The sequence below is a fragment of the Paenibacillus thalictri genome, from assembly GCF_004307995.1.
GTDB lineage: Bacteria > Bacillota > Bacilli > Paenibacillales > NBRC-103111 > Paenibacillus_AF > Paenibacillus_AF thalictri.
Genome location: NZ_SIRE01000007.1, coordinates 115,344 through 173,014 on the forward strand (window position 1 = coordinate 115,344; position 57,671 = coordinate 173,014).

The 57,671-nt window shown below is 54.5% G+C and carries 47 protein-coding genes (1 of these 47 only partly in view); 41 read left to right on the forward strand and 6 right to left on the reverse strand.

Annotated elements, in window-relative coordinates; all coding sequences use genetic code 11:
* The 5 genes from EYB31_RS10960 to EYB31_RS10980 form a co-directional block, all read left to right on the forward strand.
* Positions 1 to 820, forward strand: the 3' portion of a protein-coding gene (locus EYB31_RS10960; protein WP_131013368.1) for a Gfo/Idh/MocA family protein. It extends 197 nt beyond the left edge of the window; the window shows 820 of its 1,017 coding nt (coding positions 198–1,017); its start codon lies beyond the left edge, outside the window; the stop codon is at positions 818 to 820.
* Positions 821 to 1,066: 246 nt separating this feature from the next.
* The gene (locus EYB31_RS10965) at positions 1,067 to 1,957 is read left to right on the forward strand and encodes an AraC family transcriptional regulator (RefSeq protein ID WP_131013369.1); all 891 of its coding nucleotides are present in this window, start codon (positions 1,067 to 1,069) and stop codon (positions 1,955 to 1,957) included.
* Positions 1,958 to 2,021: 64 nt separating this feature from the next.
* Positions 2,022 to 2,957 carry a carbohydrate ABC transporter permease gene (locus tag EYB31_RS10970; RefSeq protein ID WP_165452335.1) on the forward strand — a complete coding sequence of 312 codons (936 nt, stop codon included), beginning with the start codon at positions 2,022 to 2,024 and terminating at the stop codon, positions 2,955 to 2,957.
* Positions 2,958 to 2,976: 19 nt separating this feature from the next.
* Complete coding sequence (locus tag EYB31_RS10975) at positions 2,977 to 3,798, forward strand: carbohydrate ABC transporter permease (RefSeq protein ID WP_165452336.1); 822 nt, start codon at positions 2,977 to 2,979, stop codon at positions 3,796 to 3,798.
* Between the two features lie 37 nt (positions 3,799 to 3,835).
* Complete coding sequence (locus EYB31_RS10980; RefSeq protein WP_165452337.1) at positions 3,836 to 5,308, forward strand: ABC transporter substrate-binding protein; 1,473 nt, start codon at positions 3,836 to 3,838, stop codon at positions 5,306 to 5,308.
* Between the two features lie 553 nt (positions 5,309 to 5,861).
* Here EYB31_RS10980 and EYB31_RS10985 read toward each other — a convergent pair.
* Positions 5,862 to 7,043, reverse strand: a complete 1,182-nt coding sequence (locus EYB31_RS10985; protein WP_131013373.1) for an alpha/beta hydrolase family protein — start codon at positions 7,041 to 7,043, stop codon at positions 5,862 to 5,864.
* A 129-nt stretch (positions 7,044 to 7,172) separates the two neighbouring features.
* Between EYB31_RS10985 and EYB31_RS10990 the strand changes: the two genes are divergently transcribed.
* The 3 genes from EYB31_RS10990 (at position 7,173) to EYB31_RS11000 (ending at position 11,671) form a co-directional block, all read left to right on the forward strand.
* Complete coding sequence (locus EYB31_RS10990; RefSeq protein WP_240762305.1) at positions 7,173 to 7,727, forward strand: PadR family transcriptional regulator; 555 nt, start codon at positions 7,173 to 7,175, stop codon at positions 7,725 to 7,727.
* Positions 7,728 to 7,818: 91 nt separating this feature from the next.
* Positions 7,819 to 9,513, forward strand: a complete 1,695-nt coding sequence (locus EYB31_RS10995; protein WP_165452338.1) for a methyl-accepting chemotaxis protein — start codon at positions 7,819 to 7,821, stop codon at positions 9,511 to 9,513.
* A 313-nt stretch (positions 9,514 to 9,826) separates the two neighbouring features.
* A complete protein-coding gene (locus EYB31_RS11000; RefSeq protein ID WP_165452339.1) occupies positions 9,827 to 11,671 on the forward strand; it encodes a heparinase II/III family protein in 1,845 nt (614 codons plus the stop codon).
* Positions 11,672 to 11,702: 31 nt separating this feature from the next.
* On the opposite strand, the gene EYB31_RS11005 is transcribed toward EYB31_RS11000, so the two are convergent.
* Complete coding sequence (locus EYB31_RS11005) at positions 11,703 to 12,698, reverse strand: DMT family transporter (protein ID WP_131013376.1); 996 nt, start codon at positions 12,696 to 12,698, stop codon at positions 11,703 to 11,705.
* Positions 12,699 to 12,847: 149 nt separating this feature from the next.
* Here EYB31_RS11005 and EYB31_RS11010 point away from each other — a divergent pair, with 149 nt between their 5' ends.
* On the forward strand, positions 12,848 to 13,726 hold the full coding sequence (locus EYB31_RS11010; RefSeq protein WP_165452340.1) for a LysR family transcriptional regulator: 879 nt from the start codon (positions 12,848 to 12,850) through the stop codon (positions 13,724 to 13,726).
* A gap of 122 nt (positions 13,727 to 13,848) precedes the next feature.
* On the opposite strand, the gene EYB31_RS11015 is transcribed toward EYB31_RS11010, so the two are convergent.
* Together EYB31_RS11015 and EYB31_RS11020 are read right to left on the reverse strand one after the other, a co-directional pair.
* Positions 13,849 to 14,601, reverse strand: coding sequence for an MBL fold metallo-hydrolase (locus EYB31_RS11015; RefSeq protein ID WP_338119927.1), 753 nt, complete (start codon positions 14,599 to 14,601; stop codon positions 13,849 to 13,851).
* Between the two features lie 242 nt (positions 14,602 to 14,843).
* Positions 14,844 to 16,253: a sulfatase family protein gene (locus EYB31_RS11020; RefSeq protein WP_131013378.1), complete on the reverse strand. Its 1,410-nt coding sequence runs from the start codon at positions 16,251 to 16,253 to the stop codon at positions 14,844 to 14,846.
* A gap of 290 nt (positions 16,254 to 16,543) precedes the next feature.
* Between EYB31_RS11020 and EYB31_RS11025 the strand changes: the two genes are divergently transcribed.
* The 12 genes from EYB31_RS11025 to aspA all read left to right on the forward strand — a co-directional run bounded on the left by EYB31_RS11025 (position 16,544) and on the right by aspA (position 31,623).
* On the forward strand, positions 16,544 to 17,764 hold the full coding sequence (locus EYB31_RS11025; protein ID WP_131013379.1) for a PucR family transcriptional regulator: 1,221 nt from the start codon (positions 16,544 to 16,546) through the stop codon (positions 17,762 to 17,764).
* Between the two features lie 154 nt (positions 17,765 to 17,918).
* Entirely contained in the window at positions 17,919 to 19,043 is a 1,125-nt protein-coding gene (gene ald / locus EYB31_RS11030; protein ID WP_131013380.1) for an alanine dehydrogenase, read from the forward strand.
* 87 nt (positions 19,044 to 19,130) lie between these two features.
* Positions 19,131 to 20,438 (forward strand): alanine racemase, encoded by a 1,308-nt coding sequence (gene alr, locus EYB31_RS11035; protein WP_131013381.1) that lies wholly within the window; start codon positions 19,131 to 19,133, stop codon positions 20,436 to 20,438.
* A gap of 179 nt (positions 20,439 to 20,617) precedes the next feature.
* Complete coding sequence (locus EYB31_RS11040; RefSeq protein WP_131013382.1) at positions 20,618 to 21,607, forward strand: serine hydrolase domain-containing protein; 990 nt, start codon at positions 20,618 to 20,620, stop codon at positions 21,605 to 21,607.
* A 152-nt stretch (positions 21,608 to 21,759) separates the two neighbouring features.
* On the forward strand, positions 21,760 to 22,071 hold the full coding sequence (locus EYB31_RS11045) for a hypothetical protein (protein WP_131013383.1): 312 nt from the start codon (positions 21,760 to 21,762) through the stop codon (positions 22,069 to 22,071).
* Between the two features lie 264 nt (positions 22,072 to 22,335).
* Positions 22,336 to 23,565: an ROK family transcriptional regulator gene (locus tag EYB31_RS11050; protein ID WP_165452341.1), complete on the forward strand. Its 1,230-nt coding sequence runs from the start codon at positions 22,336 to 22,338 to the stop codon at positions 23,563 to 23,565.
* 268 nt (positions 23,566 to 23,833) lie between these two features.
* Positions 23,834 to 24,478, forward strand: coding sequence for a D-sedoheptulose-7-phosphate isomerase (locus EYB31_RS11055; RefSeq protein ID WP_240762306.1), 645 nt, complete (start codon positions 23,834 to 23,836; stop codon positions 24,476 to 24,478).
* The gene (locus tag EYB31_RS11060) at positions 24,478 to 25,446 is read left to right on the forward strand and encodes an ROK family protein (RefSeq protein WP_131013385.1); all 969 of its coding nucleotides are present in this window, start codon (positions 24,478 to 24,480) and stop codon (positions 25,444 to 25,446) included. The genes EYB31_RS11055 and EYB31_RS11060 overlap by 1 nt, the downstream gene beginning before the upstream one ends.
* A gap of 207 nt (positions 25,447 to 25,653) precedes the next feature.
* Entirely contained in the window at positions 25,654 to 27,162 is a 1,509-nt protein-coding gene (locus EYB31_RS11065) for a DUF5050 domain-containing protein (protein ID WP_165452342.1), read from the forward strand.
* 360 nt (positions 27,163 to 27,522) lie between these two features.
* Entirely contained in the window at positions 27,523 to 28,875 is a 1,353-nt protein-coding gene (locus EYB31_RS11070) for an amidohydrolase (protein ID WP_131013387.1), read from the forward strand.
* On the forward strand, positions 28,872 to 30,173 hold the full coding sequence (locus tag EYB31_RS11075) for a CapA family protein (RefSeq protein ID WP_131013388.1): 1,302 nt from the start codon (positions 28,872 to 28,874) through the stop codon (positions 30,171 to 30,173). Before EYB31_RS11070 ends, EYB31_RS11075 begins: the two co-directional genes overlap by 4 nt.
* 19 nt (positions 30,174 to 30,192) lie before the next feature.
* Positions 30,193 to 31,623, forward strand: a complete 1,431-nt coding sequence (aspA, locus tag EYB31_RS11080; RefSeq protein ID WP_131013389.1) for an aspartate ammonia-lyase — start codon at positions 30,193 to 30,195, stop codon at positions 31,621 to 31,623.
* A gap of 188 nt (positions 31,624 to 31,811) precedes the next feature.
* Here the strand turns inward: aspA and EYB31_RS11085 are convergent, their stop codons facing one another.
* On the reverse strand, positions 31,812 to 33,122 hold the full coding sequence (locus EYB31_RS11085) for a helix-turn-helix domain-containing protein (RefSeq protein ID WP_131013390.1): 1,311 nt from the start codon (positions 33,120 to 33,122) through the stop codon (positions 31,812 to 31,814).
* A gap of 198 nt (positions 33,123 to 33,320) precedes the next feature.
* On the opposite strand from EYB31_RS11085, the gene EYB31_RS11090 reads away from it, so the two are divergent.
* From EYB31_RS11090 to EYB31_RS11180, 19 genes are all read left to right on the forward strand, one after another.
* Positions 33,321 to 34,685 carry a M20/M25/M40 family metallo-hydrolase gene (locus tag EYB31_RS11090; protein WP_131013391.1) on the forward strand — a complete coding sequence of 455 codons (1,365 nt, stop codon included), beginning with the start codon at positions 33,321 to 33,323 and terminating at the stop codon, positions 34,683 to 34,685.
* 126 nt (positions 34,686 to 34,811) lie between these two features.
* Complete coding sequence (locus tag EYB31_RS11095) at positions 34,812 to 36,353, forward strand: ABC transporter substrate-binding protein (RefSeq protein ID WP_131013392.1); 1,542 nt, start codon at positions 34,812 to 34,814, stop codon at positions 36,351 to 36,353.
* 116 nt (positions 36,354 to 36,469) lie between these two features.
* The gene (locus EYB31_RS11100; RefSeq protein WP_131013393.1) at positions 36,470 to 37,387 is read left to right on the forward strand and encodes an ABC transporter permease; all 918 of its coding nucleotides are present in this window, start codon (positions 36,470 to 36,472) and stop codon (positions 37,385 to 37,387) included.
* A 16-nt stretch (positions 37,388 to 37,403) separates the two neighbouring features.
* On the forward strand, positions 37,404 to 38,330 hold the full coding sequence (locus tag EYB31_RS11105) for an ABC transporter permease (protein WP_131013394.1): 927 nt from the start codon (positions 37,404 to 37,406) through the stop codon (positions 38,328 to 38,330).
* Positions 38,331 to 38,370: 40 nt separating this feature from the next.
* Positions 38,371 to 39,342, forward strand: a complete 972-nt coding sequence (locus tag EYB31_RS11110) for an ABC transporter ATP-binding protein (protein WP_131013395.1) — start codon at positions 38,371 to 38,373, stop codon at positions 39,340 to 39,342.
* A 6-nt stretch (positions 39,343 to 39,348) separates the two neighbouring features.
* Entirely contained in the window at positions 39,349 to 40,332 is a 984-nt protein-coding gene (locus tag EYB31_RS11115; RefSeq protein WP_131013396.1) for an ABC transporter ATP-binding protein, read from the forward strand.
* Between the two features lie 305 nt (positions 40,333 to 40,637).
* On the forward strand, positions 40,638 to 42,473 hold the full coding sequence (locus EYB31_RS11120) for a S9 family peptidase (protein ID WP_240762308.1): 1,836 nt from the start codon (positions 40,638 to 40,640) through the stop codon (positions 42,471 to 42,473).
* Positions 42,474 to 42,630: 157 nt separating this feature from the next.
* Positions 42,631 to 43,650, forward strand: a complete 1,020-nt coding sequence (locus tag EYB31_RS11125) for a LacI family DNA-binding transcriptional regulator (protein ID WP_131013397.1) — start codon at positions 42,631 to 42,633, stop codon at positions 43,648 to 43,650.
* 119 nt (positions 43,651 to 43,769) lie between these two features.
* Positions 43,770 to 44,471, forward strand: a complete 702-nt coding sequence (locus EYB31_RS11130; protein WP_240762310.1) for an RraA family protein — start codon at positions 43,770 to 43,772, stop codon at positions 44,469 to 44,471.
* A gap of 323 nt (positions 44,472 to 44,794) precedes the next feature.
* The gene (locus EYB31_RS11135; protein WP_131013398.1) at positions 44,795 to 45,484 is read left to right on the forward strand and encodes an RraA family protein; all 690 of its coding nucleotides are present in this window, start codon (positions 44,795 to 44,797) and stop codon (positions 45,482 to 45,484) included.
* 407 nt (positions 45,485 to 45,891) lie between these two features.
* Positions 45,892 to 46,752, forward strand: coding sequence for an NAD(P)-dependent oxidoreductase (locus tag EYB31_RS11140; protein WP_131013399.1), 861 nt, complete (start codon positions 45,892 to 45,894; stop codon positions 46,750 to 46,752).
* A gap of 15 nt (positions 46,753 to 46,767) precedes the next feature.
* Positions 46,768 to 47,445 (forward strand): RraA family protein, encoded by a 678-nt coding sequence (locus EYB31_RS11145; protein WP_170318224.1) that lies wholly within the window; start codon positions 46,768 to 46,770, stop codon positions 47,443 to 47,445.
* Positions 47,442 to 48,497 carry an Ldh family oxidoreductase gene (locus EYB31_RS11150; protein WP_131013401.1) on the forward strand — a complete coding sequence of 352 codons (1,056 nt, stop codon included), beginning with the start codon at positions 47,442 to 47,444 and terminating at the stop codon, positions 48,495 to 48,497. Before EYB31_RS11145 ends, EYB31_RS11150 begins: the two co-directional genes overlap by 4 nt.
* A 52-nt stretch (positions 48,498 to 48,549) precedes the next feature.
* On the forward strand, positions 48,550 to 49,737 hold the full coding sequence (locus EYB31_RS11155; RefSeq protein WP_131013402.1) for an iron-containing alcohol dehydrogenase: 1,188 nt from the start codon (positions 48,550 to 48,552) through the stop codon (positions 49,735 to 49,737).
* Positions 49,734 to 51,323 (forward strand): aldehyde dehydrogenase family protein, encoded by a 1,590-nt coding sequence (locus tag EYB31_RS11160; RefSeq protein ID WP_131013403.1) that lies wholly within the window; start codon positions 49,734 to 49,736, stop codon positions 51,321 to 51,323. Before EYB31_RS11155 ends, EYB31_RS11160 begins: the two co-directional genes overlap by 4 nt.
* Positions 51,324 to 51,362: 39 nt before the next feature.
* The gene (locus EYB31_RS11165) at positions 51,363 to 51,932 is read left to right on the forward strand and encodes an RpiB/LacA/LacB family sugar-phosphate isomerase (protein WP_131013404.1); all 570 of its coding nucleotides are present in this window, start codon (positions 51,363 to 51,365) and stop codon (positions 51,930 to 51,932) included.
* 63 nt (positions 51,933 to 51,995) lie between these two features.
* Positions 51,996 to 53,375: an ABC transporter substrate-binding protein gene (locus tag EYB31_RS11170; RefSeq protein ID WP_240762342.1), complete on the forward strand. Its 1,380-nt coding sequence runs from the start codon at positions 51,996 to 51,998 to the stop codon at positions 53,373 to 53,375.
* A gap of 322 nt (positions 53,376 to 53,697) precedes the next feature.
* Complete coding sequence (locus EYB31_RS11175) at positions 53,698 to 54,588, forward strand: carbohydrate ABC transporter permease (RefSeq protein WP_131013406.1); 891 nt, start codon at positions 53,698 to 53,700, stop codon at positions 54,586 to 54,588.
* An 18-nt stretch (positions 54,589 to 54,606) separates the two neighbouring features.
* Positions 54,607 to 55,440, forward strand: coding sequence for a carbohydrate ABC transporter permease (locus EYB31_RS11180; RefSeq protein WP_131013407.1), 834 nt, complete (start codon positions 54,607 to 54,609; stop codon positions 55,438 to 55,440).
* A 101-nt stretch (positions 55,441 to 55,541) separates the two neighbouring features.
* Here EYB31_RS11180 and EYB31_RS11185 read toward each other — a convergent pair whose 3' ends face one another.
* A complete protein-coding gene (locus EYB31_RS11185) occupies positions 55,542 to 56,111 on the reverse strand; it encodes a TetR/AcrR family transcriptional regulator (RefSeq protein ID WP_131013408.1) in 570 nt (189 codons plus the stop codon).
* A 270-nt stretch (positions 56,112 to 56,381) separates the two neighbouring features.
* Here EYB31_RS11185 and EYB31_RS11190 point away from each other — a divergent pair, with 270 nt between their 5' ends.
* Positions 56,382 to 57,599, forward strand: a complete 1,218-nt coding sequence (locus tag EYB31_RS11190; protein ID WP_131013537.1) for an MFS transporter — start codon at positions 56,382 to 56,384, stop codon at positions 57,597 to 57,599.
* Positions 57,600 to 57,671: the final 72 nt, after the last annotated feature.

The following is a 57,671-nucleotide window of genomic DNA, read 5'->3' on the forward strand; positions in this document are numbered from 1 at the left end:
GTGCGTCGCTACCGGCGGCGAAGAAAAGGGCAGCCACCACTATGGGCCGGCGATGATCGCAATCGAAGCCGGCAAGGACGTGCTGGTGGAGAAGCCGATTTCCAACCGGGTCGAAGAAGCGCGGGAGATGGTGCGTGCGGCGCGCGAGAAAGGCGTCCGGCTGGCTTGCAACCTAAACCACCGGTTTACTCCGGCGGCGGAGAAAGCCAAGGAGCTGATCGGGCAAGGGAAACTCGGCGAAGCGCTGTTTTTGAACATGAGGCTGACGATACGCAATCCGGCCGATGCGACAGAATGGTTTCATATGCGCGCTCTGCACCCCCATTCAATTGACGTAATGCGTTACTTGTTCGGCGACATCCGCCGGGTACAGTCGTTTATGACCAAAGCGCCGGGGCGCAATACGTGGTCAACGGCCAGCGTCAACATGCAGTTTGCCAGCGGCGCTGTCGGCCACTTGACCGGCAGCTACGACATGTCGATGAAACATCCGATCGAATGGTGCGAAGCGGCGGGCACGTCAGGGCGGCTTGTGATCGACAATGTGTACGAAAGCATCGCTTATTATCCGCACGATTCTTTGGAAACGCTGGTTGTGCGCAACCCGATTTTTAACGGCATGCAAGGTTTTGACGATACGTTCCGCAACCGTATTGAGCGTTTTATCGCGCAAATCAAGCAAAACGTCGCCCCCGAACACATCGACGCATCCGGCATGGACGCGCTGGCGGCGCAGGAAGTGATTGAAGCGGCGATTGCCTCCCAGTTGTCCGGGGGAGCGCCGGTTGATGTGCCGACGATAAGCGGGTATAACGCGTAAGTGGGGTTCAGCCGACCGCCACGCAGAGCCGAAACACGCGGTTGGGATCGCGCACGTTGGAACATTTGTCATATTCGCTAGCTACGCAGACGGAGGTACCGGTTAAAGTGTCGCCAAACACTAGCGTCTGCGCTGCATAAGGGTTATTCCGATAGCACCGCGCCAAGCGGATTCGATGCGGAGTGAATGCAAGTGAAATAAACGGATCCATCTGCTACCCTGCCGAGGGAGGAGGTCGAGCTTTTTTTGGAAAGACAGCTGAACAGCAGCCAATACATGAAGGAAAAATTCCCTTTCTACATTAAACGTTTTTTCCACAATCATCACGACGTTCCCAAGCTGCACGGACACGACTTTGTCGAGCTTGTGTATGTTGTGCGCGGGGAAGCGCAACATGTGTTTGAGGGGGCTGTAAACGACATCCGTGCCGGCGATGTGTTTATTATCAACCCCGGCGAGGTGCACACGTATAAAATCAAGCCCGGCAAAAAACTCGAAATTATCAACTGCCTGTTTATGCCCGATCTGATCCAGGAATCGTGGCTTACCGATTTGGGCGTTTCGCATTCAATGGATTTCTACTACGTTCATCCGTTTCTTAATAAAAAAGAACGGTTCCACAGCCGTCTCAATTTGCGGGGGGCTGATGCCGACCGCGCGTTGTATATGCTGGAGCATATGATTGCCGAGCTGGAGAACCGCAACACGGGTTACGAAACGCTGCTGCGGCTGCAAATGATGGAGCTGCTTATTTTATTGTCCCGCTTCTACCGGACGTGCGACTTCCAGAACGTGAAGGAAACAAGCCGCGTTCATGCCAAGCAGCTGCTGATCCAGCGGATATGCGGTTACCTGGAAAGGTATTTTGACAAAAAGCTGTCCATTCCGGCCATTTGCGATTTGTTTGGCATCAGCGCACGCCAGCTGAACCGGGTGTTTAAAGAAGCGACCGGCATGACCGTGTTTGATATGGTGCACAAAATCCGGATCGAAAGGGCGAAGCATCTGCTGGCCGAAACGGACGAGAAGGTGATCGTTATCGCCGGTAAAGTCGGCTACGATGACCCGGCGTTTTTCAGCAGGCTGTTTCACCGCCAGGTCGGCTGTCCGCCGGGCAAATACAGGGAGACGGTTTGAAGCGGGGCCGGGAGTAGTCCCGGCTCTTGAGGCCCGCATTCACAGTGAAGGGAGCAAAGCGGCGATGAATCAGGAGATTCGGCTGCCGGCGGATGCCGAGCCCGGCGTTACGCGGATCAGGCGGAAATGGAAGCGGCATGTGAAAGCGTATTTGTTTCTGGTGCCGATTTTGCTGTCGATGGGGCTGTTTAAGTATGTCCCTTTTTTCACCGCGCTGCTGAAATCGTTTTATGAGTGGAACGGCGCGAACATCAACAAATTTATCGGCCTCGGCAATTTTGCCAAATTGTTCAGCGACCCGACGTTTTACGCGTCGTTTAAAAATATCGGCTTATTCACAGGCAGCTTTGTGCTGATCCAGCTCATTTTTCCGCTGCTTGCCGCAGTGGCCGTATACCATATGTCCCACAAAAAAACGCAAAACATCTACAAAGCGTTGTTTCTGGTGCCGATGGTCGTGCCTCATATCATTATTTATTTGATGTGGAGGTGGATTTACCGGGGGGAAGGGCTGCTGAACAATTTGCTGACGGCGGTTGGTTTGGAGTCGTGGACCGGATCGTGGCTGGGCGATAGCGGCACCGCATTGTGGTCGATCGTCTTTGTCGGGTTTCCGTGGGTGTCCGGTATTTACTTTTTGATCTATTTGGCCGGGCTTGGAGGCATTGGGCAGGAGATGTTCGAGGTCGGCCGGCTGGAGGGCATGAACGTCTGGCAGCGCCTGAGATATATTGAGCTGCCGATGCTCAAAGGACAAATACGTATTGTCGTCATTCTGGCATTTATCAATCAGTTTCAAAGCTTCGAGAATGTGCTTGTACTGACCAACGGCGGACCTGGCTTCTCCACGTTGACCCCGGCGCTGTATTTGTACAAAAAAGGCTTCGAATACAATGAGCTGGGTTACGCTTCGGCGATTGGGGTCGTTGTGTTTATCGTGCTTGTCGCCTTCACCGCCGTTATGAATAAACTGATCGCTTCGGCCGATAAAATCGACTGAGGAAAAGGAGGGATACGGTTTGCGCAAAATATCGTATGCGGGCTGTCTGAACGTCGCCGGATTAACTTTATTGCTCGGACTGACGCTGCTGCCGTTTTATTTGCTGCTCATTACCTCCTTGAAATACGAGGATCAGATCATTCACCAGTTCTGGGTTCCGTCATTCCCGCTGCACATCGGCAATTACGCCGCCGCATTCAAACAAATATGGCCTTTCATCTACAATTCCGTTCTGATTACAGCCGGGATTATTGTCTGTGTGCTGATCAACTCGCTGCTGGCGGCCTATGCGTTTGCGAGGTATTCTTTCTTCGGCAAAACGGTGCTGTATTACGTGATCATCATGCTGCTGATGGTGCCGGGTTTTCTGCTGCTCATCCCGCAGTTTATTTTGTTTAAGCAGCTTGGCCTGATCAACACATATTGGGCGCAAATATTCGGCCCGATGGCCGGCGCGTCGGCGATGGCCACGATGCTCGTTCGCACGTTTTTTGAAGGGTTGTCTTCCAGTCTGATGGAGTCGGCGGAAATGGAGGGAGCGGGCGATTTGACGATATTAACCCGCATTGTCGTGCCGCTGTCCGTTCCGATCATCTCTACCGTAGCGATTATCAATGCGCTGCTGGGCTGGAACAATTACATTTGGCCGCTTGTCATCACGTCGGGAGATAAGGTGAGGCCGATCATATTGGCGTTGTCTAATGTCAGAGGTCCGCTGGATCAAGTGCAGGGCATGCAGTTTGCCGGATACGTCATCGCTTCGCTGCCATTGCTGCTGCTGTTTACGCTGGCGACAAGATCGTTTATTTCCGGCATTACCGCCGGAGCAGTCAAAGGTTGAGCGGGTTGTTTGCTTAAGGAAACTTGTGGGGAGGTCTATGATGAAAAACATAATGAAACCGGCCGCGCTGCTGGTGCTTGCGGGTATGGGAGCGCTGGCGCTTGCCGGATGCAGCCCGTCTTCAGGGCCCGATGCGGCGGCGGACGGCAAAGGCGGGACAGAAGCGAAGGCGGGCAAACCTGTTGAGCTGAACGTGATGGTCATGCAGGAGAACAACGGGGACGAGACGGAAAAACAAGCATGGGAAAGCATCGTCAAATCGTACACGGAAAGCCACCCGGGCGTAAAAATCAATTTGCAGCTGCAAAATTTCCCCGGCGTCGAGCAGCATCGGACATGGGTGACAACACAGCTGATCGGCGGCACGGCGCCGGATATTTTTACGACCCGTTATATTTGGGACCAGGAAGATTTAAAGAAAGGGCTGCTGGTTGACCTTACCTCGTATTATAAGCAAAAAAACGATTACACCGACGGCAAGACGTGGGAGGACATATTTCCCAAGCCGGTATTAAAGCAGCTGATCGGCGACGATCAGACGTATGCCAGCGTTCCCAGTTATGTCAACTCTGTTCGCGTGTTGTACAACAAGGATTTGTTTACGCAGGCGGGGATTTCGAGTATTCCGAAAACGTGGAACGAATTTATGGCCGCTCAGGAAAAGCTGAAAAACATCGGCGTTGTGCCGTTTGCTTTTCCGAATTCCAAGCCGGGAGATTACAACTACAGCTGGTCGACGCGGATTTTGACCGAAGAGCTGATCGCCGGTTCCTACGACAAGCTGGATACGAACAAAAACGGCGTTATCGAAATCAACGAATATGCCCGCGGGGTCGATCAGGGTGTCATCGACATCGAGAAGTCGCCTTATAAAGATGTATTTCCGATTTTGAAGGAATGGAGCAAATATTGGCCCAAAGGTTTTAACGGCCTCGATTTCGATTCGGCCGGCGATCTGTTCCTGCGCGGCAAAGCGGCGATGGTGATGCGGACCGGCGCGCAAAGCAAGGTGCTCTACGAATCGAGCGCGCGCAAATTCGAGATGGCCGCGTTTCCGCTGCCGTATTTGACCAAGGAGAACCATCCCGACGCCGTAGGCAAGCTGATGGAAATCGGTGGTGTGCCTGCCGGCAACATGGCAATTCCAAAGACGATCGCGCCGGAGAAAATGAGCGCGGCGGTTGATTTTCTCGCCTACACGACTTCACCCAAAGTGCAAGGCCTGCTCGGCGAAAAGCTGTACCGGACGCCGGTCATCTCGAATGCCGCCCTGCCGGATAAGCTGCAGGGCTTCCAATTCGTCGGAGAAACGATGCAGCTCAACATTTATGCCGGCGAAGTCGACAAAAACGTCACCGAAAACAACCAGAAGCTCGGCCAGCTGTATTTGGAAGGCTCGACTCCGCTGGAGAAATACGTCGGCGATTTGAAGAAGATGATGGTTGAAGGCGTGAAGAAAAAGATGGAAGAGAACAAATGGAGCAAGGATAATAATTATGGGTTGAAGTAGGCGGGCCGGTGAACGGCCGCTCTGTTATGACGGCAGTCCGGGACTTTATCCGCGTCCGGGGCTGCCGCTGCGTGTTTTACACCCATTCTAAGTGCGCTCTAGGTCATTATTCATGTCTCGGAATCAAGCATAATGAAATATTCGGATAGGTGTGTCGTCCGCGTTTTGAATTCACCGCTAACCGGTTTGCTGTATCGGACTAAACTGCCGTGGTCCAAGGCTAACGGTCAGGGACGCGCTTATTTGGCTAAAAAGTCGAGGTTATCATTTTTAACGGACAGGGCCGACCTTATTGGCCCAAAAAGTCAGAGAAACCGCGGTGCTAGGCTAAATAAGGTCATCGGTGTCCATTACATTTGGCAAACCTCTGATTTTGTTTGAATTGCAGCGTTCCCGTCCGTTAGAGGGGCTTGACTGATTCTATGTTGGGATATGCACATTGAATCGATAATCTCCGAGGTCCGTTAAAGTGAATTAGGTGTATCCGCCCACTCATCAACTCTCTGAAAGAACGTTAATTCAGGATAACCTTCATCATGTGAGACCACACCGATTAACGTACACCCAGCGCCCGGTCCAGCCACTCAAACATGCGATGGTTGAACAACTGCAGCGCGCCAAAGTGACAATGCTCCTCCGCGCCTTCCTCCGCGGTAAACCTCATGAACGTTTTCGGACACTGCAGTGCCTCGTAAAGCTTTGCGGGCTGTCCGGCAAAAAAGTGATCGTCTTCGGCTTCGCATACAAGCGTAGGGCAAACGATCCGCTGCGCAATGCCTTCCAGCGAGCAAGGTTCGGTTTTGTCCACTAATTCTTCGATACTTTCCGCCCCAAATGTAAACATGCCATTTTCCACAGCCCAGCGCACGCCGGTATGCTGCTTCATCACATGACCAATTACCGCCGATAAATCCGCATGTTCTTTGCCCTGCATAAAAGGCCGCCCCATTTCGCTGAACCGGAACGTATACAGACCGTCGTTGGCAATACATGCCGCAAGCCGATGCTCGAATGCCGCCGCGCGTGGAGCCAGATAACCGCCAAAGCTGATGCCCATCAGCGCAATTTGCTGCGGATCGATATCCGGGCGGGTCAGCGCATAATCGACGACCGGCGTGACGACATGCTCCCAATCGTGCCGGAACGGCAAACCCTGCAGCCGAATGGCCGATCCTTGGCCCGGGCCTTCGAACGTCAGGCAGTTATATCCGCGCTGCAGTGCGGCGGCTGCTCCTCCCAAATACAATTCCTCGCCTGTCGAATCGTAACCTCCGTGGATAATGAGCGTCGGGCGGGGCATGCCTGAATTGTCCACTTTATAGAAATATCCGGTCAGATGTGTGCCTTCGTAAGGAATGTCGATGAGCTCGATCGGCGTATCCATCAGCTTCCCGGCTTCTCTGAACGTATGGCGGCTCGCTTCCCACGTTTCCAAAATCCGCGGATCTTTGCGATCGCCGTGGAGAAAAAATTCCGCCGTGCGGTAGTAATTGGAGGCGCGCATATAAGCTTCACGCGCGCTAACCCGCTGACCCGAGGCGAGCGCCGAGTCTGCAAGCGCGTGAATGCGCCGTGCCGTCGCCGTCCACTCCGCGTACCAGCTTTCGAAATCGCCTTCCTTGATCCGGTAGGCGGTGGAAAAGCATTCGCCCAGATCGGCTCCACCGTATGTGGCGTAGCTGGCAGTACGCAATAATTCGAATGAAAATGTTTGATCCTTAAATACGAGCTGCATGATGAATCGCTCCTTTAAGATAAGTTGTTTTTGATTTTTCAATAGGTTAATATTAACTTATACTAAACATGGTTATATGTCAATAATATCATATGTTAAAAATAACTTATTTTTTTTAATGGAGGAGTAATGATGAATTCCACTCAGTATGTACTACTTAGTTTATTGGCCCGCGAGCCGTTAAGCGGATACGACATGAAGCAGCAGGTGGACGGCAGAATCAGCTTTTTCTATAAAATGAACAACAACCAGCTGTATCCGTCGCTTTCCAAGCTGGAAGCCGATGGATTGATCCGGCTTCAATCACATGAGAAAGAATCGTACCGGCCAACCAAAAAGGTGTATGCCATTACGGATGAAGGGCTTGCCTGCCTGAAAGCTTGGGTCACGGAACCAAGCGAACCGGAAGCCTGGGACGAGTTTTTGCTGAAGCAATACAGCTCGTGGCTGGTGGAGCCGGATGTTCTTATTTCTATTTTGGAGACGAGGCGTCGTGAACATGAGGAACGTTTGAACGGTTATAAGGAGAAGGTGGCCGCGTTCCGCGAGCAATATGAGCCTTTGAGCAGCGATCATCCTTTTTTCTCAACGGTGGCGGTTATCGAGATGGGCATCGGCTTCGAGCGCAGTTATATTGAATGGTGCAGCAATATGATCGGATGGCTCAAGGAGAACCGCATTTAACTGATTGCCCTGCCGTTTTGCGGCCCTCCTGTCGGTTGGTATGATTTGGCGCTATAATAAGCTGAGGACTACATATATAGGGGGAGAAAATATGAATCTCAGCATCCGCTGGAAAATGATGATCTTGTTTAATCTGCTGCTGATTGCCAGCATCGTGTCTATGGGGCTGTATGCGACGATCAACATGGAGAACGAAGTGGGTCTTCTTGTGCAAAAGCAGCTCGAGACCAGCATGTCTGTCGGCAAACAATTGCTGAACGAAGACATGCCGGGAGAATGGAACGTAAAAGACGGCAAGCTGTACAAGGGCGCGCAGCAGCTGAACGATTCTTTTGCTTTTGTGGATAAGCTGGCGAAGCTGCTTGGCAAGGACGCCACGGTTACGTTGTTTCAGGGAGATACCCGCGTATCGACCAATGTGATGAAAGAAGGAAGTCGGGCTGTCGGCACTCAGGTGTCCGATCAGGTAAAGCAGGTCGCATTGACGCAAGGACAGACGTTCCAAGGCATTGCCGATGTTTTGGGAACTAAATATTATGCGATTTACGATCCGATCACCGGCGGAAAAGGGGATGTGATCGGGATTTTTTATATCGGTATTCCGGCCAAATCTTATGATGAGGCGGCAACCCATTTCCGGACGAAGGTGATCGGTTTTGGCATGCCGTTTATTGTTGTTTTTATCGCGGCGATCTGGCTTGTTACGAGCCGGCTGGCAGGTTCGATCGTCAAGGTTGCCTCCGCCGCTGTGCAAGTATCGGAAGGGGACCTGCGTGCGGAAGTGCCGCAGGCGAAGGTGAAAGATGAGGTCGGAAAGCTGCAAAACGCCATAAGAACGATGATTGCCAAGCTTCGGGAAATCGTCAGCCAAGTTGAGTTGTCGGCGGAGCATGTCGTCGTTTCGTCCAAGCAGTTGTCGGCTAGCGCAGACCAAACGAAAACGGCAACTTTAGAAGTCACGCAAACGATTCAGCAACTGGCCAGCGGTGCGGAAAATCAGGTTCAGGTTGCCGAGGAAAGCGCACGGGCGATGGAAGAAATGGCGGCAGGCATTCAAAAAATCGCGGAATCGACCTCCTACGTTTTCGAAGCGTCGCATGGACTTGCGAAGCAAGCGGAGCATGGCAATGAGTCCGTGCAGACAGCCGTCTCGCAAATGGAAGTGATGAACGGTTCGATTCGCAAAGTGGCGGAGGCAATCGATGAAGTCAACGTACGTTCGGAATCGATTGAGCAGCTGGCCGAGCTGATTAAGGGTATATCCATGCAGACGAACCTGCTTGCGCTGAATGCTTCCATCGAAGCGGCCCGCGCCGGCGAGCACGGTAGAGGATTCGCGGTTGTCGCCGCGGAGGTTCGCAAGCTGGCCGAGCAATCGGGCGAGCAGGCCGTGCAAATTGCCGCACTGATCGAACAGATGCAGACAGCTTCTCGCCAGGCTTCCGATTCGATGGCCTCAGGTATTGGGGAAGTGGAGAAAAGCGTTGCTTTTGTAGATGAAGCGGGACAATTGTTTGGCCATATCGTGCGGACGATTCAAATGGTGTCAGAGCAGATGCAGGAAGTGTCCGCAGCTTCTCAGCAGATGTCTGCCGGAACGGAGGAAGTTGCTGCCGCCATTTCGGAAATTTCCCGCATTGCCCGCAGCTCCGCAAACGGCATTCAGACCGTGGCCGGCGCTTCCGAGGAGCAGCTTGCCTCCATGGATGAGATTGCGCACGCCACCCATTCCTTAAATAAAATGTCCGAGCAGCTGAATGAATTGGTCAGCACCTTTAAGTTGTAGCCGCTGTGCTCTTGCGTCCCTATGTCCCTTTGCCGGTATACAGCGGTTGCGTCCACCTGCTCCGATATGCGAAGCGGGGAGAAGCAGTCGGCGCTTGAGCGGCGGCATCCGGTACCGGACTTTGCTCTGCGGAAATGGAAATGTGGAAATAGAAGTTTACTAGATTTTGGATTTTCAGTATGATGCAAGTAGGTCTTGATATTCGGGCGATGGTTGCGGCAACCGGTGCGGATTCAAGCTAATTTTACGGAAAAAGGCTGGCTTTGTCCGCGTGCGGATACAGCGGCCTTTTATCATGGGGAGGCAGCTTCATATGATAAGCTTCAACCGGATTCATAGCGCAGTGGCAGGAGTTCATCCAACTGCAAACCGCAAGCGGCTGTTGGGAGTAGAACTGGCGGAAGGGCTGCCGGAGCGGCTGAGAAGCGCGCCGCATCTGGCGAAATTGCTGGAGCAGGTCAAGGCGGAAGCCGAAAGGGCTAAGCTTGAGCCGCTACCGGAGCTGCCTTTTTCATTGTTCCATTTGTTTGCTTCCGATGGATCGAGGAAGCCGTTTGAAGGTCCGTATTTCGAGAGAAGAAAGCGACTGCTTGCGCTGACGTTGGAAGCGTGGTTCCACCCGCAGCAGGAGGACCTGGAGACGCTGCAAAATACAATATGGTCGATTTGCGATGAATATACGTGGGCGCTGCCGGCACATGTTCCTCACACGCTGGAGGGTGCACGGACATCGCGGGTCGCTCCCGAACAGGTCGTCGATCTGTTTGCCGCGGAGACGGCTCATGCGCTGGCGGAAACGCTGTATTTGCTCGGCGAACGCATCAATCCGTGGATCGGCTTCCGGGTGCGCAGCGAGATCGAAAAGCGTATTTTCCAGCCGCTGTTCAGCACGCCTGTTACGTTCCACTGGGAGTCGGCCACCCACAACTGGGCGTCCGTGTGCGGCGGTGCGGTTGGCATGGCGGCGATGCTGCTGGTAGAGGACGGGGAACGTCTGGCGGGCATGATCGACCGCGCCGTGCGGGCGATGGGAAGTTTTCTGGAGGGCTACGGTGCCGACGGCTGCTGCGCCGAAGGGGTCGGCTACTGGAATTACGGGTTCGGTTATTTCGTTTATTTTGCAGAAATGCTTTTCGCTTATACGGAAGGCCGGATTAATCTGCTGGAGGGGGAGAAGATCAAACGCATCTCCGCTTTTCCGGCGGCCGTATCGCTGACGGGCGGGACTTTCGTCAATTTCTCCGACAGCGAGCCGTCGTACATCATGAATCCGGGGCTGCTCAGCAGAGTCCATCAGCGCACCGGACAACCGCTGCCGGCTATGAGCGCAGAGGCGGAGCTGCATGTCGATCACTGTTACAGGTTCCCGCATACGACACGTAATGTGCTGTGGACCGATCCTTCGCTGTTCGGCGGCGAGCTGGCTGAAGGCGAATTTTATTTTCCCGATACATCTTGGCTTGTTGACAAAAAACGGGCCGGCGGCCGTTTGTTCGGTTTTGCCGCCAAAGGCGGGCATAACGAGGAACCGCATAACCATAACGATCTGGGTCATTTTTTGCTGCATGTTGCGGGTGAAACGCTGTTAACGGATCTCGGCGCCGGCGAGTACACGCGGGATTACTTCAGAGAAGGCCGCTACGGATATATCCATAACGGCTCCCAAGGTCACTCCGTACCGCTCATCGGCGGACATACGCAGGTGGCCGGCCGCTCCCATGAGGCTCAAATATTGGAGTATCGGCGCGAAGGAGATACGCTGTTGTTTGGCTTGGAACTTACCGCAGCGTATCCCGACGAAGCCTCGCTGCGCTCGCTTATCCGCACTTTTGCATGGAGGTGCGATGAAGCAGGGGGCGGAGCAGAGCTGCTGCTGACGGATACTTTCTCTTTTGCGCAAACCGGAATGGAGGTGGAGGAGACGTTTATTAGTCTGCATCAGCCGCTGATCGGAACCGGGTCCGCCACATGGCGGGGACTTAAAGGGGAAGTCGAGATGCGTTACGACGCAGGTGTGTTTGAGCTTGCTCAAGAATCGACCGAGACTCGCGATCATCATGCCAATCCGCTCACCGTGTATCGCACACGGCTTAAAGTAAAAGAGCCGGCGGCTGAAATACGCTGCAGCTGCAATTTCATCTGCCGTGTGCTGCAATAAGGCGAATGATGCCGGGGCGGAGCCGGCGGGATCAGGTATTTTTACCGATTCCTCCGGCTTGTTTCGCCAAACCGCTTTTGCCGTCCGCGGCGGTCACGCTTTTTTTGCCATACCGGCCCGCGACATTGTTGGCGATCATCGCAATCAGCGTTAAGGCGATGCCGTACAGCTCCGGCATACCGATGCTGTAGCCGATCAGGGCGGTGATTAATGCCGACACGACAGGCACGATGTTATTCAAGACCAGCGACGCGTCGACGGGGGACATTTTTTTGCAGGCGATGTTCCAAGACAGCACTGCAGCCACTCCGGCAATTAAAGCCATGTACAAGAAATGCCATATGTTAGCGGTCAGATCGTGCCATGCCGGCATAACGAACCAGCCCATTGGAGTGCCTGCCGCGGTCAGGGCGATATTGCTAACCGTGCCCAACATACAAGTCAGCGCGGTATACCGGAGCGGCGACCAGGAAGGGAACATCGACGCTCCGATCGTATAGATCGCCCAGCATACGACGGATGCAAGCATGAGCAGAACGGCCCACAACGCGGCGCCTCCGGGAGCGATGGTTTTGACATCGCCTTTTGTCGCAACGAGGAATACGCCCGTCAATCCGATGACGATAAACAGAAGTGTCAGCGGCGACAGCCGGATTCCTTTCCAAATCAGCAAAATGAGAGCCGTAATCAGCGGCATAAACCCCATCATCACCGAAGAAAGAATTGGCCCGGACGGTCCGGCGAGCCGCTGCCCAGCAAATACGAGCCCGTTGTATCCGGTAAAAGCCAAAGTACCGTACAGCCAGACCAGCCATCCTTTGCCCTCCAGCCGAAAGGCGTCTTTTCCTTCCGTGAGCGCCAGCAGCGGCACAAAAACCAGCGCTGCCAGCAAATAACGAATCCCTACAAAATACATGGGCGATACGCTTTTAAGCGTATGGGCGGCCACGGGAAACTGCGCTCCAAAAGCGATTCCCGAGAAGATGCTGCAGGCCAGCCCGATCCACCGGCTGTTTGAATTCGACATGCCAACCACTCCTTTTCCGCCGTCATTGCTGCGGCGTTATGTGTTATGATGTGAAATAAAGTAAAGTCATTATAACGCGGCGAACGGGAGTGCAGAACTTCCCTTTTGCATGATGGGTATAACATATCGTTATGGGGGGAGCGGATCGCATGCAGGTGGATTGGTATCGCAGCTTTACCGAAGCGGTAAAGTGGAAAAGCTTATCCAAAGCCGCGGTAAAGCTGAATTTGACGCAGCCGGCGGTAAGCAAACATATCCGCAGCCTGGAGGAGGCGTTTGGCGTGGAGTTGTTCCGGCGGGGCGCGTCAGGGGTTGAGCTGACGGAAGCCGGGATGCGTTTTTTGCAAAGAATTGCGCCGGTTGTAGCGGAGATTGAATCGATCAAAACGGAAATGCGCGAATTTGCGGAACGTCCGAATTATATTCTCGGCAGCTTGCCAAGTGTGGCGGCCCATGTGCTCCCCGGCAAGCTGCGGGAGCTGCACGACGCCCGGTACCCGCTGGCCGTCAGCGTTCGCCCAACGTCGGGCGAGCTGTTGGAAGGCGTGCTGAACGGCGCTTTTGACGCAGCGCTGATTGATGAACCGGCGGCGGGCAGGCTTTGGAGCAGAGAGCTGTTTACGGAGCATTTTGTCGCTATATTCCCTGAGGGGCACCGTTTCAGCGGATGTGAGGAGTTGAGCATTGCGGAGCTGGCGGAAGAATCGTTTGTATTTACGGGTTTTTGCAATATTCGCGAAAGGGTCACCGAAGCGGCGGGAAAATACGGCTACAAACCCGCCGTCAAGCTGGAAGTAGACAGCTACGATTATTTGCTTGGCATGATTACGGTTGGCAACGACATCACGGTGCTGCCGGAACTGTTCCGCAAACAAGCGAAACGGCTTGGCCTGAAGTCCGCTTTAATCAAGGAATGCGGGCTGCGGCGCACGATTTCGCTGGTTGCGCGAACCGCCGAGACCGGCTCTAAAATGTTCCGTCTGCTCAACAGCGGCGTACCGCAAGAATACTTGGCTCAAACGCCGTAAATCCGCGCAAGTAAATTCATACATCGGATGAACTCACCATTCAAAAGAAGGCAATTGAGCCCGCAAAGGAGCTCTATCGCCTTCTTTAATTTCTAGCTTATATGCACATATGGCAGATTACCTCACTGCGCTTTCACGGCAGCCAGCTCGGCAAGCCGGTCCATGACATGGTCTCTGAACAAACCGCCATGATAACATACGACCGTTTCCATCTCGCGGCCGCATAACTTGGCGATCGAAGTTTGTGCGGCCGTTAAGTCCAGCGTTGTGCCGGGTTCGGACCCGTACAACTTCCCGTCGCGGACGACAAGAGCATCACCGGCAATCAGCGTGCGCGAAGGCTCGTGATAAAGACTGATATGCCCCGGTGTATGGCCGGGCGTATCGATGACCGTAATGCCTCCGCACCAGGGAAGACGTTCTTCGCCTTGAACGAGGCGATCTACCTTGGCCCGCGGCGGATTGAGCATAATCGCTTTAAGTCCCTTGCGGAACGATTCCGGCACTTGTTCCGGCATCCGGTCGATGCTGGCAATAGCCTCATCGGTAAACTTAAGCAGTCTTTGATCTCCTTGAATATAAGGTTTTTCCAGCTCATGAGCCGAAACTTCAACTGTGGAAGAGCTCTCGGCGATCACTTGCAGATTGCCGATATGATCGATGTCTTGGTGTGTGACGATGATGCGGTTCAGCCGTTCGGGCTCTACTCCGTAAGCCGATATTTCTTGGCGAAGCTGATCCCATTGACCGGGAAATCCGGTATCAACCAATACGACATCCCGTTCGTCCCATAACAGAACCGGATGAATGGTATTCGCCTGGCCCATAATAGGGGCGGTGATAGAGAGCATGGCGATGCCTTGAGCGATAAGCAAAAAGGTTCACACTCCTTAAACGGTGAATGGCCCGGCCGGGGTCTACGTTTTATCTTAAATCGATTTATATTATTTGTAAACTATAAATATTTTATTATAACACAAAATAAATATTTATGCAATGTTTAAATAAAGTTATAACATGAATAATTCACTATTGATTAATCGATATTTGCTGTCAATCTCTTGTTATCGTATGATATCGATATTTTTTACTGATTTCTGCGTCGGGTTCCGCTTCGTTACAACTTGCGGCCCAACATCAGCTGGCGGCGCATCCATTCATTTTGCACCAGGCTGTCTCCTTCGGCGACAAGAACGTCATATAATCGAGACCGCAGATCGGCGATAATCTCGCGGCAAGCGGGGTCACGGATCAGATTGTGCAGCTCGCCGGGATCTTCCTGCATATTGTACAATTCGTCGGTATCGGCCGTATTCCATATATATTTCCATTCCAACGTGCGGATCATACGTTGGGTGTATAGACCGAATTGCTGCCCGTTATAGGTGGCTACCGCTTCGTTTCGCCAAACCTCGGGCTGCCGTCCGTTTAACAGCGGGAGCAGTGACGAACCGTGAAAACGGCTCATGTCCGGCCGGTGTCCAGACAATTCCAGCAGCGTTGGCGGAAGATCCAGCATGTTGCAGACGAAACGGTCGCAGACGCTGTCCGGCTCGATGCCCGGACCGCGCACAATCAGCGGAACTTTGACCACATCGTCATAAAGAATGTAATGCTTATCCATCATCCGGTGCGCTCCGCACATATCGCCGTGGTCTGCAGTGAACACAACCCATGTACGCTCTGCGGCAGAGACGGACTCCAGCGTCTGCAAAATACGTCCCACCGCATCGTCCAATTGGCTGATAGCCGCATAATACCGGGCGACGACAGGCGCCCAGTCTTTCCATTCATAATCCTCAATGCCCCAACTGTACAGCTGCTGGTTTTGGATATACGGTTTTCCGGCGAACGTTTCGCGAAAGTTATGCCACTCGGGGATATCCTCCGGCGAGTACATCTCGGCAAAGGGGCTTGATGGCTGACAGGGCAGATGCGGCTCGGGAAAATGAACCTGAACATGCCAAGGTTTTCCCGCATCTTCAAACCCGCGAATCATCGCCGAAGTTTGATCGGCGAGCCAATGCGTGCGGGAATGCTCAACGGCGATCGGATCCTTTTCGCCGAAATAACCGTTGCTTTTCGGAAAAGGCACTCCCGTCGTCTGCCGGAATTCGGCGTAATCGTGCTCCCCTATGTAACGATCGAAGCCGTATGCAGTCGGATCGTGCTGCGGACTGACGCCCCATTTGCCGATAAAACCGGACTGGTATTGATCTGCCAGCTCCCGCGGCCAGGCATACTGCTCCGGCGTCAGCGAGGACACCGGCAGCGCGCCGCTGTAGTTCCACAAAGCGCCAAACGTCTCCGCCCTTTTTCCGTGAATAAACGCCTGCCGCGCAGGGCAGCAGACCGGTATCGGGCTGTAGGCGTGGGTAAACTGCATGCCTTCGGAAGCAAGCCGATCCAGATGCGGTGTGTAGACCGGGTATTTCCCCGCCACGCCGAGGCAGTCATAACGGCATTGATCGGCTGTAATGATAAGCAGATTGGGAGGCGGCTCCGGCCGCCGGGTAACATGATCCATCGCAGTATTCCTCCGGATTTACAAATAAATAGCAGATGACTCTTTTATCCATTGTACGGCACCGCTAGGAAACTTCATTGCCGATTCGGCCATTTATACGACCGAACGGGAGGTTCAGCAGGCGGAACTGGCCAGCCATGCCATTAAACAAAAAAAATGACTGACAGCGCAGGCGCGGCGGCTTGCTTAAAGCCGAGTCTGCCGGAAAATTTCGCAATTGTTGAGGCCGGAAAATAGCGTTATACTAGAACTCAGCTATTTTTGTACTCGGTATAAGCTAGGGAGCTTTGATGATGATAGAGAAAGATTGGCTGGATCGGCCTTTTGAAAATTTTATGGAGCTTGCGGACGCGATAGGCGAAACGCTGGAATGTCCGGTGACGATCGAAAATGCCAACCATCAGTTGATCGCTTACAGTTCCCACCATGCGACAACGGATCCTGTGAGGACGGCCACGATTATAAGCAGGCAGGTTCCCGAGCATGTCACGGGAGCGCTGTGGAAAAGCGGCGTGCTTCGGATGTTGATGGAAAGCGACAGTCCGGTGAAAGTAAAGGCGATTGCCGACATGGGACTCGGGGAACGTACGGTCATATCCATTCGCCACCACGGCGACGTGCTCGGTTACATATGGGTATTGGAGGAAGGACGGCCGCTTGACGCTAAAGGCACGGCGCTGCTGGTCAAAGCGGCAGGCATTGCCAAGCAGCTGATGCTTCAGCTGCAAATGCACAAGCATAAAGAAGACGAAGGCAGGCACAACTTTTTTTGGCAGCTGCTGACCGGACAAGGCCAGACGGATGAGTGGATCCGCGGCAAGGCCGCTTCGCTGCACATGCAGCTTCCGGAAAGATTTCAAATCGTCTTGTTTCAAGCGGACACGGATATGGCGCTGAATGTAATCCGGCAAATGCAATATTTGATGTCAGCGGCGGAAAACACGCAGATTGTCGTCCAAGTGCGAGACGGGCGGCAGTTCATCCTGCTTGTGTCGCCAAGCGCTTTCAGCCGGAGCGATTCGTCCGGCAGCACGTTGATTGGCTACGTGACACGTCACATGCTGGAGCGTTTCGGCACGGTTCTGGAAGGGGCAGCGGGTCTGGCTTACGATAGCTACACCTTGGTTGCCCAAAGTTATAAGGAGGCCCAGCAGCTGCTGGAGCTGAAGCGCCGGTTTCCTCGGGAGCTGCGGCTTGTAAGGGATTATCACAGCTTGGGTTACTACCGTTATTTGCCGCTGATCCATACGCAGCAGCGTTCGCCGTTCGAAACCGGCGTCATTGCAAAGCTTCGCAATTATGACCGCGAGCATAACAATTGCTTGCTGGACACGCTGAAAGCGTTTCTGGAGCTGGACAGCAACATCAAGGATACCGCAGACGCTTTGCAGATTCACCCGAATACGCTGAATTACCGCTTGAAACGAATTTCCGAGATCGGAGACATCGATCTTAAAAATATGGATCATAAAGTGACCGTCTACTTGGAGCTGAAGTTGGAACACTTGTGATGTTACTAAATATTACGCGATACGGCACATAACATGATGCGATTTGTGGTTTTAAACAAATACGCGGGATTATTTTCTTGGAATTAAACAATGTGGCCTCCTGCAGCTCCCCCTATAATGAATCTAAAGGTTTCAGTTTAAGGGGGACATTCAGATGAAAATTGGCGTGCCGAAGGAAATCAAAAACAATGAAAACCGTGTGGCGGTGACACCTAGCGGCGTCAAAGCGCTGGTATCCGCAGGGCATGAGGTGGCCATTCAGCGCGGAGCCGGAACCGGGGCGGGTTTTGCCGATACGGAGTATGCGGAAGCGGGAGCCCGTCTAAAGGAACACGCGGAGGATGTGTGGTCCCAAGCGGATATGGTGATGAAGGTAAAAGAGCCGCTGCCTGAGGAATATGTGTATTTCCGCGAAAACCTGATCTTGTTCTGCTACTTACATTTGGCTGCGGAACCGGAGCTGGCCCACGCCTTGCTGAACCGCAAGGTGATCGGCATCGCTTACGAGACGGTGAAAGCCGGCGGCGGATATCCGCTGCTTGCGCCAATGAGTGAAATCGCCGGACGTATGGCCGTGCAGCTCGGCGCCCGTTTTCTGGAGAAAAGCCAGGGCGGCAAGGGAACGCTGCTGAGCGGTGTGCCCGGTGTGAACCGCGGCCGGGTTGCGATTATCGGAGGCGGCATCGTAGGGGCCAATGCCGCGAAAATAGCGGTCGGACTCGGCGCGCACGTGACCGTGATCGACAGCAATGCCAATCGCCTGCGGTATTTGGACGATATTTTCGGCGTGTCGATTCAGACGGCGCTCTCAAGCGAAGCGGTGATCGCCGAAGCGGTTGCGGCTGCCGATCTTGTCATCGGCGCCGTACTGGTGCCTGGTGCAAAAGCGCCCAAACTGGTGACAACGGATATGGTCCGTGCGATGGCGCCGGGCTCCGTTATTGTGGACGTGGCCATTGACCAAGGAGGCAGCGTGGAGACGGTCGACCGTGTAACGTCTCACGACAATCCGGTGTATGTGCGGCACGATGTGCAGCATTATGCGGTGCCCAATATTCCCGGCTCCGTGCCGAGGACCGCAACGCTTGCATTGTGCCAGTCGACGCTGCCCTACGCTTTGAAATTGGCCGGATTCGGCGCAGGCAAAGCCATTAGCGAAGACGAGTCGCTGGCTCAGGGCGTAAATACGGCAGCCGGTTTTATCACAAATCCCGCAGTTGCAAGCGATCTGGGTTATGACTACTTGCCGGCGGAACAGGCGATACACTCTTTTGCATAGGGACGCTCGTTGCCTCGGGAGCACGGCGAATTGCCGCGAATCAGCGAATGAGGCAAACGCGAATTTATTTGACAGGTGATTGGATTGATGAACAGCTTAAGGGATACTTGGGCGGAAATTGATTTGCCGGCCATTGAGCATAATGCGGCGTTGTTCCATTCGCTGCTTGCTCCTTCGTGCAGGCTGATGGCCGTGGTCAAAGCGGACGCCTACGGTCACGGGGCGGTTCAGACGGCGGAAGCGGCTATTCGTGCAGGGGCCCGTTATTTGGGAGTTGCGTTTGCGGACGAGGCGGTGCAGCTGAGGGATGCGGGGATTCAGCAGCCGATTCTCATTCTGGGCTATACGCCCCCTCGGTCAGTGGAAACGGCGGTTCGTTGCGGGGCGGCGGTAACCGTGTTCTCGCGCGAGGTATTGCTTGCCGTCATCGGCGCGGCCAGGCGGCTGGGACGGCGTACCGTCGTTCATATCAAAGTGGATACGGGTTTGGGACGGCTTGGCTTAAGCGGCAGCGATGAAATAGAGGAATTGATTCGCGAAGCGCTTGGCTCCGGTTGTATCGAAGTAGAAGGCATATTCACCCATTTTGCCGCCGCCGATCATGCGGATGCTTCGTTTACGCGGCTGCAATATGAAAGGTTCCGCTCGATCTTGCGCGGACTGGAAGCGGCGGGGATCGATATTCCGCTGAAGCATGCTTGCAACACGGCAGCAACGCTGCAATATCCGGAATATCATTTGGATATGGTCCGTGTTGGCATCGGCTTATACGGTATGTGGCCGGGCGATTTGCAGCATCAGATGGCGGCGGCCGGAGACCACACGCGGCAGAAAAATGCCGCTAACCGGGAAGTGCGGCACAGTTCCGGGTTAAAGCCGAGCTGCCCTCCAGGCAGTGAGCTGCAACCGGCGCTGCAGTTGAAAACGTCCGTTGCCGCACTGAAGCGCATACCGGAAGGGCATCCGGTCAGCTATGGCTGCACCTTTACAGCCGGCCGGCAAACACTGGTTGCCGTGCTGCCGATCGGGTACGCAGACGGTTATCCCCGGCTGCTGTCCAATCGTGGAGAAGTGCTGATCGGCAACCGGCGGGCGCCGATTATCGGCCGTATCTGCATGGATCAAACGATGGTGGATGCGACCGATTTGCCCGATATTCAAATCGGCGACGAAGTGGTGTTGATCGGTAGCCAAGGCGACAGCGCCGTGTCTGCCGGTGAGGTGGCGGAATGGGCGGATACGATTCATTACGAACTGGTATGCGGCATTGGCAAAAGGGTTCCCCGGCTGTATTCCCAAGCGAAGAGCATGCCGGTCGGGTCGTTGGTTCCAACCGGCTTCCGGTCCGGTCGGCTGGTGCAGGCTGCGGCGGTTAACCTGGACAGTAAGCGGTAAATGGGTGCAGGCTATGGAAGTCAACCTGGACGTTAGCCGTAAGCGTGTGCCGGATACGGCGGTCAACCTAGACGGTAAGCGGTAAGTGTGTGCCGGATACGGCGGTCAGCCTAGGCGGTAAGCGGGGGCATAGTCCGATTTGCAGCCGGTCAGCGCAAATCGATTTAGGAGGGAATTTAATGTATACGGATCAACGGCTTGCCGATTATTTCGAGCAGACGGCGTCTACCGGCACGTTCAGCGGTGTCATATTGTCCGCCCATCGCGGAGAAATCCGTTACTTGCGGGCTTTTGGTCTTGCCAACCGCGAGCACGGCGTTCCCAATACAACAGAGACCCGTTTCCTGATTGCTTCGATCAGTAAGCCGATCACGGCGCTTGCCGTGATGCTGCTGGAGGAGCAAGGGCGACTGCGGGTGACGGATACCGCCAGAACCTATTTGCCTGAAATCGCTGAATTGGATGAGCGGATCACGATTCACCACCTGCTGACCCATACGTCCGGTCTGTCTGATTTTGAAGGGCTCCCGGGTTATTTTGAAACAAGCGGAAAGCTGTCGTTTGTTAATGAGGCCATTTTCGGCTTGATTGCGGGCGAGCTTCCGGACTTTTTGCCCGGGGAAGGCTGGAGTTACTGCAACACCGGCTATAATGCGCTGGGGCTGATTATCGACCGGACGGCAGGCATGCCTTACGAGCAGTTCGTTCATTCGCGCCTGCTTGAACCGCTTGGCATGGCGGATACCGGGTTCGCTGAGTCGGAACGGATCATACCGCGGCTGGCCGGAGCTTATACGGAAAAAGCACAGGAGATCGTAAAGGCGCCTTTTTTGGCGGCGGAAAATTTTCGCGCTTCCGGAAGCATGTATTCGACAGCCGAAGATTTGCTGAAGCTGGACCGGGTGTTTACCGGCGGCCACCACGCGATAACACGTGAGGATACGATCAAACGGATGCTGACCCAACATGCTTTTGCGCAGACCCGTTATTACGGCTACGGATTGTCTTTGTATGAGCACAGCTACGGCCATGGCGGATCGCTTCCCGGGTGCAGGTGCATCTATCGCCATTATCCTGCGCAAGACCGGACGTTCATCTTCCTGAGCAACTGCGATTTTGGCGGCACCGACGACTTGCTGCGCGGAGCGGAAACGATTCTATATGCATAACTTTTCCGAATGACGGCAAAAACCCACTCGTTTCCCGGCATTTTCTCATATTTTGAAGTAACAACATATGAGAGAGGGATTATATGCGCAACAAAACCAGAAAAAACGTTCGAGCCGCAGCGCGTATATCGCGTCAATCATCACGGCCGTTTTTGAACAAAGCTCAGGTCAACGGACTGTTCTCGGGGTTTGGCGGCGGAGGTGCAACCCCGGGCGGCGGCGCAGGGGCCGGTGCCGGAGCAGGCGCTTCGCTGTTCAGCAGTTTCGGAGGCTTTGACGGGCTGATCAAAATGATGGGGCACATCCAGAAGTTTTATGGAATCTACAAGCAAGTCACTCCGTATTTCAAAATGTTTTCGTCCTTTATGCAGCCGAAAGCGGCTACGGCAAGTATCCGCACCGCAGAAAAACCTGCTCGCGGCCGGCGTATTCAACAAACTGGAGTGAAGTATAAACGGCAATAAAATACGGTATCGTAATATCAAACAGCCGGAATCCACATAGGATTGACGGCTGTTTTTGCGTGCGCCGTCTGACAGCGGCCCGCATGTCCAGATCAGTGTGGGGCTGAGGGTGAGGTATTTTTTTGATCAATTATTTCATCCATCGAATTAATTCATCCAATGAATAAAATCGTTGACATATACTGGCATGGGATTTACTATTTTTATAAGCACACATTCATACAAAGCAGATTTCCAAAAAAACAACACGAAGAGGGTATCACCATGCACCAAGCTCCTTCCACTCGCGGCACCAACTTGGAACATGTTCAGGAAATGAATCGCGCTTTGGTCATCCGGCAGCTGCGGAACACTCAGGCTATCTCGCGTGCCGAGTTGGCCAAGACGACAGGGCTGCAGCAATCGACGATCACGAATATCGTAAACGACCTTATCTCATGGGGGCTTGTGCAGGAAACCGGCATGCTGCAGGGTGGCAGAGGCCGCAGGTCGATCGGGCTGAAGCTGAACGGCGGACTGTTAAAGGTGATTGGCGTGCGGTTGGCGAGAGCTTTTGTCTCCGCGGGTTTATTCGACATTGACGGCAAGGAGTACGCGATCCAGCGGGTTGAGGCGGACGTCCGCAATCAACCGGAACACGCTTTCCATATAATGAAAGAAATGATCCGCGAGCTGCTGGGCGGAGAGCACCGGCAGGTCATTGCCGGCATTGGGCTTGCCGTGCCGGGGCCGCTGCTTAGCGACGGCGGAAACATTTACTTGATGGCCGATTTTATGAAATGGGAGCCGGTGTTTATCCAGCGGGAATTGGAAACCGAGTTCGGACTTCCTGTTTATGTCGAGCAGGACGCCAGGGCGGGAGCGCTTGCCGAATGGTGGTTCGGATCGCAACGCCAGCAGCAGGGGACGATGATCGGAGTGCTGATCAGCCAGGGCATCGGGGCCGGCATTATCACGGACGGCCAACTGTACAAAGGGCAGGTCGGTTTTGCCGGCGAAATTGGCCATATGAGCATCCATTACAACGGCATCCGCTGCGAATGCGGGAATCTCGGTTGTCTTGAGCAATATTGCTCGGTAAAAACGGTCATGAACGACATCGGCGTTTTGTTGAAGGACGGAGAGCCCAGCAGCTTAACCGAAGGGTTTACTTATGCCGACGCCATCTCGGCGCTGCAAGAAGAGGATCCGGCATGTGTTAAAGCATTTGATAAGGCGGCACGTTTCTTAGCCTACGGATTGGTAAATATCGTCAATACGCTGAACCCGGACCGGATTGTGCTGGGTGATGATTTGGCGCTTGCCGGCGATTTTCTGCTGGAACGGGTGAAGGCGGTGTTGGCCGACCGGACGTTGCCGGGCGCTTATGAGAAGCTGGCCGTTCAGACGAACACGGTTTCTCAGGATCCGGTTCTGGTAGGCGCGGGAGCGCTGATCCTTGACGATATTTTGCAAAGACCGGCTTATTTTAAAAACAAGAAAAACTTCGATTGAAGTCCTTCAAAGACGCGCGACCACGGTCTATATAAGTTGAACAAAAGAACATCAGGGAAAAACCGGAGTGCAGTGGAGAAAGGGAATTGCCTTGCAGGCGAGTTTTGGCTTTGAATTCCTACCATCCACCGGCCCATTTAATAAAAGGAATTTAAAACAAGTTGTTTGAGCCGGCAAGGCAATCCCTTTCGGCATGGAACGGGCTTCCAAATCATTTGTTCAACTTATACAGATGAAGTTTTCTAAAAAAAGGAGAGAAATAACGTTGATGAACGAACAGCAAACCCAAACTATGCAAAGTCTTCTGGCCAAATACCCGGACGTCGCTCCATGCGAAGAGGATATTAAACACACATTTGCCTTGCTGAAACAAACGTACGATCAAGGCGGCAAAGTATTGCTGTGCGGCAACGGGGGAAGCGCCTCCGATTGTGAACATATTGTCGGCGAGTTAATGAAGGGATTTATGTCCAAAAGGCCGCTGCCGCAGTCTTTGCGGGATCGTTTTAAAGAGTTGTTTCCGCAGGAGGGGGATTTCCTTACCGACCATCTGCAAGGTGCGCTGCCGGCGATTTCGCTGGTTTCCCATACGTCGCTGATGACGGCATTTATGAACGATGTGTCGTCAGAAATGGTGTTTGCGCAGCAGGTGCTTGGTTACGGTAAACCGGGAGATTCGCTGATCGGACTCAGTACTTCCGGCAATTCCGCCAACGTCGTACGGGCGATGCAAGTGGCTAAGGCGCTTGGCATGAACACGATCGGCATGACCGGCCAAGGCGGCGGCAAGCTGGCGCAGCTGTGCGATGTGACGATTCGTGTGCCGGAACCGATCACGCCGGACATTCAGGAGCGGCATTTGCCGATCTATCATGCTTTATGTATTTTGCTGGAAAAGGAGTATTTCGGTTAATGGGTGTATTGGCTGGTTTGGATGTAGGAGGCACGAAATGTGCGGTTAGCTTGGGCAGGCTGAGCGGATCGGACATCGAGCTGATTGCCAAAGAAAGCTTTCCAACGCCGCCGGGACCGGCGGATACGATAGCCGCATTCGTCCGCACGCTGGACGACATGCTTCGCCTTCACGGCGGCGGCCGTCTCGCAGCGATCGGCATCAGCTGCGGAGGACCGCTCGACAGCAGGAGCGGGCTGGTGCTGAGTCCGCCGAATTTGCCGAATTGGGACCGCATCGATATCGTATCGCCGTTCCGCGAGCGCTACGGCGTTCCTGTCGGCCTGCAGAATGACGCCAACGCTTGCGCCCTCGCGGAATGGAAGTGGGGCGCAGGCAAGGGCTGCAGCAACATGATATTCCTGACATTCGGCACAGGAATGGGGTCCGGACTTATTTTGGACGGCCGGCTGTATTCCGGAACCAACGATATGGCCGGGGAAGTGGGGCATATCCGCATGGAAGAGGATGGGCCGGTCGGCTACGGCAAAGCCGGCTCCTTCGAAGGCTTCTGCAGCGGCGGCGGGATCGCCCGGCTGGCGGCGGCGATGGCGGCGCAGAAGCTGGAGCGGGGAGAGGCGCCGGCTTTTTGCCGGACGCAAGAGGAGCTGGCAGGCATTACGGCGCAATCCGTCAGTGCGGCTGCGGGCCAAGGCGATCCGCTTGCGCTGGAGGTGTTTGAGATCGTAGGCCGGCAGCTTGGCCGTGGGCTTGCGTTATTGATTGACATATTAAATCCGCAGCGCATTGTGATCGGCAGTATTTACGGCCGGCAGCAGGCGTTACTGGAGCCAATTGTTATGGAAGAGCTGAAGAAACAGAGCCTCCCGTTGTCATTGTCCGTCTGCCAGATCGTTCCGGCAGGACTGAAGGAGCATGTCGGCGATTACGCCGGCCTTTCCGTCGCTTTGAATGAATTGAACGCGTAGCACCCGCATGTTATTCCCATATTCTGCTTGCGTTTCTGCTTCCGTACTTCGGCAGCCGATTGACCGCTGTTCAAGCATTTGCTTGGACGGCGGTTTTTTTGCGTGCGATTTTAGTATGTGCTGCGTCCAGTGCAACTTTTCGGATTGCCCCTGCGTCTACATCACTGGTAATTAAAACCAATGATATGCCCGGAGGAGAATCAGTATATGAAACGAATGATTATTATTTTGGCGTCACTATTGGCATTTCCCGCGACAATACCGGGTAATGAGGCAGCTGCGGTCTCCGCTCACCGGATAGAAGTGTCGCTTCCTTCTTTTCCCGTATTTTTAAATCATACTCCGGTCGATAATCTTCACAGCCAGTACCCTTTAATCGTATACAAAGACATTACCTATTTTCCGATGACGTGGGACTACTCGCGGGCGCTTGGCCTCACGACCTCATTTGACAGCCGATCCGGTTTTTCAATCGATAAAGGGAATGCGCCTAAAGCTTTGACGCAAACGCTGATCCCCGAAGCCAATACATTTTCGGCTGCGGAAGCGGTGCTGCCCGATTATGCCATTCAGGCGGGAGGGGAGCGGATCGATAACGCGTCCGAACCTTATCCGGTGCTGTCGTTCCGCAATATTACCTATTTTCCGATGACATGGAGATTTACCCATGATGTGTTCGGGTGGGACACCTCATGGGATAATCAAAGCGGCTATCGCATCGACACGGCCGCATCATCGGACAGCGCGCGGCCCGTTTCCGAAAATGACAACTTTAATTTGAACAATGGCGGACAAATGGCGGAAGCTGGAGAATGGATCTATTTTAACCCGAACAGCAGCTACTTCGGCAATAACTATTTATACAAGATGAAAAAGGACGGCAGCGAAAAACAGAAGCTGACGGACGATAACGCCGCTTCCATCAATGTGAAGGGCGAGTGGATTTATTATACCGTGATCGATAAAAGCAAAAATGAACATCAAGGCATCTTTAAGGTGCGCACGGACGGTACCGGAAGGACCCGAATATCCGATGCTCCGGCATATAAAATAACCGTGGACGGTGACTGGATCTATTACGTAGACCAAAAGTTAACTGGACAAGGGCAATATTCGGTCGGCTTCTACAAGACGCTTGGAATCAAGAAGATCAGAACCGACGGCACGGAAGAAACAAACTTGTTTCAAGGGAAAACGGAAGAGCCGCTGCGAAACGCTGTGTCCGACTCCATTCATGTCCAGCAAGACTGGATTTATTTCGTGCAGCCCGGCGACTCGGAGCAGCCCGACAAATTAAGCAAGATCCGCAAGGACGGGATGCAGCTGACGCCGATGAGCGAAGGACATTTTAATTCGTTCCTAATCGTAGACGATTGGATTTATTACGGCAACGACAATCAATTGTTCAAAATGAGTCTGCAAGGCTCCAGCAGCATCCCTCTCCGAAAATTTGACGAACCGGTCAACTTTGACACGCTCACTTATAACGACGGCTGGATTTATTACGTCAAAGGCAGGTTTGGCATCATGGGCTCTGCGTCAATCGAGAAGATTCGCATCGATGGCAGCGAACCTACCAACGTGATCGGCGGTGTACGCGCCGTAAGTCTGTTTCTCATCGGCGGCAAGCTTTATTTTGCAGGTGCGTGGGAAGGTGACGCGCCGCTCTATGAAGTGAAAGCAGACGGGCAAACGAAATTGCTCAAAGAGCAATAAGCGGCAAGACGGCTGCAGCACCCAAGGGACTTGTTGCGGGCAGTTGCGGTCTGTAGCCGATCATTATCCGTTTAGAGGTAAGTTCATATTAGACAACGGGGAGCCCTGGTGGCTCCCCGTTGTCTGCTAACGGATAGGATTCAAATATTCACATGAATTCGTATCGGGGTTTGTTTTTTCAGTGACCACATGATTTTTTTCGCCAGGTTTTTGCCGTTGCCGGATGCGCGCAAATTGATCTGCGCAAATTACGGTTGACAAGCGGCGGAGCTAATTTTATAGTTAAATAGGGAAGTATAAGGGAATATTTCCTTTAAAAAATACAGATTTACGTTTTACATAGGAGAGGAACGTCAACAGATGGAAATCAGTCAACAAGTGCAGGATATGAAGGACAAGCTTATTGCGAGAAGACGCGATTTGCACATGTATCCCGAATCGGGCTGGGTCGAATACCGCACTGCGGCGATCGTTGCCGGGCAGCTGAGTTCCCTCGGTTACGAGTTGCACATGCGGGAAGCGGCGTGCAGGCCGGAATCGCGTATGGGCGTCCCGAGTCCCGATGTGCTGCGGTTTCACGAAAACAGAGCGATTGCCGAAGGCGCCGATCCGGCATGGGTCGAGCGGATGCAAGGCGGCCATACCGCCGTCGTCGGCGTGATCCGTACCGGCAAACCGGGCCCCGTCGTCGCGCTGCGGTTTGATATCGATTCCAACGATTTGAGCGAATCGGAAGGCGAACACCACCGTCCGGCCAAAGAAGGTTTCGCTTCGCGCCACGACAACATGATGCACGCCTGCGGGCATGACGGGCATACGTCGATTGGGCTTGGCGTGGCGGGAATTTTGGCCGCGCGCCGTGATGCGTTGTGCGGTGAAATCCGTCTTCTGTTTCAGCCGGCCGAAGAAGGCAGCCGCGGCGCAAAAGCGATGGTGGATGCCGGGTGGCTGGATGGCGTCGATTATTTCTTCGGAGGTCACATCGCTTTCAAAAGCAAGACGCTTGGCGAAATCGTCGCATCGGTCGGCGGGTTTCTCGCCACGACCAAGCTGAACGTCACGTACACCGGCAAAGCGTCGCATGCCGGCGCCGCTCCTGAGGAAGGGCGCAATGCGCTGCTTGCCGCTGCGGCCGCCGCGCTGCATTTGAACGGGATCAACCGCCACAGCGGCGGCGCGACACGGATCAACGTCGGCACGCTGGAAGCGGGCTCCGGGCGCAACATCGTCGCCGACAAGGCGATCATGAAGCTGGAAACGCGCGGCGAAACGACGGAGCTGAACGGCTACATGAAAAGCGAAGCGATTCGCATCATTGAAAACGCAGCCAACATTTTCGACGTCAGCTGCGATTGGGAGCTTGTCGGCGAAGCGCCGGGGGCCGAGAGCAGCGAGGAGCTGATCCCGCTGATCCGCGGAGCGGCGGACCAGACAAGCGGCGTCACCTCATTTGTTCCGCATATGGAACTTGGCGGGTCCGAAGATGTCGTGTACATGATCAACCGCGTGCAGCAGCAGGGCGGCAAAGCGTCTTATCTGTTGTTTGGCTCGCCGCTTACGGACGGGCATCACGGCGTCAGCTTCGATTTTGACGAAAACGTGCTTGCCATCGGGGCGGAACTGCTGGCGAGGCTTGTGCTTGCATGCCAAGAAACGACGGAGCCGTCCAAACCTTGCGCCGTCCATGCCGCAAAGGAGGAAAGCCGCAGATGAACAACGCGATGACGTTTGTCGCTACGGGAGACAGCTTTATTACCCGCAGATTGCCGGCCGAGCGGACGGAACGTTTTGCCGGCATATCGGGCCTCATTCGCCGGGCGCACTTCCGCTTTACGAATCTGGAGGTGACGGCGCACCGCTTTGAAGGAACGCCTTCGGCGCTCAGCGGCGGCACATGGGCCGTCGCCCCGCCCGAAGTGCTGCAGGATATCGCGGATTACGGGTTTAACGCGGTGGCTTGGGCAAACAACCATACGCTGGATTACTTGTACGATGGCCTCGAAGCTACCGCCAAATATTTGGATCAATACGGATTTGTGCATGCCGGCGTGGGTCGTAATTTGGCCGAAGCCAGCGAGGTCAAATACATCGAAACGGCTGCGGGCCGGGTCGCATTGATCGCGGCGACGTCCACCTTCCACGATTTTTGGGCGGCCGGGGAGCAGCGTCCCGATCTTGCCGGCAGACCCGGCGTGAATCCGCTGCGGTATCATGCGAACCATATCGTTTCCGCCGAGCGGCTGGAGCTGCTGAAGCAAATCGCCGATACGGTACATATTAACGCCCAGCAAAAGTTGTCCAAAAAAGAAGGTTTTGCGACCGGCGCGGAGACCGACGTATTTATGTTCGGCAAACACCGTTTTATGGCGGGTGAGCGGGAAGGGCTGGCGACAACGCCACACGAAGGCGATATGCGCCGTATGTTGGTCCGGATTGCGGAAGCGAAGCGTCAGGCCGACTATGTGCTGGTCAGCATTCACGCGCATGAGATGGAAGCGGACGCCAAGGACAAACCGGCGGATTTCCTGAAAACGTTTGCCAGAGCGTGTATCGACGGCGGAGCGCATGCCGTGATCGGACATGGGCCGCATATTGTGCGGGGCATCGAGATTTACAAAAACCGGCCGATTTTTTACAGCCTGGGCAATTTTATTTTCCAAAACGACACGGTGACGCATCTGCCGGCGGATTTTTACGAGAAATATGGGCTTGGCCATACGGACACGATCTCCGATGCGCTGGACAAGCGCAGCGGCAATGAAACGAGGGGGCTGGGCACCGATCCGAAGGTGTGGTCGTCGATTGTGCCTTTTTGGACGATGGAAGACGGCGAGCTGAAAGAACTGGCGCTTTACCCGATCGAGATGGGCTTTGGCCAGTCGCGCTACAGCAGAGGTTGGCCGGCGCTGACCCCCGACACCGGCGTTTTGCAAACGCTGCAGATGTTGTCCGCTCCATTCGGGACCCGAATCGAAATCGCGGGTCATATCGGTAAAGTCATCATCTCTTAACATAAGGCGGCGATAGGCGATGAACGAAACGGTTGTGCAAACCCGGATCGAAAAAGATTTTCTCGGTCAAAAGGAAGTGCCGGCGGAAGCCTACTACGGCATCCAGACGATGCGGGCGGTAGAAAACTTTCCGATCAGCGGGTATACGATCCATAACGAGCTGATCAAAGCGCTGGCGATTGTGAAAAAAGCGGCTGCTATGGCCAATATGGAAACGGGCCAGCTGCATCCCCGGTTGGGCCGGGCGATCGTGCAGGCGGCGGAAGAAATTGTGCAGGGGAAATGGCACGAGCAGTTTGTCGTGGATCCGATCCAAGGCGGAGCGGGTACGTCGATCAACATGAACGCCAACGAGGTGATCGCCAATCGTGCGATTGAATTGCTCGGCGGGGTCAAAGGTGATTATTTCACGCTTAGCCCAAACACGCATGTCAACATGGCGCAGTCCACCAACGACGCCGTTCCGACGGCGGTGCACATTGCGGTGCTGGCGTTGATCGAGCGGCTGCTGTTGACGATGGAAGAGCTGCAGCGGACATTCAAGCGCAAGGCCGAGCAATTCGACCCTGTGATCAAAATGGGACGCACCCATCTGCAGGACGGAGTTCCGATCCGCCTCGGACAAGAATTCGGCGCCTATGCGAAAGTGCTGCTGCGCGATATGCAGCGCATCGGGCAAACCCGCCGGCATTTGTACGAGGTCAACATGGGCGCAACCGCGGTTGGCACGGGACTTAACGCCGATCCCCGCTATATCCGCAGCGTCGTCGGTCTGCTGGCAGAGCTGACCGGCCACCCGATTGTAAGCGCCGACAACTTGATCGACGCCACGCAAAACACCGACGCTTATACGGAAGTGTCGGCGGCGCTGAAGGTATGTATGATCAATATGTCCAAAATCGCCAACGATCTGCGCTTGATGGCTTCCGGCCCACGGGCTGGTCTCGGCGAAATCAGCCTGCCGGCCAGACAGCCGGGTTCTTCGATCATGCCGGGCAAAGTGAACCCGGTGATGTGTGAGGTCGTCAATCAGGTGGCCTTCCAGGTGATCGGCAACGACCATACGATTTGTCTGGCGTCGGAGGCGGGCCAACTGGAGCTAAACGTGATGGGGCCTGTGCTTGTCTTTAACCTCATTCAGTCGCTGAGCATGATGAACCAAGTGTTTGAGGCGTTTACGAAGTTTTGTTTGGAAGGGATCGAAGCAAACGAAGCGCGTTGCGCGGATTACGTGGAGCAAAGCGTCGGCGTCATTACGGCGCTGAATCCTCATCTCGGTTATGAAACGGCGGCCCGCATCGCCCGCGAGGCGACGCTGACCGGTAAGTCTGTGCGCGAGCTGTGCCTGCTGCACAACGTGCTGACTGAAGAGGAGCTGAACCTGATTCTTGATCCGTACGAGATGACGCATCCCGGCATTGCCGGCGCAGCGCTGCTGGACAAGCAATAAGGTGCGGGCTCCCAATGCCGGGCGGGCGATCGCGACAGTCGCGCGAACCGAAATCCGCAGGATATCACACGATTCTGTCGGACCCGAAACTCGGCTGATTTGCCCGATCCGAAGTTTGCCGACCGAGCCGACAATCAGGTGACTCGAACCCGGGCGATCCCGCCCGCTGCGGTTCCCCGCCCCGCCGCTTACTGTACGGGCTTGATACGGTATATTTTGCGCGGCCGCCCGCGGTTCGTGGGCGCTTCTTCGCCGATCAGCTCGACGAGGCCATGCTCCTCAAGGTCGGTCAGAATACGGCGGGCGTTGCGTTTGGTCATGCTTAACGTTTCGGCAATCAGCGAAGCACTGATCGAATCTTGGCCGACATTTTTTTGCACGGACAGCAGCTTGTTGTAGGTCGTGACCGTCACGCCGGCTTTTTTCAGCAAATCGCGGAACTGCATGTCCTCCGTCCGGTAATGGAAATTAATGCTTTTGTCCTGCTGCAATGGACCTTCGATTTCCCCCGTGTCCTTCACAAGCACGGCGCTGAAATTGCCGCCCGATCTGGCATGCTGCAGGGCAAGCTGGGCGTTGCGCTCCGCTGCCAGCACGGTGACGCCAAAACCGATGCCGATATTTGTTTTTAAATCGGTGATCAGGGCAAGCTTCTCCAGCAGCACGGTTGGATGCGCCGTCGAATCCGCCGCCTCGAACGCGCCGCGTGTCGTAAAGACAAGGAACTTGCCGTTGCCCAGCGCGATGAACGAACCGGAGAGCGCCTCCACATGGCCGATTATAATTTCTTGAAATTGCAGATCGAGCCGCCGTATATCGTACGCACTTTTATTTTGACCGATCAGCTTCTCCGGTTCGTCGATGTGGATCAGCATGACAGCGATTTGCGATTTTTTGAAATGGATTGTTTCGCCTTCGTTGCTGGCCAAATTCAGCATCGTGCGGATCGTCATTCGGTTCGGCTGAATCCGGTATACGGGTACGCCCCGCGCCTTCAGCTTTTCGTATACGCCGCTCAGGCAGGTGGCGATAGCGTCGACCTTGCCTTCGGCGATCAGCTTGAGGTGAAATTCCAGCACTTCTTCTTCGGGCTTAAAGCCAGTATAGGAGAGCAGGTGGAGCGGATCGCAAACAAGACCGAGTTCGGTGCACGTTTCGTTAAAATGATCCGGGAGAATCGTATCGAAGCTGGTGCGCCCCAAAGCCAAGCGGTCGCGGTAAACGATCTCCAGCAGCACCTTGGTTAGACTGGAGCCGTTGAGCTGCGGATACAGCGCTTTTTGCTTGATTTGCCGCTCTTGGGCGATGGCGTAAGGGGCTTGGCCGGAAAATACCCAAATATCGATATTGCTTTCTTCCCGCACGACGATGTCGCTCGTTTCGCTCATCGTGTTGTATATAAACGGGATGACAGTCAGCTGGTTTTGGAATTCCTTGCCGATTTCAAGGATTAGTTCGATGGAGTCTTTAGGTCCTACGGCTCCGACTCTTGCTTTCATACGTGACAAGTTCCTTTCAGTAGCGATATGGGTAAACGGCGGATCGACCTTCGGTAATATATTCTACCGACTGCTGGAAAATCCTGCTGTTGTAATGTGAAGTTACGTCACATTGTTTATTGACACTATCATAACACATGTTTTATATTTAATTAAGGGAACAATTAAGGAATATTTCCACAAAATGAGGTGGCTTTTGTGAAAGACGTGTTTGAATATGTCGAGCGGAACCGCGAGAAGTACATCCGGTGGCTGCAGGACATTTGCCGCCAACCGAGCGTCGCTGCGCAAAATCGCGGCATGACGGAAGCGGCGAACATGGTGGAAGCGCTGATCCGCGAGCTTGGGGGCGAAGCGAGACAGGTGGAAACGTCCGGCTTTCCGGTCGTTTACGGAGAGTTTCAAGGCGATAAAAAGACCACGCTTTCATTTTACAATCACTATGATGTTCAGCCGGAAGACCCTGTCGAATTATGGAAGTCGCCGCCTTTCGGCGCCGAAATTCATGACGGCCGAATGTATGCCAGAGGGGTCGCTGACAACAAGGGCAACCTGATCGCCCGCCTGGCGGCGGTTGACGCTTATATGGCGGTCAGAGGCGAGCTTCCGCTGAAGATCAAGTTTCTCGTGGAAGGCGAAGAGGAGATCGGCAGTCTCCACCTGCGGGAATTTGTGGATCACAATAGAGAGCTGGTGGAAGCGGACGGGTGCATATGGGAGTTCGGCTACAAGGACGCGGACGGACGGCTGCAAGCGAGCTTTGGGGTCAAAGGCATGTGTTACGTCGAACTTGTATGCCGGGGGGCCAACACCGACATGCACTCCTCCAACGCGGCGGTCATCGAGAATCCGGCCTGGCGTTTGATCTGGGCGCTCAATACGATGAAGTCGCCGGATGAAAAGGTGCTGATCAACGGATTTTACGACAAGGTCGCACCGCTAACGGAAGCCGATCGCGAAGCGCTTGCGGGCATGGACTACGACGAGGAAAAAACGCTGAAGAAGTTTGGCCTCGATTCCTTTGTGCTTGGTTTGTCCGGCATGCCTCTTAAGGAGAAGCTGATTTACCAGCCGACCTGCACGGTCTGCGGATTCAAGTCGGGTTACATCGGCGAAGGCAAAAAGACGGTGTTGCCGTCCGAAGCCAGCGTGAAGATCGACTGCCGTCTCGTGCCGGACCAAGATCCGCATGAAATTTGCGCGCTGATCCGCCGGCATCTGGATGAATATGGCTTTTCCGACATCGAGATCATCCAACATACGATGACGTATCCGGCGCGCACGCCGCTCGACAGCCCGTTGTCCCGTGCGGTGCTCAAGACGGCCGCGGACATATACGGCGCCGCGCCGACCGTCAAGCCGATGTCTCCGGCTACGGGACCGATGTTTGTGTTGTGCCAGCGGCTTGGCATCCCTTCGGTATCCGTCGGGGTCGGGCATTTTGCTTCGAACAACCACGCTCCCAACGAAAACATTTTTATCGACGACTACATTGCGGGCATTAAGCACATCGCGGCTATTATCGAGGATTTTCCGCAACGGATGAATGAAACGGCGATCTAAAAAAGGATGCAAAACAAGATGCCGGAAGCGGCGCAACCATCCCTTACGGAATGGAACGGCCTGCCCACTCATTTGTTTAATGCATATACATGATCACGCAACCAATAACAAGGGGGAAATTAGCAAATGAAGCGAATTTTATCGACCGGTTTGGCAGTTGTCATCGCTTTATCGACGGTGCTGGCAGGCTGCGGCAAGCCGGATGCGGCGGCAGATTCGAACGCTGGAGCAGGAGCGGCAAAAGGCGGGGAGAAAGTGCTGACCATCGCCAGAAGCAGCGACATCATCGGTTTTGACGTACATAATCACGGTTTTACGAGCACGGAGTCGGTTCACGTCAATATGTTTAACTATTTGGTGAAAAAAAGCGCCGACGGCAAATTTATGCCAGACCTCGCCTTATCTTGGGAAACGGTCAATCCGACCACGTGGAGATTCAAGCTGCGCGACAACGTGAAATTTCATAACGGCGATCCGTTTACGGCCGCTGACGTGAAGTATTCGCTGGAACGTGTGGCCAAAGACCCGAAGCTGGTTGAAAACGGCAACTACAAGCAAATTAAAGAAGTTAAAGTCGTTGACGACCACACAGTGGACGTTATTACGACCGATACCGAGCCGGTGCTGCTTTCCCGTCTCTCCCGCCTTGGTTCGAGCATGCTGCCGTCGAAATATATTCAAGAAAAAGGCTTTGACGAGTTTCTGAAAAACCCGATCGGCACTGGTCCCTACAAGTTTTCCCAATGGGTGCGCGACGACCGCGTAGTGTTGGTGAAAAGCGACGGCTACTGGGGCGATAAGCCGAAATGGGACAAGCTGGTGTTCCGCTCCATTCCCGAGGAAGCGACCCGCGTATCCGAACTGCTGACCGGCGGCGTCGACATCGCCGTGCAAATTCCGCCGACCGACATGAAACGTGTGAACGACAACAAAGCGACGCAATCGATGACCGGTCCGACCACAAGGGTCATGATGTTGGCATTACGCACGACCGCCGGCCCAACCGCCGACGCGAAGGTACGCGAAGCGATCGACCTGGCGATCGACAAAAAAGCGCTGATCGACAACCTGTTCGAAGGCGAAGGCACACAGACGATGACGCCGATCATTCCGGGCGTATTCGGGGCCAAGCCGGATCTTTACGGCAAATCGCAATTTGATCCGGAGCGAGCCAAGCAACTGTTGAAGGAAGCCGGTTATGACAAAGGGCTGACGATCAACTTTATGGGTTCTGTCGGCAAAACGCTGAAGGACAAGGAAACGTCGGAACTGATTGCCGCGATGCTGGGCGAAGTTGGCATCAAGGTCAATCTGGAAATTTTGGAAACAAGCAAGTTTAACGAAAAACGCAATGCCGGCAATTACGGCGACATGTTCCTTGTCGCATACGCCAACTCGATGTTTGACGCCGCGCTGCTGTACAAACGCCTGACTCCGGATACCGGCTACAATAAACCCGAAGTGCTCAATTTGCTTAACACAGCCGAGAAAAACATGAACCCGCAGGAGCGGGAGAAGCAATTCCAGCAAGTGCAGGACATTTTGGCCAAAGACCATCCGCAAATCAACCTGATGCAGCTCGTCGCCAACTACGGCGTGAATAAACGTTTGAACTTTACGCCGCGAATTGACGAAATCACCTATGCCGATGAAATTACGCTGAAGTAATTGTATAACCAGCATGAGGGGTCTCCGCAGCGGGACCCCTCGCTTATGGCGGTGGAAACCATCATCACTACAGCTTCCAGTTTATTTATTCCAACCTTGCATTGGGAGGTACCCCATTGAGGCAGTTTTTGTTCAAAGCGTTCATGCAAATAGTCCCCGTGTTGTTTTTAATTTCCCTTATCGTATTTTTGCTTGTACACGTTTCCGGCGATCCGGTATCGCTGATGCTGCCGGACACGGCGACCGCCGAAGACAGGCATGCGCTGACGGTGGCGCTTGGGCTGGATCAGCCGCTGTACACGCAATATTTCAAGTTTGTCGGCCACATGCTGCAAGGAGATTTCGGCAAATCGTTCCGTTATAACGAAGCGGCGCTGCCGATCGTGCTGGACCGGCTGCCCGCTACGTTTGAGCTTGCTTTTGCGGCGATGGTTGTCGCAACGGTGATAGCGATTCCGCTTGGGATTATTTCCGCGACGAAACGCAATTCGTTCTGGGACGTGCTTGCCACCGGCGCATCCGTGCTGGGCAAAGCGATGCCGCACTTTTGGCTGGGCATCATGTTTATTTTACTGTTTTCGGTTAAGTTAGGCATGTTCCCGGTATCCGGCCGCGGCACGTTTGCGCATCTCGTGTTGCCCGCGATTACGCTCGGAACAGGCATCGCCGCGGAAATGACCCGGCTCATCCGCTCTAGCATGCTGGAAATATTGGGTCAAGATTTTATTCGTACGGCCCGAAGCAAAGGTTTGGGCGAAAGGTTTGTCATCTACAAACATGCGTTCCGAAATTCGCTGATTCCGGTCGTGACGATTATGGCGCTGCAAATTTCCACGCTGATCAGCGGAGCGCTGATCACCGAAGCGATTTACGCTTGGCCGGGGATGGGCCAACTTGTCATCCAGGCCGTCAACACGCGGGATATGGCGATCGTGCAAGCCGCCGTTATGGTGATCGCGCTGCTTGTCATTCTCAGCAATATGCTGGCGGACTTTATTTACCGGCTGCTTGATCCGCGCATCAAATTCAACTGACTGAAGGGGGAGCATCATGAGCTTATCGATGGAGGCGCAAAGCGGGCAGGCGGCGCAAGACGAACTGCCTAGGCGCGCCGGCGGCGTGAGACGGCTTGTCCGTTCGCTGCTGAAAAGCAAAACGGGAACTATCGGATTTATTATCGTGCTTGCCGTCGTATTTATGGCGGTGTTCGCCGGTGTGGTCGCCCCGCACGATCCGGTCAAAACAAGCGCGGCCAAGCGGCTGTTGCCGCCGATGTGGATGGCCAAGGGCTCCGTGGAATATCCGCTTGGCACCGACAACCTCGGGCGCGACGTGCTCAGCCGGATTATTTACGGCTCGCAAATCTCGCTGCTGGTCGGCATCTGCGCCGTGGCGGTGGCCGGCTCGATCGGCGTCATCTTGGGGCTTGTATCCGGTTATTACGGGGGATGGATCGACAAGATCATCATGAGAACGGTCGATACGTTTTTGGCGATTCCGAACATTTTGTTTACGCTTGTCATTCTTGCGGTGCTTGGTCCCGGCTTGTTTACGCTGATCTTTGTGCTTGGCGTCACCAACTGGGTCAAATATGCCCGCATTATCCGCAGCGAAGTGCTCAGCGTCAAGGAACGCGACTACGTAAGGGCGGCCCGCGCAGTCGGCGCACGAAATACGCGGATTATTTTCAAACATATTTTGCCCAACGTCATTTCGTCTTTTATCGTTGTTTCCACGCTTAGCGTCGCCACAACGATTATTTTGGAAGCTTCCTTAAGTTTCCTTGGCCTTGGCATTCAGCCGCCGACCGTCACATGGGGCGGCATGCTGAGCGACGGCCGGCAATATTTGGCTACAAGCTGGTGGGTTGCGACATTCCCCGGCGTAGCGATCACGTTGACCGTGCTGGGCATCATTTTCCTCGGCGACTGGCTGCGCGACATCCTTGATCCGCGCATGAAAACAAAAGAATCTTAAAAGCTTAAGGCAATTGCGGAATCCAAAGAGGTGAGACGAAGTGGCACAACTGCTTGAAGTAAACAATTTGCAAACCCATTTTAAAACGGACGGAGGCGTCGTCGCATCCGTAAACGGCGTTTCATTTTCCGTAGCGAAAGGCGAGACGCTGGCGATTGTCGGCGAATCCGGCTGCGGCAAAAGCGTCACCTCGCTTTCCATCCTGGGGCTTGTCGCATCGCCGGGGAAAGTGGTCGGCGGCGAAATTTGGTTTGAAGGCGAAAATTTGCTGACCAAAAACGCCAAAGACATGCGCAAGCTGCGCGGCAACAAAATTTCGATGATTTTCCAGGAGCCGATGACTTCTCTGAATCCGGTGTTTACGATCGGCAACCAGCTCGGAGAAGTGTTCGTGCACCATCAACATATGGATAAAAAAGCGGCCCGTCTCAAAAGCATCGAGATGCTGGACAACGTCGGCATCCCGCGGGCCGACAAGGTGATCGACTATTTCCCGCACCAGCTGTCCGGGGGCATGAGGCAGCGGGTGATGATCGCGATGGCGCTTTCGTGCAACCCGGCGCTCTTGATTGCCGACGAACCGACGACCGCGCTCGACGTGACGATTCAGGCGCAAATTTTGGAACTGCTGAAAGCTTTAAGCAAAGAGCGGGAAACCGGTGTTGTGCTGATTACTCACGATCTGGGCGTCGTTGCGGAGATGGCCGACCGGGTGATCGTGATGTATGCCGGCAAAGTCGTGGAGCAAGCAAGCGTATACGACCTGTTCGCCGCACCGAAACATCCGTATACACGCGGCTTGCTGAAATCGCTGCCGAACATCGACGAGCAGGTCGATGAGCTGGAATCGATCAGCGGTTCTGTGCCGAATCCGCTGAACATGCCCAAAGGTTGTCCGTTCCATCCGCGTTGTCCGATCGCCACCGACTTGTGCAAGACAAACGCGCCGGCGCTGGAGCCGGTAAACGGCGGCGCCAGCCACCTTGCAAGCTGCTTTTACAGTAAGGAGTGACCGTATATGAAGGAGACGCTTCAGCCGTTATTAGAGGTTAAAGGGTTAAAAAAACATTTTCCGTTCAAGACGGGCTTGTTCGGCAAGATGAGCGGCGCCGTACGTGCGGTGGACGGCCTCGATTTTACCGTTTACCGCGGCGAGACGCTGGGCATCGTAGGGGAATCGGGCTGCGGCAAGTCGACGGCGGGGCAGCTTATTTTGCAATTGCTGGAACCGACGGCGGGGGAGGTATGGTTTGAAGGGCGGAAGATGACCGCGCTCTCCGAAGAGGAGCTGCGCAAGGCGCGCCGCCATATGCAGATCGTATTCCAGGACCCGTTTTCGTCGCTGAATCCGCGGATGCGGGTGGAGGAAATCGTCGCCGAACCGCTGGTCGTACACGGCCTGTACAAAGGCGCGGCGCTGCGGGAGCGCGTGATCGAGCTGCTGCGCCTGGTCGGGCTTGACGCCCACCATCTGTCCCGCCATCCCCACGAATTCAGCGGCGGGCAGCGCCAGCGGATCGGCATCGCCAGAGCGCTGGCGCTGAATCCGAGCCTGATCGTCTGCGACGAAGCTGTATCCGCGCTGGACGTCTCGATCCAGTCGCAAATTTTGAATTTGCTGAAGAAGCTGCAAAAAGAGCTTGGCTTGACGTTTATATTTATCGCTCACGGGCTGCCTGCGGTCAAACATATCAGCGACCGCATCGCGGTGATGTATTTGGGCAAAATCGTCGAGTTGGCGGACCGCGAATCGCTGTTTGCACATCCGCGCCATCCGTATACGCAGGCGCTTTTGTCGGCCGTGCCCATTCCCGATCCGACCAAACGCAAGGAACGTATCATTTTGCAGGGCGATTTGCCGAATCCGGCCAACCCGCCGCAAGGCTGCAGCTTCCATACGCGCTGCCCTTACGCGCAGGACATTTGCCGGAGCGAGGCGCCGATCCTGCAGCCGCAGGACGGGAAAAGCGGACATGTGGCCGCTTGCCATTTTCCGCTATAATGTAGGGAGTGGGGAGTCTGCAGGACGAAAAAGAAGCTGTGAATATATATTCATGAACTATAGTTATTGCGGAAAAGGGATGGCATTCCACCGCCAATGAAAACCGTGTTTTTTCTGAATGTAACTTAAGGTAAAAACACGGTTTTCAAAGCGGACGTAGACTTGAGAGTTTTCCGCAGGAAAACTGGCATCGGAAGCATATGCTTTTCATGCCATTCCCTTTCCCTCCATACACTTATGAATATATATTCACGAAATTTATATCGCCCTGCAGGCAATATTTTAGAAGTAAGGAGCGTTAACCGATGGAAAGTCACGATCAAATGAATCAAATACCGGAAAGCGAGCTGCTGCAGGCGTACCTTACGGTGATTACCGCCACTCAGCCGCAAGTTGTGCCGGGGCGGGATCTGATTACGTTTGTGTCGAAAAAAAGCGGCCTGCCGCAGCTTTGGAGCTGGAGCGAGTCGACGGGAGAATGCCGGCAGGTCGTGGAAATGCCCGACCGGGTCGTTACCGCCAAACATTCGCCGTGCGGCGCAAAAACGCTGATCGGCATGGACCATAAAGGCAATGAAAAACAACAGTTGTACGTGCTGGATCACGATACGCTGCAGGTGGAGGAACTGGTCGTTTCCCCGCAGCACTTTCATTATCCCGGCGGCTGGTCTCCGTGCGGCAAGCTGGTCGTTTACTCCACGAACCGCAGGGGACCGGGGCTGTTTGATTTGTATGTCGCCGATATCGAGACCAAACAGGAGCGGGCCGTATACGAATATAACGGCAAATGCGTGCCGCTGATCTGGCTGCCGGACGGCTCCGGTTTGTTGTTTGTCACCGAAGAAACCAACGTCTCCCAGCACCTTCACGTGCTTGACCTGGCTACCGGAACGGCCCGCCGCATCGGCGTGGAAGGAGACGGGTTATACGCCTCCGTACAGCTGACCAAGGATGGCTCCGGGTATTTGCTTACCAACTCGGCCGAAAATATGATGGCATTGTACCGTTTTTCGCCGGAACGCGCGGGAGCCGAGCTGCTGCTCCAAGCAGAAGGCTGGGACATCGAAGAAGCAAAACTGTCGCCGGACGGCAGCAAACTTGCCTATACGGTCAACGAAGGCGGCATGTCGGCGTTGTATATCTACGAGCTGGCCAGCGGCAAATCCATGCGTGCGGCCGACCAACCACGGGCGGTCATTCAAACGCTGGGCTGGATGGACGCCGACCGGCTGGTGTTTACGCTGAAAAGCCCTGTGCTGCCGGGCGACATCTGGAGTTATTCAACCGGCGGGCAAACGTTTCAACGGTTGACTTATTTCGGCGTGTCGGAACACATCGAACCGCTGCTGTGCGAAGCCGAGGTGTGTTCGTTTGCTTCCTTTGACGGCGTGGAGGTGCCGTATTTTTATTACCGCCCTGACGCCTCCCGGCAAACGAACCGGCAAGCGGGAGAAAAAGCGCCCACCGTCGTTTACGTCCACGGCGGGCCGGAATCGCAAATCCGCTTCGAATTTCATCCGGTGCTGCAATATTTGGTCGGGCAAGGCTTTAACGTGATCGCTCCAAACGTGCGCGGCAGCTCGGGTTACGGCAAAGCGTACTTAAGCCTCGACAACGCCCGCAAGCGGATGGATTCGGTCGCCGATTTGGCCGCGTTGGTCCAGGATCTCGCCCGCTTTGAGGAGATTGATACCGGCAACATCGGCATTATGGGCCGCAGCTACGGCGGTTTTATGGTGCTGGCGGCGCTGACCCATTATCCCGATCTGTGGGCGGCCGGGGTCGATATTGTGGGCATCACGCATTTCCGCACCTTCCTGCAAAACACCGGGGAGTGGCGAAGGAAGCTGCGCGAATCGGAATACGGCACACTCGCCGACGATTCGGATTTCTTCGAGGAAATCGCGCCGCTGAATCATTCGCACAAAATTAAAGTGCCCTTGCTGATCTTCCACGGCCGCAACGATACGCGTGTGCCGGTTTCCGAAGCCGAGCAGCTGTATGCGGAAATGAAGCAGCGCGGGCAGGCTGCCGAGTTGTTTATTTTTGAAGACGAAGGCCACTACACGGAAAAAATGGAAAACCATATCGAGCTGAACACGCAAATTATCCGCTTTTTCCGCCGCGAGCTGGAAAAGTAACCATCGCAGCACCGGTTTTATTCCTCCGCACCAATTTGGGTGTGGAGGAATTTTTTGTATTGACACCCAAAATGTTATGTGTCTATAATTAGGGTATCGGTTTAGGAAACCGGTTTCCAAGAAAATAATGGAACATCCATTTGGTAAAGGTGATTGAATGAAAGTAACTATCGACGATGTGGCACGGCGGGCGGGCGTATCCAAAACCACCGTATCCCGTATTTTAAACGGCAATTACGGACAAACGACGGAAGAGACGCGCAACCGGATTTTGGACGTCATCAAGGAAATGGACTACAGCCCGAATATTGTGGCCAAAAGTCTCAAGTCGATGCGGACCAATGTGATCGGAATCGTGCTGTCCAATTTGAAAAATCCGTATTGGATGACTGTGCTGGAAGGCGTCGAAGATACGTGCCGGGACCTGGGCTACAATCTGATGATTTGCAACTCGGACGAACAGCCGGAGATGGAGATGCAATACATCAAGGAGTTCCAGATGAGGCAGGTAGACGGCATCGTCATCAACCCCACCGTGCGCAATATGGAGCTTTACGCGAAGCTGGCAAGCGACAATTATCCGTTTGTTGTCATCAACCGTAAGGTTCCCGGACTTTCCGCCCATCACGTCGTTGTCGACAATGTGAAGGGAGCGGAGCTGGCCGTCAATCACCTGGTTCGAGCCGGAAGGAAAAAAGTAGCCGTGTTCGTATACCGCAATCCGCACGTCAGCACTTGGGCGGAAAGGGTTGAGGGATACCGCAGCGCCATGCTGGAAAATGGTTTTGCGCCTGGCGATCTGCTCATTTGCGAGGTGGAACAGGGGACTGGCGCAACTACAGAAGCCGTCATCCGTTTTTTACGCCAACAACCCGATGTTGAAGCTATTTTTTCGACGAATAATATGATGACTCTTGACATTATCAAAGGAATCAAGGAACTTCGTCTGCGTATTCCCGACGATATCGCCATTATCGGTTACGATGAAACGGTATGGGCGCAGCATCTCGATCCCCCGCTGACGACGGTCATGCAGCCGGCGTACGAAATGGGACGGATTTCAGCGAAGATGCTAATTAAAAGAATTAACGCCAAAAGGCAGCAAAAACCGGAGACCGTCGTACTTGAACCTCAGCTAATCGTAAGGGCTTCATGTGGTGCGGCCGGGAGGGTGTAATCATATTTTATCCGGGAGGTGATGAGCGAAGGCTGGTGGATGACTGTTTATAAGCAAATTGCGGCTGCAGCCGCATGCCGCTTCGGAAAGAAAAGCTGAATGAAGGATGGTGATTTCAAATGACGGGTATGTCTCAGGACGAAAGACAGACGCTTTTGGAATTGTACAAAGATTTACGGGTAGCGGATGTACGGGACGGGATGGACTGGAACATGATGCACCAATACGGATCTGTCCACCACAGCATTCGCCCTTTGTTTCCGGCCAGAGTGGTTGGAATCGCGAGAACATCAAGGTATATGCCATATGAACAATCAATCCCTCACATGTCTCCGGACGAATATACCGAGTGGGTGGCGTGGTATTACCGGGAAGTGTCCAAAAATCCCGGTTTTGCCGAAATCGAAGACGGCGATTTCGTGTGCGTCGATCAAAGCGGAGTCAGCGTTGGTATCCTTGGCTCAAACAACTCGCTGGCTTATTACTCCAAAGGGGCTCGCGCTTTTATGACAAACGGCGGTGTGCGCGATACGGATGAGCTGATTTTGCAGCAAGTTCCCGTCTGGTCGCAGTTTGTCTCGCAGGGGATGAATCAAGGGAGAATCCGCTTTGATGCCAAAGATGTGCCGATCAGCATCGGCGGCGCCGTTATTCGGCCGGGCGATATGATCGTCGCGGATGGCGACGGCGTTATCGTTGTGCCAAGAAACATCGCCCACGAAGTCGCCAAATATGCGCATCAGGAATTCAGCAATGACAAGTCCGGCCGCAGAAAGCTGTATGAGCAGCTGGGATGGGAATTGGATCATACGGTGGCGTAGCGGGGGCAGGAATCTGACCGACCGGACAATTGCAAATATTTTTCTCAACCGGGGCAGTTACGGGAAGGGATGGCACTCCACCGCTCGTGAAAACCGTGTTTCTCTATTATATTTTGCGGTATAAACACGATTTTCAAGGCGGACGTAAACTTTCTGTACCATTCCCTTGCCCTCCACAACCGGATAAAAAATTTGCATTAATTAAACCTACCTGGCAAATTCCTGGTGCTGGAATATATAAGAGCGCTTTCACTAATGCGGATAAGCGGTAAAACAACAAGGATGTAACCCATAAAACCAAAAGGAAAAAGGAGAAGATGAACATGGCAGACGATCGCAAAGAGATTTTGGAGTTGTTTAAAGACTTAAGGGTAGCGGATGTAAGAGACGGCTTGGACTGGAACATGCTTCATCATTACGGCTCGGTGCATTACAGCTTCCGCCCGTTGTTCAGAACGCGTGTTATCGGTATCGCCAAAACGGCCCGTTACGTGCCTTATATGGAATCCGTGCCTACAATGTCGCCCGAAGAGTACACGAAATGGGTGTCTTGGTACTATAAAGAAATTTGTACAGAGCCGTGGCAGAAAGAAATTGAAGAAGGGGATTTCGTTTGTATCGATCAAAGTTCGGTATGTGTGGGCATCATCGGTTCGAACAATTCGCTGAACGCTTATAAAAACGGCGCGGTCGGCTTCATAAGCAACGGCGGTCCGCGGGATACCGACGAAATCATCCTGCAAAAGATTCCGTTCTGGTCCCCGTTTGTGTCGCAAGGGATGGACCAAGGCAGAATTCGCTATGAAGCGCACAACATTCCGGTCAGCATCGGCGGCGTGACGATTCATCCGGGCGACGTCGTTGTGGCGGACAATGACGGCATTGTCGTTGTACCACGGCAAAAAGCAAGAGATGTTGCCAAATATGCCCGTCAAGAATTTGAAAACGATAAAAAAGGCCGCAGAAAGCTGTACGAAGCGCTCGGCTGGGAACTGGACGCAACCGTTCTGTAAAACGCCCGCTTTACATCTGTATGAACTAACATTAAACTAGCACGATTCGCGAACCTGACGGCAAGGGGACGATCGGATCGAATTACCACTTCCAAGTGTATACTCCCCTCGCTTGCTCCTTAGAGCTTCCGCATATTGACTTTTTAAGTTGCTGCTAACCGACTTTTAAGGTGACCTCCTTGTTACATCATAATTATTTCATACAACTTGTTTCAGCTGATGCAAATAAAGGCACTTTGACTAGACTCCATTTGCTTTTTTACTGACACCGTGCTGCTTAATATGCAGAACGGCCTGTTTACTATGAGTATGCCCGGCGAAGTCGGCTTCGAATGCTTACAACAACAAGACTGCTCGCACTACTGCTTTCGCCGGGCGAATGACCATCCCGAAAGGAGAATCTTACCATGGAGCTGCGGCGAATCGGGTTTATCGGACTTGGGGCCATGGGCCTGCCGATGGCCCGGAATCTGCTCAAAAGCGGCTTTGAGCTGCACATTGCGGCGCATCACCGCCGGGAGCCGGTGGAAGAGCTGAAACGGGCCGGAGCGATCGAACACGCATCCGTGCCGGAAGTGGCGGCTCAGTGCGATGCGCTCATTACGATTTTGCCCGAAGACCGGCAAGTGCGTCAGGTGCTGCTGTCGGACGGCGTACTGGAGCGGCTGCGCCCGGACGGCATGCTGATTGAAATGACGTCCGGTTCGCCGGATATGATGAAGCAGGTAGCCGGCGCATGCCGCCGGCGAGGCATGCGAGTTCTGGACGCTCCGGTGAGCGGCGGAACTGCGGGCGCGGAGAACGGCACTTTGACCGTGATGGCGGGAGGCGATGAAACGGCGTTTGAAGCCGCCAGACCGGTGCTTGAGGCGATGGCGAAACAGATGTATCTTGTCGGCGAGGCGGGGACCGGCAAAGCGGTCAAAGCGATCAATCAGATGCTGGCGGGCGTACATATGATTGCTGCAGCGGAAGCGGCGGCGCTTGCGGAGCAGCTTGGCATCGGCAAAGATACGGTGAAGCAAGTGATCGCAAACAGCTCCGGAGCGTCGTGGATGCTGCTGAACAAGCTGGACGCGCTTGCGGACCGGTCGTTTCATCCCGGATTTAAGCTCAAGCTGATGAGGAAAGATGTGCAGATTGCGGTTTCCGAAGGCCGGGATCTGCCGCTTCCGCTTGCCTCCTTGGCGCTGCAGCTGTACAAGATTTCGGAAAAAGAGCTCGGGGAGCTTGATTTCTCGGCTGTCGGCAGAAACATGTTGTCATAAGAAAGGAGCATGCATATGGCTAACCACGGTTTTCGCATTTTGCCGATGAGCCGCAGACCGGAAGCCGATTTGCTCGAACGGTTTCGCGGCATTGCCACACCGCTTATCAGCGATAATATGAACCGGCTGCAAGGAGCCTCCTACACGCTTCGTCCGATACATCAAAGCGGCAAATTGCTCGGCACGGCGTTTACAGTCAAAACAAGAGCGGGAGACAACCTGCTGGTGCATAAAGCGATCGATCTTGCCGAACCTGGCGACGTTATCGTCGTGGATGCGGGAGGCGATATGACCCAGGCCATCATCGGCGAAATTATGATGCGGCTGGCGATCAAAAAGGGTCTCGCCGGTTATGTGATCGACGGTGCGGTGCGGGATACGGCGGCGTTTTACGAGGGCGATTTTCCCTGCTTTGCAAAAGGCGCGGCACATCGCGGCCCATACAAGGAAGGGCCGGGAGAAATCAACGTGCCGGTGACAATCGGCGGCATGGTTGTTCATCCGGGGGACATCATCATCGGAGACGAAGATGGAATAGTCGCTGTTCCGTTGGACGAAGCCCGGACGATCGGCGAACTGGCGATAGCGCAGCAGCAGCGGGAACGAGCGATTTTCGAAACGATCGCCGCCGGGACGATCGACCGCAGCTGGATCGATGAGACGTTGCGCAAAAAAGGTTGTGAATTCCCGTGAACAGCCGCACATACAACGCAGCCGGATTGCAGCATTTTTGCGCGTCTTTGTTCAGCAGGGCCGGAGTGCCGGCCGGGGACGCGAAGATTATCGCGGAATCGCTTGTCGGGGCCGATCTTCGCGGCGTCGATTCGCACGGAGTGGTGCGGACGGATATCTATATGCGCAGGCTGGAAGCGGGTATGATGAACACCGACGGGCATATGCCGGTTCGGCAGGACGGACCGGTCACGCTGCTTGACGGGAACAACCATTTTGGCGCTGTCGTCGGCACGAAAGCGTTGGGGCTTTCCTTGCAGGGGGCAAAGCAGTTCGGGAATGCGGTGGTTGGCGTGAAGGGCTCGAACCATTTTGGCACATGCGCTTATTATTTGCTGCAGGCCGTGCAGCAGAACGTCGTCATGATGATTTTGTCCAACGCTTCGCAAACGATGCCGCCTACCGGGGGAATTCGCCCGTTTATCGGCACGAATCCTTTCTCGATCGGCGTTCCGGCAGGCAATCGCATTCCATTTGTGCTTGATATGGCGACAAGCGTGGTGGCGCGGGGCAAAATTATCGTCGCAGCGCAAAAAGGCGAGTCCATACCCGAAGGTTGGGCGCTCGACCGGCACGGCAACATGACGACGGACGCCAAAGCGGCGCTGGAAGGCTCCGTGCTGCCGGTCGGTGGGGCCAAAGGTTACGGCATATCGATGTTCATCGATATTTTGTGCGGCGTTTTGACCGGCGCGGGTTTCGGCAAATATGTCAACAACATGTATGAGAATTGGCAAGAGCCACAAAATGTCGGCCACTTTTTTATCGCGATAGATATTTCCAGGTTTATGCCGGTTGAGCAGTTTAAGGCGCGAATGGATACGTATTTGGAAGAGATCAAATCGGAGCCTAAGGCTCCCGGCGTCGAAGAAATTTTAATTCCGGGCGAGCTGGAGCACCGCTGCACGCTGGAAAGGCTGGAAAAAGGCATCCGGCTGCCGGAGTCGGTGGAACGCGAGCTCGTGGATTGGGGTAGCCGTTACCAGGTGGATTTGGCGCAAGCGCTGCTATAGCGCCGGATCTGTCTTCATGCAAATGGATTTTGACGGAGAGGAAGATCAACGGATGAGCATACATCGCATTTTTCGCTACGAGCTGCCGACGGCGATTCAATTCGGAGTCGGCGCTGTGCAGGATTTGGCGGTTCACGTAAAAAAGCTGAACGGGACAAAGGTGCTGCTTGTCTCCGACCCCGGCGTGCAAAAAGCGGGAATGACCGGGCGGTTGGAGCAGGCGCTGCGCACCGGCGGCGTTCCTTATACGCTGTATAACGACATTGAACCGGAGCCGGACATTGAGGGCGTGATGAGGGGAACTTTGCTTGCCAAAAGCGAAAGCTGCGACTGCATTGTCGGTGTGGGCGGAGGGAGCGCGCTCGACACGGCCAAGGCGATTGGCCTGATGATGGCAAACGAAGGGCATATTCGCGACTACGTGGGCATCAATATTGTGCCGAAAAAAGGCGCTCCCGTCATCGCCTTGCCGACAACGGCCGGCACGGGCAGCGAGCTGACGATTTGGTCCGTGCTGTCGGATAAACAAGCGAAGGTCAAGCTGAGCGTCGGCAGCCCTTACAACTGCCCGGATTTGGCGATTTGCGACCCGGAGCTGACGTTGTCCTTGCCTGCGCACGTGACGGCCGCTACCGGCATGGATGCGCTGACGCATGCGCTCGAATCGTTCGTGAACAAGGCAACCCAGCCGATCTCGGAAGGCATGTCCTTGCAGGCGATGAAGCTGATCGCGCGCAGCTTGCGGACAGCGGTATTCCAAGGGGAAAATCTCGAAGCCAGGTACGATATGCTGATGGCCAGCCTGATTGCGGCCATGGCGTTTAATCCGACCCGGCTGGGGCTTGCGCACGCGCTGGCCATTCCGCTTGGCGCCCACTTTAAAATTCCGCACGGCACGGTTAATGCGATATTGCTGCCGGAAGTGATGGAGTTTAATTTGCGGGGCAACCTGTCCAAATTCAAGGAAATCGCGCAAATTTTCGGCATGCCTGTGGACGGCAGATCGCCGACGGATGCGGCCGAACAGGCGGTTGTTGCGGTGAGGCGGCTGAAACAGGACGTCGGCATCACGCAAACGTTATCCGATTACGGCGTGACGGAAGCGGACCTGGGTTATATCGCGGAAGAAGCGATGACCTCCGGCAATGTGCCGGTAAACCCGGTACAGCCGACGCCCCACGATCTGCAGCAAATATGCCGGGCGGCAATGCGCCTTCGGAAGGAGGACGCCGGAGCATGAGCGAAAATGCGATGAGGGACTGGCTTGAGCGGCATTCGGGACCGGCCCGGATCCACGGCAATTTTATCGGCGGAGCATGGCGGCAGAGCGCTAGCGGCGCTACGTATCCGCTGTATGAAGCTGCGCTTGCGGGCCGGCAGCTCGGATCGTTCGCCGACTCGGACGAAAGCGATGTGGATGCGGCCGTCAGCGCAGCGGACGAAGCGTTTCGCACATGGAGGAACAGCTCCGCGATGACGCGCTCCGGCATTTTATTCCGGTTTGCCGAGCTGCTAGAGAAAAACAAAGAACAGCTTGCTTTTATGTTGTCCGCCGAGCAGGGTAAGGTGCTTGCCGAGTCGTACGGCGAGGTGCAGCGGGCGGCGAACGAAGCGCGCTTTAACGCCGGGGAAGCGCTGCGTGTGGACGGCGGGACGCTGCCCAGCGAAAACGGAGCGTTTCGCGCGGAGATCGTTCGCTTCCCGATCGGCGTTGTTGCGGCGATTGCGCCGTGGAATTTTCCGGTCGTCACGCCTGTCCGCAAAATCGCCCCGGCGCTGGCTTACGGCTGCACCGTCGTATATAAACCCGCTTCCGCGACGCCGTGGACTTCCGTCAAGCTGATGGAGCTGCTGGCCGAAGCGGGGGTTCCCGGCGGCGTGGTGAACCTTGTGACCGGTTCGGGCGGCAAAGTCGGCGACCCGCTGGTTGCCCATCCGCTGGTCAAAGGCATCAGCTTTACCGGATCAACCGCGCTTGGCCTGCGCATCAACGAAACGGCAGCCCGGCGCCTAGCCAAAACGCAGCTTGAGCTGGGCGGCAAAAATGCCGCTCTGGTGCTGGATTATGGCGATTTACATGAAGCCGCCGGGCAAATCGTTAGCGCCGCCTTCGCCTGCAGCGGGCAAAGATGCACGGCGATCAGCCGGGTGATCGTGCTGAAGCGGCAAGCGCCGGAGCTGATCCGCCTGCTTGTCGAGAAGCTGAGCGCCTTGCGGCTTGGTCCGGCTTGGGCGGAGGGAGCGCAGATGGGGCCGCTGATCGACAAACGCCACTGCGAGTCGGTTATGCGTTACATCGAGCTCGGCAAACAAGAGGGAGCCACGTTGGCTCTCGGCGGAACAAGAGTGTTTCCGTACCCGGAAAGCGGAGCGGGTGGTCAAGACAGCGGAGGCTGGGACCATAACATGGGACGCAGGGGCGCTGCAGGCGCAGGCGGCGAGACGGAAGACGCCGAACAAGGCGGTTATTATATCGCGCCAACGTTGTTTACAGACGTGAGCAGAGATATGCGTATCGCGCGGGAAGAAATATTCGGCCCGGTGCTGACCGTGCTGGAAGCGGAACATCTCGACGAAGCGGTTGAGCTTGCTAACGGCACCGAATATGGTCTTGCGGCGGCGGTATTTACCGACAGCGTACATACGGCCCATCGGCTGGCGACGGAATTGGAATGCGGCATGATTCATCTCAATCATGGGACGGCCAGCCAAATCCATGTTCCTTTCGGAGGCCTGAAGCAATCCGGCTTCGGCGCTTATTCGATCGGCCATTCCAATCAGGAGTTTTTTACCGGCATGAAAGCCGTCTATGTGAGGGGCAATTAACCTGCTGTTCTTAACCTGACAACAACGAGGGGATGAAAGATGAGGATTGCGCTGGGAAGCGATCATTGCGGTTATGAAATGAAGGTTGCGCTGCTGCCGGTTCTGCAAAAACTGAGCAGTGAGATTGCCGATTTCGGCTGCGGTTCGACGGAGCCGGTCGATTTTCCGGACATCGCCCGCAGCGTCTGCGATGCGGTGCGAAGCGGCCGATTTGCACGCGGCATCATGGTATGTGGCACCGGGGTAGGCGCGGCGATCGCCGCCAACAAAATTCCCGGCATTCGCGCCGCCGTTTGCCACGACGTCCATTCCGCGCATCAATGTGTGGAGCACGATGATGTGAACGTGATGTGCATCGGAGCGCAAATTATCGGACCGTGGCTTGCTGAAGATTTGGTCAAAGCTTTCTTGCAGGCCGAGTTCAGCACGGAGGAGCAGTTTCGCCGCAGAGTCGCCAAGCTGCGCCGGCTTGAGCTGAGTGCGGCCGAAGAACTGCAGCCGGATTTGGGGCGATTTGAGTCGTCGGAGAAGGAACCAACGGACATCGGCAATCCGGCACAAACGAGGCCGCTGAAAGCGCAGGAAAACGGAAGACAAGGGGAGAGTTGACAGCCTGTGCATTCACCGCCGGTTTTCTATTGAAAACTTTTAGGAGGGGTTCCATTGAAAAAAATGAAAGCGGTTTTTTCCGTATTGGCTTCCGTTATTTTTGTATCCGGCTTGACGGCCTGCGGCGGAGGTTCCGCCCCTGCGCCTGCAGCGCCGGCCGCTTCCGGGGGAACCGGTTCCGCGAGCACCCCGGCAGCTCCGGCGTCTCCCGCTCCTGCGCCAGCTCCGGCCGAAGCCAAAAAGCAGGATCCGGTATCGATCCGGTTCGCCTGGTGGGGCGACGGCAAACGGCATGAGAAATACAATGCGATCGCCGATCTGTATGAGAAGCAGCATCCCAATGTCAAAATCGTCAGAGAGTTCGGTTCCTTTAACGATTATTGGGATAAACTGGCCACGCAAACCGCGGGTAACAACGCGCCCGACGTTATCGGCATGCATGCCACTTATGTGGCCGATTATGCTCGGCGCAATACGCTGATCGATCTGGGACCGTATGTCACCAGCGGGGCGATCAATCTGAAGGATTTCCCGCCGGCGGTTCAGGAGGCCGGCAAGGTCAACGGCAAAACGGTGATGGTCGCGCAGGGCGTCACGATGACCGGCTGGAATTACAACAGTGCGATGTTTGACAAATTGGGCGTAAAGTATCCCGACTACAACTGGACGTGGGACGACTTTAAGGCGAAAGCCGCCGAGCTGCAAAAAGCGATCAAAGATAACGGGGTGTGGGCTTCGGTCGACGGCAGCAACGATATTACCGGCGTGCAAGTGTTCGCCCGGCAGCGGGGCAAAGACCTGTTTAACGCCGAAGGCAAGCTCGGCGTAAATAAAGACGACATGGTCGCGTGGTTCTCGCTTTGGGACCAGCTGCGCAAGGCAAAGATGATTCCCGATGCGGCAACGACCGAACAATATATCAACGTATCGCTGGACCAGGGATTGTTCGTCAAAGGCAAAGTCGCTCTTGCCGTCTTCCCGTTTAACCAAATTCCGCTGTACCAAAACTACATCAAGGACGGTGAAGTCCGCGCCCTTCGCAGGCCGCTTGACCCGCAAGGGAAAGAAGGGGAGTTTATCGAAGGCGCCTATCTCGCGGTAACAAGCTCATCCAAAAATCCGAAAGAAGCCGCCGACTTCATTAACTTTTTCGTCAACAACGAAGAGGTCGTGAAAATATTCAAGCTGGAGCAAGGCGCGCTTGGCTCAAGCAAAGCCAACGATTTGATTAAGCCGCTGCTTTCGCCGCCCGAGCAAAAAACGATCGATGCGATCCAAACAAGCTTAAAAACCGCAGGCCAGCTGCCGCTTCCTCCTGCCGGTCAAGGGGCTGTGCGCACGCTGCTGGTGGAAACCGCCCAATCGATCGCTTTCGGCCAATCGACGATTGAGAAGGGCGCGCAGGATTTTGTCGACAAAGCGGCGGCGATTTTAAACAAGTAGCGGACGTGTAAGCGGAAATTTATTTTGCGGGCGGATGGAAACGACGCCTCCCGGACGGGGAGGCCACTGATAAAGTGAGAGCTGCATGAGCGAATCATACTTACGATCGCCAATTGTCCCCGAATTTCTTGAATGATATCTGCTGCAGCTGGTGAAATTCGGGGACAAAAGCGAACGCTGGCGCTTCTCCAGCATGATTTCGCTCACTTAAGCTGCTTTTTCAGTGGCCCTCCCGGATGGGGCGGGGCTTCTCCGGCTTCTCCTGCTTTCTCCGGCGGTGCGGTATAAGTCGCCGTTCGCCCGCAGTGTTGGGAGTGAATGTATGAATGCCATAAAAACCTTTTGCAAAAACAACTGGGTCGGCTATTTGTTTATAACCCCTTGGCTGGCCGGTTTAATCGGCTTAAGCGCCTTCCCGATGGGTTTTTCGCTGTATCTCGCCTTTACCAAATACGATTTGTTTTCGGCGCCGAAATGGATCGGGCTGGCCAATTTCATCGAAATGTTTCATGACAAAAAATATATGACAAGCGTCAGCGTAACGTTGAAGTATGTATTTTTCAGCGTGCCTCTTGCACTCGCCTTCGCTTTGTCGATCGCGCTGCTGTTGAACCGCGGAATCAGGGGCCTTCGGGTGTACAGGGCGATCTACTATGTGCCTTCCCTGTTCGGAGGCAGCGTAGCGATTGCGCTGTTGTGGCGGCAAATATTCGGCGGCGACGGCCTGATCAACGGCATATTGCGCTCCTTCGGCCAAGAGGGCATGAACTGGATCGCGACGCCAAGCACGGCGCTGTATACGCTGGTCATTTTGGCGGTATGGCAGTTCGGCTCGTCGATGGTCATTTTCCTGGCGGGCCTCAAGCAGATTCCCGGAGATTTGTACGAATCGGCGACGATCGACGGAGCAGGCCGAATGCGGCAGTTCACAAGCATCACGTTTCCGATGCTGACGCCGATCATTTTTTTTAACCTGGTAATGCAGATCATTCATGCCTTTCAAGCGTTTACGTCGGCTTATATCGTCAGCGGCGGCTCGGGCGGACCGCTGAACTCGACGCTGTATTACACGTTGTACCTTTACCAGAAGGGCTTCGCCCAGTTCGAGATGGGGTATGCGGCGGCGATGGCTTGGCTGCTGCTGCTGACGATCGCGCTGATTACTTCGCTCATTTTCGTGACATCCGGCAAATGGGTGTATTATCAAGAATAGAGGTGATTCCCTTTGTCCATGAGCAGATCGTCGAGGATATTGCTGCACGCCTTCATTATCGCCGGATGTCTTGTTATGATTTACCCGCTGCTGTGGATGTTTGTCAGCTCGTTTAAGGACAACACGGAAATATTCCGCAATACATCGCTTATTCCCGAGGCGGTTACCTTTGACAATTACATCGAAGGCTGGAGGGGGCTTTCGGGATACACCTTCGGCACCTTTTTTATCAATACGTTTTATCTCGTCGCGCTTTGTATCATAGGCAACTTGATTTCCTGTTCGATGGCCGCTTATGCGTTCGCCCGCCTGCAGTTTTTTATGCGCAAACTGTTTTTTGCCGTCATGCTGACAACGCTGATGCTGCCGTTTCACGTTACGGTTATTCCGCAGTACATTATGTTTAACAAGCTTGGATGGATCAACAGCTATTTGCCTTTGGTGCTGCCGAAATTTCTCGGAGTCGAAGCGTTTTTCATCTTCCTGATCGTGCAGTTTATCCGCTCTTTGCCGCGAGAGCTGGACCAAGCTGCGGAAATTGACGGCTGCGGGCCGATCAAGATGTACTGGTACCTGATCATTCCGCTGACGGTGCCGGCTTTGATGACAACTTCGATTTTTACGTTTATATGGACATACAACGATTTTTTCAGCCAACTGCTGTATATCAGCGATATCAAAATGTTCCCGATTGCGCTGGCGCTCCGGATGTTCACCGACTCCATGGGCCGCAATTCGTGGGGGTCGCTGTTTGCAATGTCAATTTTGTCGCTGGTGCCCGTGTTTGCAATGTTTATTTTTTTCCAGCGGTATTTGATCGAGGGGATTTCGACGGGCAGCTTGAAGGGGTAACATTACCCGCCGGAACATGTTGTCATCAATAGAACCAAAGCGATAAGAGCGTTGATCCGCTCTTATTTTTTTGTGCCCATACACGCCAAGCGCCAAGCGGTTTACCCGAGCAGTGACAGATGAACTTCGATTGCTCGCTCGGCAAATGACCGTTCGGGCCGCGATTTCATCATTACGGTCAAGCCGATCAGCGCCACCACAAGCGTTTGAGCCACAGCTTTTGCATCCATACCGGCGCGAAGTTCGCCTGTTTGTACTCCCCTCTCAATCGCTTCTTGAAAAATCGCGCTCAAATACATCTGATGTTCTCTTGTAATGATTTCAAATTTGGCGTCATGAGGTGCGAGTTCGACCATCGTATTGATGCAGAAGCAGCCCCGGTGGCCGTCTTCGGAAACGATGCTTTCAAAATAAGCGCGGAACGCGGCTTTAACCGATGTGTTTTTTTGAAAACGCGATCTGGCATTGGCGGCGTGCTGCTGATTGTATTTGCGCAAAGCGGCCTCAAACAGCTCCTTCTTATCTCCGAATGCCGAATAAATGCTTGGCCTCTGAATGCCCATAGCGGCCGTCAAGTCGCTTAAGCTCGCTGCCTCATAACCCTTCTCCCAAAATAAATGCATGGCTGCCTCTAGTGCGTGCTGCTCATCAAATTCGCGGATTCGTCCCATTAGGTTGCCTCCTTTTTCAAACATTTTCGTATCGATCAGTATTGAAAATATTTTACTTTAATAATACGGATTTTGTCAATTCCATTGACATCATAGCAATTTATAGATATATTTTCTTAAAAATAACATACTGATTGGTAAATAATTAGGTGTAATTTTTTTATTTTGGAGGAGAGTGAGCCTATGTTGAAGCCGGAAATTGAACGTGAAACCTGCGAACGGCCAAGAGATCAGCTTACCTGCGCAGATGTTGCCAAAAAGGAGAAACCCATGCAGCCCCCAAACTTCACGCAAGAAGCCGTTGCGGAACAGGCGGCAGGGCTGCCTCGCTCCATTGCGCTTTTGTTTGCCGTCGCTTGCGGGCTTGCCGTCGCCAACATGTATTACGCGCATCCGCTGCTAGAAGCAATTGCCGGTGAATTCGCCATCGGCCGCGCTTATGTGGGCATTATCGTTACCGCCGGGCAGATTTGTTACGCTATCGGGTTATTGCTGCTGGTGCCCTTGGGGGACTTGTTCGACCGCAGAAAGCTTGTTGCCGGTATGATGGTATCTTCGGTGTTCGGATTGCTTGCGGTCGGGGCAGCGCCTAACGCAGCCGTATTGCTCGCGGGAATGGCCGCTGTTGGGTTGTTTGCCGTCGTCGTGCAGGCGCTTGTCGCCTTTGCGGCAGATTTGGCGCCGCCGGAGGCGCGCGGCCGTGCGATCGGGACGGTGACCAGCGGTGTTGTCATAGGTATTTTGCTGGCGCGTGTTTATGCCGGAATGTTGTCCGAACTTGCCGGCTGGCGTACGGTCTATTTAGTTTCTGCGGCATTGATGTTGTGTATGGCCGGCGTGCTGCTCAAGGTGCTGCCGCGCCGTACAATACGGGCGCAAGCGGCTGTATCGTATACGCGGCTGGTGCGGTCTTTGTTTGTTTTGTTCGCCGAGGAACCTCAATTGCGCATCCGCGCCGTGCTTTGCCTGCTGATTTTCACTGCGTTCAGCATATTGTGGACCTCCATGGTGCTGCCGCTCAGCGCGCCGCCGTATTCGCTGTCGCGGACGGCGATTGGGCTGTTTGGCCTTGCCGGTGCGGCGGGAGCCTTTGCCGCGGCAAAAGCCGGGCGTCTGGCCGACCGTGGATTGGGTCGGCGTACAACCGGCTGGGCACTAATCCTTCTGTTGGGCTCATGGCTGCTTATCGGCCAACTCGGGCATTCGCTGCCGTCGCTTGTCGCCGGGGTGATCGTTCTGGACCTCGCCGTTCAAGCGGTGCACGTAACGAACCAGAGCGCGATTTTGGCGCTGCGTCCGGAGGCGCGCAGCCGTTTGACGGCGGGTTATATGATGTTTTATTCAATTGGCAGCGCCGCGGGTTCGATTGCTTCGACGATGGTGTATGCGCGGTGGGGCTGGAGCGGCGTTTGCCTGCTGGGCGCTTCGGTGAGCGCTGCGGCTCTGCTGTTTTGGGCGATTGCCGGGAGAAAGAGGCATGCGGCTTGAGCGGCAACTTCCGTTTGCCAACCAGAACCCCTTGAGGTAAACTGCTGTTGAGTCTTACGATTCGGAAATCAA

Excerpts from the sequence above, each read along its gene's own strand:
- EYB31_RS11180 (WP_131013407.1), top strand. The coding sequence starts at position 54,607 with ATGAGCAGATCGTCGAGGATATTGCTGCACGCCTTCATTATCGCCGGA.
- EYB31_RS11055 (WP_240762306.1), top strand. The coding sequence starts at position 23,834 with ATGAACGAACAGCAAACCCAAACTATGCAAAGTCTTCTGGCCAAATAC.
- EYB31_RS11020 (WP_131013378.1), bottom strand. The coding sequence starts at position 16,253 with ATGGATCATGTTACCCGGCGGCCGGAGCCGCCTCCCAATCTGCTTATC.
- EYB31_RS11155 (WP_131013402.1), top strand. The coding sequence starts at position 48,550 with ATGAGCATACATCGCATTTTTCGCTACGAGCTGCCGACGGCGATTCAA.
- EYB31_RS11095 (WP_131013392.1), top strand. The coding sequence starts at position 34,812 with ATGAAGCGAATTTTATCGACCGGTTTGGCAGTTGTCATCGCTTTATCG.
- EYB31_RS11025 (WP_131013379.1), top strand. The coding sequence starts at position 16,544 with ATGATGATAGAGAAAGATTGGCTGGATCGGCCTTTTGAAAATTTTATG.
- EYB31_RS11040 (WP_131013382.1), top strand. The coding sequence starts at position 20,618 with ATGTATACGGATCAACGGCTTGCCGATTATTTCGAGCAGACGGCGTCT.
- EYB31_RS11075 (WP_131013388.1), top strand. The coding sequence starts at position 28,872 with ATGAACAACGCGATGACGTTTGTCGCTACGGGAGACAGCTTTATTACC.
- EYB31_RS11160 (WP_131013403.1), top strand. The coding sequence starts at position 49,734 with ATGAGCGAAAATGCGATGAGGGACTGGCTTGAGCGGCATTCGGGACCG.
- EYB31_RS11105 (WP_131013394.1), top strand. The coding sequence starts at position 37,404 with ATGAGCTTATCGATGGAGGCGCAAAGCGGGCAGGCGGCGCAAGACGAA.
- EYB31_RS11085 (WP_131013390.1), bottom strand. The coding sequence starts at position 33,122 with ATGAAAGCAAGAGTCGGAGCCGTAGGACCTAAAGACTCCATCGAACTA.
- EYB31_RS10970 (WP_165452335.1), top strand. The coding sequence starts at position 2,022 with ATGAATCAGGAGATTCGGCTGCCGGCGGATGCCGAGCCCGGCGTTACG.
- EYB31_RS11065 (WP_165452342.1), top strand. The coding sequence starts at position 25,654 with ATGAAACGAATGATTATTATTTTGGCGTCACTATTGGCATTTCCCGCG.
- EYB31_RS11010 (WP_165452340.1), top strand. The coding sequence starts at position 12,848 with ATGCAGGTGGATTGGTATCGCAGCTTTACCGAAGCGGTAAAGTGGAAA.
- EYB31_RS10990 (WP_240762305.1), top strand. The coding sequence starts at position 7,173 with ATGATGAATTCCACTCAGTATGTACTACTTAGTTTATTGGCCCGCGAG.
- EYB31_RS11120 (WP_240762308.1), top strand. The coding sequence starts at position 40,638 with ATGGAAAGTCACGATCAAATGAATCAAATACCGGAAAGCGAGCTGCTG.
- EYB31_RS10980 (WP_165452337.1), top strand. The coding sequence starts at position 3,836 with ATGATGAAAAACATAATGAAACCGGCCGCGCTGCTGGTGCTTGCGGGT.
- EYB31_RS11190 (WP_131013537.1), top strand. The coding sequence starts at position 56,382 with ATGCAGCCCCCAAACTTCACGCAAGAAGCCGTTGCGGAACAGGCGGCA.
- EYB31_RS11170 (WP_240762342.1), top strand. The coding sequence starts at position 51,996 with ATGAAAGCGGTTTTTTCCGTATTGGCTTCCGTTATTTTTGTATCCGGC.
- EYB31_RS11125 (WP_131013397.1), top strand. The coding sequence starts at position 42,631 with ATGAAAGTAACTATCGACGATGTGGCACGGCGGGCGGGCGTATCCAAA.
- EYB31_RS11115 (WP_131013396.1), top strand. The coding sequence starts at position 39,349 with ATGAAGGAGACGCTTCAGCCGTTATTAGAGGTTAAAGGGTTAAAAAAA.
- EYB31_RS11060 (WP_131013385.1), top strand. The coding sequence starts at position 24,478 with ATGGGTGTATTGGCTGGTTTGGATGTAGGAGGCACGAAATGTGCGGTT.
- EYB31_RS11185 (WP_131013408.1), bottom strand. The coding sequence starts at position 56,111 with ATGGGACGAATCCGCGAATTTGATGAGCAGCACGCACTAGAGGCAGCC.
- EYB31_RS11070 (WP_131013387.1), top strand. The coding sequence starts at position 27,523 with ATGGAAATCAGTCAACAAGTGCAGGATATGAAGGACAAGCTTATTGCG.
- EYB31_RS11050 (WP_165452341.1), top strand. The coding sequence starts at position 22,336 with ATGCACCAAGCTCCTTCCACTCGCGGCACCAACTTGGAACATGTTCAG.
- EYB31_RS11130 (WP_240762310.1), top strand. The coding sequence starts at position 43,770 with ATGACGGGTATGTCTCAGGACGAAAGACAGACGCTTTTGGAATTGTAC.
- EYB31_RS10985 (WP_131013373.1), bottom strand. The coding sequence starts at position 7,043 with ATGCAGCTCGTATTTAAGGATCAAACATTTTCATTCGAATTATTGCGT.
- EYB31_RS11165 (WP_131013404.1), top strand. The coding sequence starts at position 51,363 with ATGAGGATTGCGCTGGGAAGCGATCATTGCGGTTATGAAATGAAGGTT.
- ald (WP_131013380.1), top strand. The coding sequence starts at position 17,919 with ATGAAAATTGGCGTGCCGAAGGAAATCAAAAACAATGAAAACCGTGTG.
- EYB31_RS11140 (WP_131013399.1), top strand. The coding sequence starts at position 45,892 with ATGGAGCTGCGGCGAATCGGGTTTATCGGACTTGGGGCCATGGGCCTG.
- EYB31_RS11005 (WP_131013376.1), bottom strand. The coding sequence starts at position 12,698 with ATGTCGAATTCAAACAGCCGGTGGATCGGGCTGGCCTGCAGCATCTTC.
- EYB31_RS10995 (WP_165452338.1), top strand. The coding sequence starts at position 7,819 with ATGAATCTCAGCATCCGCTGGAAAATGATGATCTTGTTTAATCTGCTG.
- EYB31_RS11000 (WP_165452339.1), top strand. The coding sequence starts at position 9,827 with ATGATAAGCTTCAACCGGATTCATAGCGCAGTGGCAGGAGTTCATCCA.
- EYB31_RS11145 (WP_170318224.1), top strand. The coding sequence starts at position 46,768 with ATGGCTAACCACGGTTTTCGCATTTTGCCGATGAGCCGCAGACCGGAA.
- aspA (WP_131013389.1), top strand. The coding sequence starts at position 30,193 with ATGAACGAAACGGTTGTGCAAACCCGGATCGAAAAAGATTTTCTCGGT.
- EYB31_RS11135 (WP_131013398.1), top strand. The coding sequence starts at position 44,795 with ATGGCAGACGATCGCAAAGAGATTTTGGAGTTGTTTAAAGACTTAAGG.
- alr (WP_131013381.1), top strand. The coding sequence starts at position 19,131 with ATGAACAGCTTAAGGGATACTTGGGCGGAAATTGATTTGCCGGCCATT.
- EYB31_RS11175 (WP_131013406.1), top strand. The coding sequence starts at position 53,698 with ATGAATGCCATAAAAACCTTTTGCAAAAACAACTGGGTCGGCTATTTG.